This window comes from Kineococcus sp. AC630 (assembly GCF_979255925.1).
The window spans coordinates 112,107-152,615 of the sequence record NZ_CEEDMJ010000015.1 but is presented as its reverse complement, the minus strand read 5'-3'; the positions used below and the strand labels follow the sequence as shown (position 1 = coordinate 152,615).

Below are 40,509 nucleotides of genomic sequence, written 5' to 3'. Positions count from 1 at the left end.
AACCCACCATCGTCGAAGAACCCACCATCGTCGAAGAACCCACCATCGTCGAAGAACCCACCATCGTCGAAGAACCCACCATCGTCGAAGAACCCGTCGTCGTCGAAGAACCCACCGTCGTCGAAGAACCCGCCGAACTTGAGCTGCCCCGGGGTCTCGGTTCCGCCGCGGACGCCGAGACGAGGGTCGCGGAGTTCCTCGCCGGCCTGAACGGCGGGCACCCCAACGTGGACCAGACCCCGCCCGCGGTCGTCGACGCCGCGGTCGCCCTGACGTTCGCCCGCCTGGGGCTGGAGGTGCAGGAGCAGGCGCTGCTCGACGGCGCGATGGACGTCATCGGTTTCCGTCGCCGCGGGATCAAGGTGATCCGAGCGTTCAAGGAATCGGTGCAGCGGAGCAAGAAACGCATGCGCGGAGCGGGGCTCAAGATCAACTGACCGACCCTGTCGCCCCGCCGCGGAAAGCACTACTCTCCACCGCGTGAACACCCGGGACGTGGAGGTCCTCGTCGTCGGTGCGGGCGCGGCCGGGCTGGCCACCGCGGCGTGCCTGCTGAACCGCGGTCTGCGCCCGGTCGTGGTGGACCGGGGAGCGGCGGTCGGTGACGTGTGGCGCGCCCGCTACGACCGGTTGCACCTGCACACCCCGCGCGTGCAGTCGGGTCTACCGGGACTCCCCGTCCCCACCGCCGCCGGGCGCTGGGTGGCCCGTGACGACGTCGCCGGCTACCTCGACCGTTACGCAGCCCACCACGGGATCGAACCGGAGTTCGGCACCGACGTGACCCGTCTGGACCCCGAGGACGGTCGCTGGCTGGCCCGGGCGGGGAGGACCCGCTTGCGCACCCGGCAGGTCGTGGTCGCCACCGGGCTGGCGCACGAACCGGTCCTGCCGCCCTGGGCGTGGTCGGCCACCGTGCCCGTCCTGCACTCCTCGCGGTACCGCAACCCGACGGACTTCGTGGGCCGCTCGGTCCTCGTCGTCGGCGCGGGGAACTCGGGGGCCGAGATCGCCGCCGACCTCGCCGGGGGTGGCGCACGGAGCGTCGAGTGGTCGGTGCGCACCGGGCCGAGCGTGGTCCCCCGGGAGCTCGGCCCGCTGCCCACGACCCTGCTCGGTCTCCCCCAGGACGTGCTCCCGGCCGGTCCGCTCGACGCCGTGAACGGGGTCGTGCGCAGGGTGTTCGTGGGTGACCTGTCCCGGTGGGGACTTCCCGCACCCGCCCGCGGGGTCGTGGCCGCGGCCCGGCAGGCGGGGACGCCGCCGCTCATCGACGTCGGTCTGCTGGATGCGCTCCGGGCGGGGAGGGTGACCGTCGCGGCGGCCGTGACGGGGATCGACGGCGCGACGGTCGAGTTCGCCGACGGGCGCACCAGCTCACCGGACGTGGTGATCGCGGCCACGGGGTGGTCTCCCGCGCTCGCCGGACTGGTCGGTCACCTCGGTGTCCTGGACGGTCACGGCCGACCGCGCGGCCGGCACGCCGGCACCGTGCCCCTCGTCGCGGGGGTGCGGTTCGTGGGCTTCCGCGTCCCGCTGAAGGGGGCGCTGATGCAGATCAACCTCGACTCCCGACGGGTGGCGCGGGCGATCGCACGGGAGGGGACCACGCGGGCAGCCACCCCTCGGGCAGGCACGGGGGTGGTCCCTCCGGGAGTCGGACGGTCGATCCCGGTCCCCTGAACGCCGACACACGATCCGGGTCGACGCCGTCGATCGCACGGCAGGTCCACCCGACGGGAACCGACGCAGGCCCCAGCAGAGCCCGACCGCGGCTGGAGCCCCGGCTCCGCCGCGGCCGTCGTCGCCGGTCGCGGCGCCGGGGACCGTGCGGTAGGAGGTCGAGGGGCAGGTCGCCGGCATCGGGGCCTCCACGGACGTCCTCTCCACGACGGTGGCGACGGTCCGGGCCAACGGCCACGCCGTGCTCCGCGGCCTGCGCGCCGCACAGGCACGCGTCGGCGGGATCGACGAGATCGCCGCCGTGGTCGACGGTGCCCGCCAGACGGGTGATCTCGCGGCCACCGCGGAGCGGCGCCGGGTCTCGCGGTTCTCCTGTCCGCAGGACGTCGTGCTGCGCCTCGAGGTCCGGGAGAACCCCGCGACGGCGTTGGACCTGGGGCTCGGAGGCACGCGGGTCACCACCGCTTCGACCCAGCACGTCGGGGTCGGCACCCGCGTCGTCGTGCACTGGCCCCACCGTCGACCTCCGCGGGCGCCGTGGCCAGGACCGTGCCGGTGGTCACGACCTCGGCATCGTGTTCGACGTCCCCGCTACGGCGGCGCCGCGGGTCTCGTCGCCGTCGTGGACGGTCTGCGGTCCCGCGTGGAAGCGGTTCGGCCCGCTGACCTGCGCCGTCAGTCCAGGAGCCCGGCGTCGCGGGCGAGCCCGACCGCGGCCTGCGTGGAGGTGACGGACGCCTTCCCCCGGATCGAGGCGAGCGTGGCACCGACCTGGGCGAGGGTGCTCCGCCGGTGCTCGGCGACGACGCTCGCGGGGAGTCCCCGAGCCACGGCGCGCAGGACGTCCACCTCGTCGGCCGTCCACGACGCGACGCGCGACGCGGCCGCTTCTCGGCTGATCCGATCGTCGTCCACTGCTCCGCCTCCTCCACGAGCCCCTGCGGCTCGACGTCTCCTCCGGTCTTCGAAGCGGTCGAGTGCCTGGATCCCGGAAGCTCACGGTCGGGCCGGTGTGACCCCGGCCACACCAGACCCCGATTGCGTGGCGACGGTTGCCTCATGCAAAGGTATCCGCCGATCCTTCAACGTTGCACTGGAGCTGACTCGTGTCTGCACGACGCACGGGGGGCGACGGCAAGGCCGACGTCCTCTTCGACATCCGCACCGTGATCGGCGGCCTGTTCGCCGTCTACGGCGTGGTCTGCCTCATCTACGGACTGGTGTCGTTCACCGACGCCGACCGCGCCAAGACGGGCGGCATCAACCTCAACCTGTGGACCGGGATCGGCATGCTGGTCCTGTCCGCGCTCTTCATCGGCTGGACCGTGGCGAAACCGCTCCACGCCGAGGCGCCGGCCACCGACGCCGCCGACCTCCCTGACGGGGAGGACGCGAAGTGAGCGCCACCCTCGTGACGAGCGTGGCCACCGCGTCGAACCTGCGCATCGACGCCCACCTCATCGACTACCTGCTCGTCGGGTTCTACTTCCTCATCGTCCTGGGCATCGGCCTCATCGCCCGCCGCAGCGTCTCCTCGAGCCTGGACTTCCTGCTCTCGGGTCGCAGCCTGCCCGCCTGGGTCACCGGACTCGCCTTCGTCTCCGCCAACCTCGGCGCCACCGAGCTCCTCGGGCAGGCCGCCAACGGCGCCCAGTTCGGTGAGCAGGCGTTCCACTACTACTGGATCGGCGCGATCCCGGCGATGGTGTTCCTCGCGCTGGTGATGATGCCGTTCTACTACGGCTCGAAGGTCCGCTCCGTCCCGGAGTTCCTCGGCCGCCGCTTCGACGCGAAGACCCAGCGCCTGCAGGGCCTGCTGTTCGCCATCGCCTCCGTCCTGCTGGCCGGTGTGAACCTCTACGCGATGGCCATCGTCGTGAATGCCCTGCTGGGCTGGCCGACGTGGCTGGCGATCGTCGTCGCCGGCGTCATCGTCCTGGCCTACACGTTCCTCGGTGGCCTCTCCGCCGCGATCTACAACGAGGTCCTGCAGTTCTTCGTCATCGTCGTGACGATGGTCCCCATCACCCTCGTCGGCCTGCACCGCGTCGGCGGCTGGGACGGGCTCGTGTCGCGCCTGACCGACCAGGGCAGCCAGAACATGCTGCAGGCGTTCCCCGCCCAGGACCTCACCGGGATCGGCAGCGCCGTGGGCTCCACGTTCGGCGTCGTCCTCGGCCTGGGTTTCGTCACCAGCTTCGGCTACTGGACGACCAACTTCACCGAGGTGCAGCGGGCGTTCTCCGCCCGCAACGCCGCGGCGGCGCAGCGCACCCCGCTCATCGCGGCCATCCCCAAGGTGCTCATCGCGCTGGTCATCATCATCCCCGGCATGATCGCCGCGGTCCTGATCCCCGGCATCGAGAGCCTCAAGAAGGGCCTGCCGAGCGACGTCACCTACAACGACGCCGTCCCGCTGCTGCTGCGTGAACTGCTGCCCAACGGCTTCCTCGGGGTGGCGCTCGCCGGCCTGCTCGCGGCGTTCATGGCCGGCATGGCCGCGAACGTCAGCTCCTTCAACACGGTCTTCACCTACGACCTGTGGCAGGACTGGTTGCGACCGGGCAAGGACGACGCGCACTACCTCAAGGTCGGCCGCGTCGTGACCGTCGTCGGGACCGCGCTGGCCATCGGCACCGCGTTCATCGCCGCGGGATTCAGCAACATCATGGACTACATCCAGACGTTGTTCTCGTTCTTCAACGTCCCGCTGTTCGCGGTGTTCGCGTTCGGCCTGTTCTGGAAGAAGCTCACCGGGACGGCCGGTTTCTGGGGTCTGCTCTCGGGGACGCTCAGCGCGGTGTTCGTGTTCGTGCTGAACCAGGTCGGGGTGATCTCGTTGTCCGGGCAGGGTTCCAGCTTCCTCGGCGGCGGCGTCGCCACGGTCGTGGCGGTGCTCGTCGGCTGGCTCGTCTCCCGTGGCGGGACGCCGAAACCGGAGGCGGACCTGAAGGGCCTCGTCTGGTCCCTCACCCCCGCCTCGGTGCGCGCCGTCCCGCGCGAGGCCGGCTGGTACCGCAACCCGACGGTCCTCGCCACGATCGTGCTGGTGCTGGCCGTCGGCGGGTACGTGCTCTTCGCGATCGTCTGACCCGTACGCAGACGGCCCCGGAACCCGCGAAGGGTTCCGGGGCCGTCCTGCGTCCGGGCTCAGGCGCCCGAACCACCACCGGGCTGCAGGATCCCGTTGGCGAACATCTGGTACGGCGCGTAGGACGGCGCCGTCTCGGTCGGGTCGTCCGCGGTCACGAGCACCGCGGCGACGTCCGGGGTGAACCCGAGGACGAGCGAGACCGGAGCGACCGTCGTCCAGCCCCAGGGCGCCTTCACGACGGGCAGCTTCACCACGGACACCTGGTCACCGGAGTACCCGACGAGCTGAACCGTCCAGCCCGCCACCGGGATCGGGTGCGCCTGGGTCAGCGACTGCCAGGTCGAGAGGTCCATCGCGTCGGGGAGTTCGTTCCCCCCGACACGGACCGACTTCACCGTCACGCCGGGGTTGGAGACCCCGCCGTCGGTGACGTAGCGCAGGGCCACGTCGACCGTCCGGCCGGCTACCGACGAGGCGTCGAAGACGGTCTCCCCGTTGACGACGCCGCTGAGCCCGCCCGTGGTGGGGTCGGCGTCGGCGGTGGGCAGGTTGACCCACGTCCCCGTCGCCTCGTCGTAGACCTGGACGTAGAAGTAGTCGTAGCCCTCCTCGGTGTCCAGGGCGAGGTCCAGCGTGATCGTCGGGTCGTCCGCGGGGACGTCGACGGAACGCACGATCGCGCGGTCGAGGTTGTCGCCCTTGCCCGAGGTGAGGTTCCCGTCCTCGGAGGTCCACTCGACCGGGCTGACCGGGTAGTTGCTCGCCCCGACGAAGCTCACGAAACCGTCGGAGAGGTAGCCGTCGAGGTTGCGCAGCCGGACGTAGTCCGCGCCGTTGACCGGGGCCCCGGGCGAGTCGTAGGCCTGCGGGGTGTCCCAGTTGACCATCCCGGACAACGCGCCCGAGGTGAGGTCCGCGGCGTTCCCGTGCTTCACGCTCGCCCCGCCGTCGATCGCCGCGTCCACGGCGTTGGAGGCCAGGTAGGCGTGCAGGACGTCGAGGGCGTCGTCGTCGTAGCCGAACTGGTCGAGGACGTTCTGCAGACCGGCGAGCCCGTTCGCGGGTTCGTTGTGCAGGGCGCTCATGAACTCGTCACCACCGAAGTGGTCGGCGAGGTAGAGCATGAACGCGTAGGTGGCGCCGTAGTCCGCGAGGGTCTCCGGAGCGCCCTGGTCACCCCACTGGGTGACGGACTGCTCCGGGCCGCCGAAGCTCTGCGTGGGGTTCCAGCCGAAGAACGAGGAGAGGTGGCTGTCGGCGGTCGGGTCGTCCAGCGGGACCGACGGGTCGACGTAGCCGACGAGGGTCTGCGCCCAGTCCGAGAGCCCCTCGTTGACCCAGTTCACCTCGTCGGAGTCGGTGTAGTACTGCAGCAGGTGCTGGTACTCGTGGGCGAAGGTGCCCTCGTAGTTGCGCACCCGGGGTTCACCGAGGCCGGGACGCTGCAGGAAGTCCGCGCAGGCCTGGTAGGCGGGGTCGTCGGAGTCGTCCGGCGGGTTGGTACCGGTGCGGTGCAGCCAGTCGAACCCGTCGATGGTCATGACGTTGCGGTCGAGGAGCTCGTTGAACGTCGAGTAGAAGAACCCGCCGATGTAGGTGCGGCCGTTGACGTTGGTCGGGTCGTAGTAGTTCTGGTCGCGCACGTTGTCGATGAGCGCGACGGTCCGGTCCCCCTCGCCGTTCCAGTAGTCGGCCGGGTAGGTGCCGTCGGGGAAGAGCGAGCTGAACACCTGGTTCGACCCGTCGCGGTCGGGGGCGACCGAGAACGCCTCGGACTCCTTCGGCAGCATGTTGTCGTCGAACTCGTCGGCGAAGCTCTGGGCCTGGGCGTCGGTGACCGACGTCAGCGCCCCGTCGGAGAGGGTGTTGCGGCAGTCGCCCTCGGGGAAGCTGAGGTCGTCGGCGACCCAGACCTCGATGTGGTCGCCGAGACCCTTGAGGGTGTAACCGCGGACGTCGATGGCGGTGTCGAACACCTCGCCGTCGGGGGTGACGCCGCCGTCGATGAGGGACGGCCAGTCCTTCTCGTCACCGACCTGAACCCCACCGCCGCTGCGCGTCTGCGGGGCGGACAGCGTCGTCCGCGCAGCACTCGCGTCCGCCTGGGACGTCAGCGGCAGCGGGCGTCCGCCCTTGTAGTTCCCGTCGACGAGCGTCATGTCGGAGGCCAGCGGCACCGACAGCAGGGACGGTTCGGCCGAGGCAGCGGTCGCCGACGCCGGGATCGCGAGCGCCGTCACCGACAGGGCGGCCAGGGCCAGTCGGCCGCCGCGCGAGGGGTGGACCATGAATCTCCTCCTGGGTCGTGGCACGGGTGACCCTTCCCCCGGAAGGGTCACGACCTGTGCGCGCTGTGAGCTTTCACCACTCACAGCCAGCCCACAAGGGGACGCGGCGGTCGAGTTCGACAGACTGCGCGGGTGAGCACCGATCCTCTGCGCATCATGACCGTCTGCACGGGCAACATCTGTCGTTCCCCGATCGCCGAGGTGGTCCTGCGTGACCGGCTCGCGGCGGCCGGGCTCGCCGAGCGGGTGGTGGTCGACTCCTCGGGCATCTCCGACGAGGAGGACGGCAACCCGATCGACCGGCGCGCCGCGGCGGTGCTGCGCGAGCACGGCTACGAGGTGCCCACCCACCGGGCCCACCAGGTCACGGTCGACGAGATTGCGCACCGGGACCTGCTGCTGGCCATGACGTCCCGGCACGCGCAGTGGCTGCGCAGCCAGGACCCCGACGCGGAGGTCCGGCTCTACCGGTCGTTCGAACCGGGCGCCGAGGGGTCCGGTCCGGACATGGCCGACCCCTGGTACGGCGGCCGCGAGGACTTCGAGCGGACCCTGGAACAGGTCGAGGCCTCGGCCGACGCCGTCGTGGAGCACGTGCGCCGGATGCTCTGACCCGCCTCAGCCCGCGGGCAGGGTGAGGACGAGCACGGCGCCGGCCGGGAGGTCCGGTGGCAGCGTCGGGTCGTCGGGGTCCGCGCAGCGCAGGTCCCCGCCCGCGGCCCGGGCCAGCCCGCGCGAGATCGACAACCCGAGCCCCGCTCCCCCGTCGCCGGTGCGGGAGGGGTCGAGGCGGACGAGGCGTCCGAAGACGAGTTCCCGGTCGGCGGGGGCGATGCCGGGCCCGTCGTCGGCCACGACGACCCGTCCCCCGCGGCCGTCGTCGGCGCGGTCGACCACGACGACGACGCGTCCCCCGGGCGCGGCGACGCGGGCGTTGGCGAGGAGGTTCACCACGACCCGCCGCACGTGTTCGGCGTCGGCGCGCAACGGCACCGCGGCGGCCCGGACCTCCACGGGCGCCCCGGGTGCCGCGTCGTGGACGGCCGTGCGGACGACGTCGGCGAGGTCCAGCGGCGACGGCTGCGGCCGGACCTCCTCCAGCCGCGACACCGCGAGCAGGTCGGTCACCAACCGGCCCGCGCGGCGGGCCTCCCGCACGATCCGCACCGCGACCTCCTCGCGCTGCTCGCGGGAACCGCTGTCGAGCAGCAGCCGTTCCGCGGCGGCGACCACCGCGGCCAGCGGTGTCCGCAGGTCGTGGGCGGCGTCGGAGAGGAAGCGCTGCAACCGGTCCCGGGCTTGCGAGGCGCGGGACTCCGCGCCTTCGAGGGAGTCCAGCATCTCGTCGAAGGCGACCGCGACCCGTCCGAGTTCCGTTCCCGCCCGGTCCGGCGCCAGTCGTCGGCCGCGGTCGCCGGCGGCGATGGACCGGGCCGTGCGGGTCATCGTGTCCAGCGGGACGAGGGCCCGGCCGAGGAGCAACCAGAGGGCGAGGACGGCCACGACGACGCCGATGGCCCCACCCCACAGCATCGAGCGCCGGAACTGCGACCGGGCGTCCTCGACGGGGCGCAGCGAGGTCGTCACCTCCAGCACCCGCCCGTCGCCCAGCTCCCGCTCGACCCGCAGCAGGTCCCCGTCCTCGACGACGTCGGGCGCGGGCCCGGGCGCGGCAGCGGCCGGGCCGGGGGGACCCGCCGCCGGACCGGCACCGGGACCCGGTCGCCCGACGACGGTGCCCCCGTCGGTCTGCAGCTCCGCCGAGGCCCCGGCGGTGGCGAGGCGGTTCACCAGGGTCTGGTCGTCGACGACCCCGTCGAGCTGGACCCCGAGGTCGGCCAGCCCGACGAGTCGGGCGCGGGCGTCGTCGCGCAGCCGCGAGCCCAGGTCGGCGTCGACGAAGACCCCGACGGCGAGCAGCAGCAGGACGACGACGGCGGCGGACACGGCGACGACCCGCCGTCGCAGTGAGACGGTGCGCACGCCTCAGCCGTCCCGGCGGGGGGTGAGGTCGGCCCGCAGGACGTAGCCGATGCCGCGTTCGGTGTGCACGATGCGCGGCCCGTGCTCCTCCAGCTTGCGGCGCAACGCACTGACGTGGACCTCGACGAGGTTCTGGTCGTAGTGCTCGTACCCCCAGACCTGGGTCAGCAGCTGCAACTTCGACAGGGTGCGTCCGCGGTGGCGGACGAGCTGGGCCAGCAGCCTGAACTCCGTGGCCGTCAGGTCGAGGCGCTCCCCCGCCCGCACCGCGACCGCGGCGGACTCGTCGAGGACGAGGTCGTCGACCTGCACGACCTGCGGCGCCCGGCCGGCGCGGCGCAGCACGGCCCGCAGCCGGACGAGGAGTTCCTCGACGGCGAAGGGTTTGACGAGGTAGTCGTCGGCGCCGGCGTCGAAACCGGACAACCGGTCGTCGACGGCGTCGCGGGCGGTGACGAAGACGACGGGGACGTCGCGCGGGACGCAGACCCGGCGGGCCAGCGAGAGGCCGTCCTCGCCGGGGAGCATCACGTCGAGCACGGCGATGTCGGGGCGGAAGGCGTCGAGGACGGTGGGCAGGTCGCTCCCGTCCGCCTGGCTGTGCACCACCATCCCGGCCGCGGTCAGCGCGGCGGCCACCGACTCCGCGATGAGGGGGTCGTCCTCGACGAAGAGGACGCGGACGGCGGTGGGGGGCACCCGCCGAACATCGCAGAGGCCGGAGCCGGCGGCCACACCGGAGCCTGAAGCCCGGCTGAAGAACGCGGCCGCGACGCCGCGCTTCAGGTCGACTTCAGGTCCACCGGGTCCAGTGGTCTCGACCGGGGAGACACCCCGGACGACTGGAGGAACACCGTGCCGAACCCCGTGCCGAACACCCCCCGTACCCGTGCTCGACTGCGCCGCACCGCGTTGGGCGCCCTCGTCGCCGCGACGGCCGTGGCCGGTGCGAGCGCGACCGCCGCGTTCGCCGACGGGACCACCACGCCGAGCCCCGGCGCGAGCACCGGGACCGTGGCGCCGCCCCCCGCCCCTGCCGGGCCCGTGGGCCCGCCCGTCGACGACGCGCTGCACGCGCACGGCACCGTTACCAGCCTCGACGGGGACGTCCTCGTCGTCACCGGGCCCCGTGGGGAGACGGCGACCGTGACCCTGGACGACGCGACGACCGTCGTCCTGGACCGGGGACCCGGTCAGGGCGAGGGCAGCGCCGACCGCTCGGCCCTCACCGTCGGACAGCGCGTGCACGCCGACCTCGCCGGCGACGGTGGAGCGGCGCAGCGCGTCGTCGTCGAGCCGTTGCGCGCCGACGGTGAGGTCACCGCCGTCGACGGTGACCGCGTCACCCTCGGCGGACCCGACGGGCGCACCAGCGTCGTCGACGTGTCCGGTGCGGAGGTCCTCGCCGACGGCGCCGCCGCCGACGCCTCCGCGATCGTGGTGGGGCAGCACGTGCACGCCGAGGCGCCCGCCGGTGCCGACGTCGCCTCCGACGGGTCCTTCACCGCGACCCGCGTCGAGGTCGGTCGCCCGGTCCCGCCGACGCCCCCGGCGGACGCTCCCACCCCGCCCGCGGGGTCGCCCGGTGCCCCCTCGACGGACGGCGCGACGCCCGCCGCGCCCACCGGGTCCGCAGCACCGACGGCGGGTGCGTAGGTCCGCTCAGAGGTCCTTGGCGTGCAGCGTCGCGCCGTGGGCCCGGACGTACCCGGCGCGTTCGTAGAGACCCAGTGCGCCGGAGGGGTTCTCGGTGTCGACGTCCAGGGCCACCGCGGCCAGTCCGACCTCGGCGGCGCGGCGGGCGACAGCGGCCAGCAGGACCCCGGCCAGCCGGTGCCCACGGTGGGTGCGTCGCACCCCGAGGGTGTCGAGGTGGGCCTCGCCGAAACCGAGCGCCGGCCAGTCGTCCTCGTGGGCGTGCACCGCGGCGTACCCGGCGATCTCCTCCCCGCGCAGGACGAGGTAGCTCCACGCGGGCCGGAACGTGGGGTTGTCGACGACGAGCAGCGACCAGTCCGCCGGGGTCAGCGGCTGGGAACCCCAGTGGTCGGCGAACACCTCGTTGTGCGCCTCCCGCAACCCCTCGGTGCCGTGCTCGTCCACCCGGACGAGGCGGTACCCGGCGGGCGGCTCGGGGGCGTCGGGCACGCCGGGACGCAGGTCCAGGCGCATCGTGCTGAAGTGGCGCCGAACGCCGAGTCCGCCGGCGGCGCAGAGGCGGGCGAGGTCCTCGCGGTCGTCGGCGGCCCACACCTGCAGGGCGGCGGGGACGTCCCGTCCGAGGTCGGCGCGACGCCACGCCGCCCGCTCCCGGGCGGTCGCCTCGGCCCAGGCCAGCAGTTCGCGACCCACGCCCCGCCCCCGCCAGGCGGGGTCGACGACCCCGGTGAAGTGCAGCCGCAGGTGCTCGGTGTCCCCGAGGCGCAGTCCGAGCCAGCCGAGCGCCCGCAGTTCCCCGGCCTCGTCGAAACCCCCGGTGCTCTGCCGCGCGGGGTCGAAGCCCTCACCGACCAGGCGGGAGCGCAACGACGCCTCGCCCTCCCGGGAGTGGGGGTGGTCGAGGGCGGCGGCACGTTCCTCCAACCGCCACCACGCGGGCACGTCGTCGAGGGTCAGCGGACGCGAGGAGAGACCGGGCAGCACGGTCCCAGGACTACCACGTCCTAGAACAGGCGCCCCGCGTCGTCCGCGGCGGGTTCCTCCAGGGCGAGCAGGAAGCGCTTGCGCCACAACCCGCCCGCGTACCCGACGAGCGCCCCGTCGTGCCCGACGACGCGGTGGCAGGGCACGACGATCGAGATCGGGTTGCGACCGTTCGCGACCCCCACGGCCTGGGCGTGCCCGACCCCGCCGAGGCGTCGGGCGATGGCCCCGTACGTCGACGTCTCGCCGTAGGGGATCTCGCGCAGCGCCGCCCACACGGAGCGGGCGAACGCCTCCCCGTGCGGGGCCAGCGGCAGGTCGAAGCTGCGCCGCTCCCCCGCGAAGTACTCCGCGAGCTGGCCGGCGACGTCGTCGAAGGCGGTGTCGTCGCGTTCGGCGGGTCCGGTGCGGCTCTCGCCCGGTCCGCCCCGGTGGTCGGCGAACCACAGTCCGGCGATCCCGGCCTCGGTGCGGGCCACCGTCAGATCGCCGAGCGGCGAGTCGAGCACGGTCCAGCGCACCAGGTTCCTCCCCGCGGACGGTGTCGTACGGTGCTCAGCGTCCCACCCGCGCACCACTGGAGGAACCGTGCCCAAGCCCCCGCTGCCCGACGACGTCGCGGCGCTGTTCGCGAAGCCGAACCCGGCCGTCATGGCGACGATCCACCCCGACGGCCACCCGGTGACCGTCGCGACCTGGTACCTGTTCGAGGACGGCAGGCTGCTGCTGAACCTCGACGCGAGCCGCGCCCGGTTGCGGCACCTCAAGGCGAACCCGAAGGTCTCGCTGACCGCGCTGGCCGAGGGCGACTGGTACACCCACGTCAGCGTGCAGGGGGACGTCGTGGAGGTCCGCGACGACACCGACCTCGCCGACATCGACCGGGTCTCCACCCACTACACCGGTCGCCCCTACCCCAACCGCGACAGCCCCCGGGTGACGGTCCTCGTCGAGATCGGCAACTGGCACGGCTGGGGTGCGGTGAAGAACGACTAGCGGGAGAGGTCGCTGACGACCTTCTCGACGCGGCGCAGGCGCGTCGCCTCCGCCTTGGCCCCCTCGACGGAGGTGACGTGCGCCTTGCGGGCCGAGGGCGACAGCGCCTCGAACGCGGCGCTCAGCCCGGCCCCCTCGAGGGCCCGGGCGAGGTCGGGCGGCACCTCGACGGTGCGCGGTGCGGTGTCGAGGTCGAGGGTGACCTCGAGCTCGTCACCCGCCGCCACCCCCGACGCCGCCCGCACCTCGGCGCTGATCGGGACGAGGCTGCGTCCGCCCATGACCCCGACCGTCGTGCGGTAGCTGTACCCCGCGAAGGTGACGACCACGGCCGGCCGCTTCCCGCCGTCCAGCGCCGCGACGACGTCCGCCGGGACCTCGATCCCGGTCGCGGTCGTGCGGTGCAGTTCCACGGTCGCGGTGAACGAGACCGCCACGGCTCAGGCCGCCAGTTTGAGGACGTCGCTGGTGCGGGACAGCGTCTTCGTGAGGAGATCGGTGTCGTCGGAGAGCTTCGTGCCGTAGGAGGGCACCATCGCCTCCAACCGGGAACGCCAGAGGTCCTGGTGGGCCGGGAAGCACTGCCGCAGCAGCCGCAGCATCACCTCGACGGCCGTCGAGGCCCCCGGGGAGGCACCGAGCAGCGCCGCGACGGAACCGTCGGCGGCGTGGACGAGTTCGGTGCCGAACTGCAGCACCCCGCCGCGCTTGCCCTTCTTGATGACCTGGACCCGCTGACCCGCGGTCAGCAGCTCCCAGTCCTCGGCGCGGGCGTCGGGGTAGAAGACCTTCAGCGCGTCGAGGCGCTGGTCCATCGACTGCACGATCTGCTTGCCCAGGTAGGTCATGAGCGAGACGTTGTCGCGGGCCACGGCGAGCATCGGCAGCAGGTTGTGCGGGCGCACGGACAGCGGCAGGTCCAGCAGCGAACCCTGCTTCAGGAACTTCGGCGAGAACCCGGCGTAGGGCCCGAACATCAGGGCCTTCCGGCCGTGGTCGTAGCGGGTGTCCAGGTGCGGTACCGACATCGGCGGCGCCCCCACCTCGGCCTGCCCGTAGACCTTGGCCCCGTGCTCGGCGATCACGTCAGGGTTCGTGCACCGCAACCACTGGCCGCTGACCGGGAACCCGCCGAAACCCTCACCCTCGGGGATCCCGCTGCGCTGCAGCAGGTGCAGCGCTCCACCGCCGGAACCGACGAACACGAACGGGGTGGCGATCTCGAAGCTCCCCGTCGAACTCGCCCCCACGACGGTCCAGCCCGAACCACGACGACGCAGGTCCTTGACCGTGTGACCGGTGAGGAGTTCGACGCCCGCCTTCGCGGCCCCCGTGAACAACTGCTTGGTGAGGGAGCCGAAGTCGACGTCCGTCCCGGCCCCGGCCCGGGTCGCGGCGACCTTCTCCCCGGGACCGCGGCCCTGGGTGAGCAGCGGGGCCCACTCCCCGATCGTGGCCTGGTCCTCGGCCCACTCCATCCCCGCGAACAACGGGTGCCGGCTCAGCGCTTCGTGGCGGGCGCGGAGGAACTCGACGTCCCCGCCGCGGACGAAGCTCATGTGCGGGACGGAGTTGATGAAGTCGCGGGGGTCGGGGAGGACCCCCTCCTCGACGAGGTGGGACCAGAACTGGCGCGACAACTGGAACTGCTCGTTGATGGCGACGGCCTTGCTGATCTCGACCCCGCCGTCGGCCGTGGCCGGGGTGTAGTTCAGCTCGCACAGCGCGGAGTGGCCGGTGCCGGCGTTGTTCCACATGTCCGAGCTCTCGGCCCCGACGGTGTCGAGCTTCTCCAGGACCAGGACCTTCCAGTCCGGCTCCACCTCGGCCAGCATCGTCGCGAGCGTGGCGCTCATGACCCCGCCCCCGATGAGCACGGCGTCGTAGCGGTTCGATGCGGGCACGAGACTCACCCTCGTTGGTAGGAGATCGTCGGACCACCGAAGGTTACGACCTGCCGGCACCCGCGTGCCGCCCGGGAGCCCGCCCACGGGCCCCCGGGTGGCGAGCCTCACACTCCGCGGCGGGCCCCGCGAGGGGTCAGCCGGTGAACTCGTGGACGCCGAGGGCGAAGTCCCCGTGGCCGACCCCGTGGCCGGCCAGGCCCACCGTGACCACCCCCATCCCCTCCAGCCAGTGCGCCATCCGCAGTCCGCCGACGTCCAGCGGGCGCAGCCCCAGGCTCTCGACGAAGGCCGCGACGGCGGCCTTGGCCCGCAGGTCGTCGCCGGCGAGGAGGACGTCGGGACGCCCCTTCTCGAGGACGCCCCGGAAGACGGTGTTGAACGCCTTGACCACGCCGGTCCCGGCCGGGGCCACCTCGGCGACCTGAGCCGCGATCGAGGTCTCCCCGTCGTGGGTCAGCCCGTCGAAGGTGGCGTTGAAGGGGTTGCTGATGTCGACGACGACCTTCCCCGCGAGCGCGTCGCCGTACTCGGTGACGACCGGGACGACGCCCGCGGCGAGGACGGCGAGGAGGACGACGTCCCCGGCCGGCACCGCGCCCCAGGTGCCCGCCGTCGTTCCGCCGCCCAGTGCCCCGGCCAGCGCCTCGGCCTTGGCCCGGTCGCGGCCGACGACCTCGACGGTGCCGCCGGCGGCGACGGCCAGCGCGCCCAGGGTCCGGGCCATGTTCCCCGTGCCCACGATGGTGGTGCTGCTCATGAGGTGCTCTCTCCTGGTGTCGGTTCAGAGGGCCGTGGTGCCGCCGTCGGCGACCAGTTCCAGGCCGTTGACGTAGCTGGAGTCGTCGGAGGCCAGGAACAGGGCGATGCGCGCGATCTCCTCGGGGCGCCCCATCGATCCCCGCGGGACGAGGGCCTCGAAGGCCTTCCTCGTGGCCTCGTCGAAGAGCTCCTCCTGCTTGGCGGTGCTCACCTGGCCCGGGGTCAGGACGTTGACCCGGATCCTGCGGTCACGCAGTTCGTTGAGCCAGACGCGGGCCCAGGCCTGCTGGACGGCTTTGCTGCCCGCGTAGAGGCTCCAACCGGGGAAGGCGCCGAGGGAGGCGTTGGACCCCGTCATGACGATCGAGCCGTGGTCGTTGAGCAGCGACAGGGCCTTCTGCACGGTGAACAGGGTCCCGCGCACGTTGAGCGAGAACGTGCGCTCGAACTGCTCCACCGTGATCTCGCCGAGGGGGGCGGGCTCGCCCGTCCCGGCGTGGGCCCAGAGCACGTCGATCGAGCCCCGCTCCTCCCGGACCGTCGCGTAGAGGCGGTCGAGGTCGTCGAGGTCGGACGCGTCCCCCTGGACGGCGGTGACGTTGCGGCCGATGACGGCGACGGCCTCGTCCAGCGCCGCCTGGCGGCGGGCCTGGATGACGACGTGCGCACCCTCCTCCACGAACAACGTCGCGCCGGCCAGCGCCATCCCGGCGGATGCTCCGGTGACGACCGCGGTCTTGCCGTCGAGCTTTCCCATGATCGTTCCTGTCCTTCGGTGACGTCGGCTCAGCCCGGCGCCTATAGACACCGTCCTGTCTACTTAACGTAGACCGGGACGAGTCGGGGACGCAAGCTAAGTACACTCATCCGTACCGAACGGGTACCCTGGGACCGTGACGGAGTTGGAGAAGGGGCCCCAGGGCGTGCGCCGCGGCCGAGGTGCCCACGAGCGCATCCTCGGTGCCTCCCAGCGGCTGTTCCGGGAGCAGGGCATCAACCGCACGGGCATGGACCAGCTCTGCTCGCTCGCCCAGGTGTCCAAGCGCACGGCGTACCAGCACTTCGGCACCAAGGACGAGCTCGTCGCCGAGTACCTGCGCCGCTTCGACCCCGAGGTCATGTCCCCGGTGTTCGACCGCCCCGACCTCACGCCACGCCAACGTCTCCTGGCCGCCTTCGAGATGTCCTCGACCACACCCCTGTGCCCCTTCATCGCCGCGGCGGTCGAACTCCACGACCCCGACCACCCCGCGTCGCGCTACGCACGCGAGTACAAGACCGCCGTCGCGGCGCGGTTCAGCGACACCGCCCGCGAAGCCGGCGCCGCCGATCCCGACGGACTCGGCGAGCAGCTGGCCCTGCTCCTCGACGGCGCCGCGGCGCGCAGCCGGGTCCTGGACGACGACGCGTTCCCGACCGCGGCGGCCATCGCGGCCGTCCTCGTCGACCGCGCGCTCCCGCCTGCTGCCGGGTGACTCGTCCACGCAGAACGGCCCGGCACCCGCGAAGGGTGCCGGGCCGTTGCGCGTCCCGGGTCAGCCGGCGGTCGTCGGCTGGGTGAGGTCGTAGACGGTCTGACCGCCCACGGTGAGGGCGGTGTAGTTCGCCGCGACCCACTCCTGGATCTTCGTGGCGTCGGAGTCGCCGCCGCCTGCTGTCCCGCCCCTGCCCCCACCGCTGATCAGGTAGTGGACGTCACCGTCGGCGACGTACTGCTGGAACTGCGCGAGCGTCGGGGTCGGGTCGTCGCTCCAGCCGCCCATCGCCATGACGGCGGTGCCGCTGGCCAGTTCGAGCGAGGCCGCCGACTGCGACCCGGACACCGCCGCCGCCCACGTCGTGCCCGCGTCCTGCAGGAGGGTCACGAGTTCGCTGCTGGTGGTCGCGGACTCCCCGCCGCCGGTGGTCCCGCCCGGCGCCGCACCCGTCGGCGCCTGGCCGGTGCTGCCGTCCTGGGTCCGCCCGGCGAACCCACCGGCCCCGCCGAACCCGCCGCCCATGCCGCTGCCGGCCGCAGCGCTCGACGGCCCGACCGTGGGGATGGAACCGGTGTGCGCGGTGGCCGCGGTGGCCACCGCGTAGGACGCCGACCCGCCCAGGCCGACGATCGTGCCCGAGAGCACCAGCACGATCGCGAGCTTGCGCATCCGCACCGGGGTCACGACGAACCCGGTCGCCAGCGCGACGCCCACCAGCATCAGCAGCCAGCCCGCCCACACCCAGGTCCCGTTGCGGTGCAGCAGGACGAAGGCCCAGACGCCGGCCGAGGCGAGGACCAGCGCGAGGCCGACCCGGGCCAGGACCTGGGTCCGGCGGGCCCAGAGGACCTGCCCGCCACCGGCGGCGAGCGCCGCGACGGCCGGGGCCAGCGCCACCGTGTAGTACGGGTGGACGGTCCCCTCCATGTAGGCGAAGGTCAGCCCGGAGACGACCAGCCAGCCGCCCCACATGATGAGCGAGGCGCGCCGCAGGTCGGTGCGCGGTGCGCGACCCCGGGCGATCAGCCCGAGGACCAGGGCGAGCAGCGCCGCGGGCAGCAGCCAGGAGATCTCGTTGCCCATCTCGGAGGAGAACAGGCGCTGCCAGGTCGCGGTACCGCCGAAGCTGGACCCCGGCGTCCCGCCGGACATCCCGCCGCCGCCCCCGCCGTTGCCGTCGGAGCCGAGGATGCGCCCGAGGCCGTTGTAACCGAGGACGAGGTCCATGACGGTGCCGTCGGTGGAACCGCCGATGTAGGGCTTCTCCCCCGGCCAGAGGGTGACCGCGAGGACCCACCAGCCGGCGGCGACGACGACCGCCGCGGCCGCACCGAGCAGGTGCAGGACGCGCCTGCCGAGCCCCGTCGGCGCCGCCCACAGGTAGACCAGGGCCAGACCGGGCAGGACGAGGAAGCCCTGCAGCATCTTGGTGAGGAAGGCGAACCCGATCGCGACCCCGGCCCAGGCCAGCCACTTCCACAACGCCTTCTCCGTCGCCCGCACGGTGCAGTAGGCGGCGAGGGTCATGAGCAGCACGAGCAGCGCGTCGGGGTCGTCGAAGCGGAAGATCAGCGCCGCCGCGGGGGTCAGGGCGAGGGCCGCCCCGGCGATCAGGCCGGCGACCGGCCCGTGCCAGCGGCGGACCGCGGCGTTGACCAGCCACACCGCGCCGACCCCCTCGAGGGCCTGCGGGACGAGCAGCGACCAGCTGCTGAACCCGAAGACGCGGGCAGCGATCCCGCTGACCCACAGCGAGGCCGGCGGTTTGTCGACGGTGATGAAGCTCTGGGTGTCGAGGGAGCCGAAGAACCAGGCCTTCCAGCTCTGCGACCCCGCCTGCACGGCCGCCGCGTAGAAGCTGTTCGCGTAGCCGGAGGCCGAGAGGTCGACGAGGTAGAGGACGCCCGTCGCCGCCAGCAGCGCGATCGTCGCCCAGCGGACCCAGTGCGGGTGGTGGGCTCGCCCCGTGGGCGGCGTGGCCGGTCCCGTGCCCGCGTCGCCGCGCGCCGTCGTGGTGGTGGTCATGCCGAGACGTTCGGCCACGACCTTGCCGTCGCGCCCAGGACCGGCTGTGAACGGCCCGTGAGCCTGGGCGCTACGGCAACAGCCCCAGCACCGCCGTCCGCTGCACCGCGAGCCGCTCGAGCAGTTCCAGCTCCTCCTCCGGGCTCGACTCGCTCGTCCCCCGCCGCATCCGGTCGCGCCGGAAGGCCAGTTCCGTCGCCGTCTCCTGGAAGTCGCGCACGGCCCGCACGGCGTCCCGCCCCCCGGCGCCGGAGGCCACGGAGCGCGCCCGCCGCCGCCCGGTGCCGGAGGCGAGCATCGCGACCTCCGCCTCCCCCAGCCACCCCGTCCGGACGTAGACCTGCAGGTGGCGACCGATGAGCCGCGCCTCGCGCACCCGGGCCGCGAGCGCCACCGCCACGGCGGCGGCGAACACGGGGACCTGCAGCAGCAGGAAGACCTCGATGAAGTTCGCCGTACCCGACCCCGCGCTGGCGTTCCACAGCGCGTGCAGCACGGCGGCCACCAGCAGCCCCAGCAGCGGCGCCCCGACGCGGTACGAGGCCCGGCGGTGGCGGGCCGCGACCCCCAACCCGACCCCCACGGCCATCGTGAACAGCGGGTGCGCGAAGGGCGACACCAGGCAGCGCAGCACGAACACCACCACCAGCGACGCCGGCTGGTCGTCCCCCAGGGCGCGGCCGAGGTAGAGGACGTTCTCCAGGTAGGCGAACCCGACCCCGACGAACGCCGCGTAGACGATCCCGTCGACGACCCCGTCGAACTGCCGGCGCTGCTTGAGCAGGAGCAGCAGGACCCCGAGCCCCTTGAGCGTCTCCTCGACGACCGGTGCGACGAAGACGGAGGTGTTCGTCACGTCCCCCACCGAGCGGTCCAGCAACCGCGAGACCCCGGTGTTCAGGACGAGCGCGCCCAGGCTCGCGACGCAGGCGCCCCAGCCGAACGCGAAGGCGAGCAGGTGCGGGGGTTCGGCCTCGTGCCGATCCAGCCAGAGGACGGTCGCGAGCACCGGACCGACCGGGACGGCGGCCAGCGCCAGCCCCGGCAGCACCCCCCGGAGGCCGACCTCCATGGTCACCGCGGTGAGGCTGAGCAGCCCGCAGACCACGAGCACGAGCACGCTCAACGGGAGCAGCGCGGACGCGCGGACGCGCGACGCCGACATGCGTCGAGGGTAAGGGCTGGCCCGTCGCCCGCTCCTCCAGCTCCGGCGGACCTCTAGTCTGAGCCCGTGAGCAACGACAAGGTCACCGAGCGCATCGTCTGGATCGACTGCGAGATGACCGGGCTGAGCCTGACCGAGGACGCACTCGTCGAGGTGGCCGTGCTGGTCACCGACGCCGACCTCAACGTCCTCGGCGAGGGCGTCGACGTGGTCATCAAGCCCCCCGCGGAGACGCTGGTCGACATGGACAAGGTCGTCGTCGACATGCACACCTCCTCCGGGCTGCTCGACGAGATCCCCCACGGCAAGACGCTGGCGGAGGCCGAGCAGATCGTCCTGGAGTACGTGAAGAAGTGGGTGCCCGAGCCCCGCAAGGCGCCGCTGGCCGGCAGTTCGGTCCACACCGACCGGGCGTTCCTGGCCCGCGACATGCTGCAGCTGACGGACCACCTGCACTACCGGCTCATCGACGTGTCCTCGCTCAAGGAACTCGCCAAGCGCTGGTTCCCGCGGGTGTACTTCAACACCCCGAGCAAGCACGGCGGTCACCGGGCGCTCGCGGACATCCGCGAGAGCATCCAGGAGCTGAAGTACTACCGCGAGGTGCTGTTCGTGCCGGACCCCGGCCCGGACTCCGAGACGGCGAAGGCCGCGGGCGCGAAGTTCGAGCTCAAACCCCAGGCCTGACCCGTTCGGCGGGTGCGCCGGGAATCGTGTCCCGGAGCAGCCCGGCGCCCGTGTATCCTCGACCCGTCACGTGAGCCGCGCAGCGGTCGAGCGTGCCGTGGTGGGTGTAGCTCAGCTGGTAGAGCACCTGGTTGTGGTCCAGGAAGTCGCGGGTTCAAGTCCCGTCACTCACCCCACGTGCGAAGGGCCCTGACGTCGTCGGGGCCCTTCGTCGTTCCCGGTCAGCGGGGGATCAGGGTCGTTCGGTGCGGTCGGTGACCCCGAACCGCGCGTGCCCGATCCCGATCAGCTGTTCCCGCAGCCAGACGAGGTAGGCGTCCCGGTCGGCTCGCAGGCCGAGGGAGATGACCGGCTGGCCGACGACGTCCCAGTGGTGCGCGCCGGCCACGGGCAGGACGATCACCTGCAGGAAGAACGGCCGGATGCGGCGTCCGAGTTCGTGTTCGACGTCGGTGAGCAGGTTGGTCTCGAACAGCGCCGTCGCGGTGCGGGCGATGATCCGCTTCTCCACCTCGCGCGCCCGGGCGCACCAGGTGACTGCGTCGTCCATGCCCAGTTCGGCCAGGCCGCGCAGTTCGGGCATCCCGTTCAGTCCCGGGTAGCGGGGCGGCAGGATCGAGGTGAGGGCGTCGGCCCCGCCGGGGAAGGACCGGGCCCACCAGGTGGCCCACTGCCGTCCCGCGGTCTCGAGGCCGGCGACGTCGGCGCCCGCGGTGTGCAGCGGGATGGCCGTGGGGTCCAGCGGCGGGAGGTCGGGCAGCAGGGGCGAGGTCGGGGGCCGCAGGCCCGCGGCGTCGCGCAGGTGCAGGGCCAGCAGCAGCGACTGGGGCATGGTGAGGTCGATCCCCCACCGCCCTTCGCTGCGCACCTGCCCACTGTGCTCCGGTGGTGGCCGGTCGGCCACCTGATCGCACCCTGGACGTCGCCCGGGGTCATCCCAGGGAGTGATGCCCGGCTACGGCGCGAGGGTGATGTGCCGCCCCCGGCCGCTCCCTACGGTGTGATCATGACCGCTCCGGTGCTGACCCGTTACCCGCTCGACGCCGCCGCCACCCGGCGCCGGCGACGACGGATCGCCGCGGTCGTGGCCGTGCGACGCGAGCAGTCGCACGGTCGACGCGTTCGGCCCAGTCCCCTCGGCACCCACCGTGGTGAACCGTTGCACGTGCGGTGACCCTGCCGCGGAACTCTGCGCCGGACGGGTCCTCCGCCCGGGCGGACTCTCAAGGAAGGGCCCACGGACGACGAACACATGTGCGTCCCCTGTTCGCGGGGGGTGTCGATCCTCGGGAGGACGCATGACGCACGACAAGACCCAGGCGGACGCGATGAGCGAGCCGGTGATGGAGATGCTCTCCGAGCACATCCCGCTGTCGCTCATCATGGACATGGCTTCGCCCGACGGCCCGCACTCCGCGGAGCTGCTGGAGTCCGAGGGCCTGCCCGACGAGGAGTGGTGGAAGCAGGACTGATCCTGCGCACCGCACGAGGTCCGGGTTCCCCGGGGGCGTGCCCCCTCTCGTTCCCCCGGGGACCGGATTTCGTCGCACGGCCAGGTGGCTGGTAGAGTTCCACTCGTTGCGCCATTAGCTCAATTGGCAGAGCAGCTGACTCTTAATCAGCGGGTTCCTGGTTCGAGTCCAGGATGGCGCACTCCGCTCGACCTGCACGGATCGTCCTCTGCAGCACAGGATCTCGGCTCCTCACGGAGCCGGGATCCTTTGTCGTTCTCCCTCAACCGCGTCACGTCCCCGGCCCAGCGGCGCGAACCGAGGTTCGCGTGTTCGTGTGACGCAGATCATGCGATCAGGACGGGGGCGCCTCGCCCGTCGACACCCCGGCGAAGACCGCGGCCAGCAGGCCCGGGAACCGGGCCTCGATGTCCGCTCGTCGCAGCGAGACGCCCCGGCGGTTGCCGTAGCTGAGGTCGTAGGTGAGCCCCGCTTCGCGCAGGACGCGGAAGTGGTGGGTGCTCGTCGCCTTGGTGACGGGCAGGTTGAAACTCGTGCAGGTCCGCTCCGTGCCCTCGGGTTCTTCGAAGAGGTCGCGGACCACCTGTCGGCGGTTGGGGTCCGACAGAGCGCTCAGCACGGGCCCGATCTTGATCTCGTCCCGCGTGGGCAGCGGCTTGTCGCTCATCAGAACCTCCTGGGTGGAACCGGCTCAGCCTAGAACACGGCCGGCGGCCCCCGGCGTCCCGCAGGTACGTCTTGCGTCGTACCTTCGGATCGTGCTGTGATTCAGGTACGACAATCTTCGTACCTGGGAGAACCTCTTGACCACCGACGACCTGACCGAACCCCGGATCCGGCACGACGAGCGCCTGCCGTGGGCCGGCCTGCTGGCGCTGTTCTTCGCCGGATTCCTGAGCATCATCAACGAGACCCTCCCCGCCGGCCTCCTGCCCGACATCGCCAGGGCTCTGGACGTGACCGAGGCGGTCGCGGGCCAGACGGTCACGGTCTACGCCCTGGCCACCGCGGTCAGCGCCATCCCCCTGAGCGTCGCCCTCCGGCGGTGGAACCGCAGAACCGTCCTCGTGACCGCGCTGGCGGCCTTCGTGGTCGCCAACCTCGTCATCGCCGTGACCGACGACTTCGCCGTCGTCCTGGCCGCCCGCACCGTCGCCGGGGTCGGCGCCGGCCTGATCTGGACGAACCTGGCCGCCTACGCCGCCCGTCTCGTCCCACCGTCGAAGCAGGGGCGAGCGATGTCGATCGCGAACGCGGGAACCCCCGTGGCCCTGTCGCTCGGACTCCCCCTCGGAACCCTGCTGGGCACCACGACCAGCTGGCACTCCACCTTCGCCGCCACCGGTCTCGCCGGTGTGGCGACCATCGTCTGGGTCCTGATCGCGCTCCCCGGACTACCGGGCGTCGTCGCCACCCGACCGCCGCGCGGGGAACGCGCACGCCGTGACGTCCTCCGGGGAAATCCCGGGGTGTTCACGATCCTCGCCGTGATGAGCGGTTTCTTCCTGGCCCACAACGTCCTCTACACCTACATCGCCCCCGTGGTCGACGAAGCCGGCATCGCGAGCCAGGTCGAGTGGGTCCTGCTGACGTTCGGCGTCGCCGCCTTCGCGAGCATCCTCGTCACCGGGGTGTGGATCGACCGCCGTCACCGTCACCTCACCGTCGCCGGCGTGCTGCTGCTCGCCACCGCGTTCCTCGTCCTCGGCTTCGTGACGATCAGTCCGGTGCTGGTCTACCTCGCGGCGGCGCTGTGGGGCCTCGGTTTCGGCGGCGGGGCGACGTGGTTCCTCACCGCGGGTTTCCGGGCCGCCGGATCCGATTCCATCGCAGCGGTGATGGTCACTCTCGTGAACCTCATGATCGGCGCCGGCGCGCTCGTCGGGGGTGCCCTCATCGGGAACTTCGGCGTCGGCTCGCTGTCGTGGGTCTCCCTCGCCGTCGTGGTTCCCGCCGCGGTCGCCACCATCGTCGCCCGTCGCCACGCCTTCCCCCGGTGAACGGGGGGTTCGCACAGGTTCGGGAGCGCTGCCCTCGAAACGGGTCTCAGAGGTTGGCCACGACGTCGGCGGCGACGTCACGCAGTTTCCGGTTGCTGCGCTGAGACCGCAGCGACAGGTGCTGGAACGCTGTGGCGTGGGGCCGAACCCGTCCTCGTACCGCCGTTCGCCCAGCCGGGCCGCCAGAGCTCCAGTGAAGGCGACGCCGCGCGCCTTGCTCTCGTCCTGGACCAGGGTGACCGACACCTGCTCCGCCCCGGGCACGCGCAGCTCACGCGGCAACCCGCTCACGATCTCCGACGAGTTGGACGGGCAGGCAACCGGGTCGACAAGAATCGCTACCAGTTGGGGTTCATCGTCAACGCCGTCAGCGGATCCGCCATCCACTCCTCGAACTCGTCCGACGTCACGAACAGCGGTTGGCCGTTGAAGCAGCGCGCGACCTCGGCGAGCCGTTCCTGTGCCTCGTCCGGGTCGCCGCTGGTCACGGCGATCAAGGCCTCCTCGAGCAGCGGGCTGACGGTGGCGATGACGTTGGCACCGTGCTCCTCCCCCAGTGCCCGCTCGGACTCCGCGAGCAGCATCGCCGTGGCGAGCGCAGAGGCGGTCTCGTCCTCCAGGGCGGCGAGGTCCTCCTCGTCGATGTCCTCCCCGGCGGCGAGTTCGGCGCGGGCCGCGGCCACCGCGGCCCGCAGACCCTGGCTGATGAGGGTTGCTGCGGCCTGACCCACCACCGCCCCCACGAGACCCCCGACGACCGGCACGGGGATCACCGTCTGCCCCAGCCCGCTGCACACCCCGACCAGCGTCGCGCGCAGCGCGGAATCACAGCAGCGTGCGGCAAGCTCGCCGGCGTCGATGTCGCCGCGGGCGAAGGCGACACCGGCGGCGGTGATGTCGCCGACGGCACCGGTCATCGCCGAGGGTGTGGAGGCCTGGCCGAAGGCAGCGGGCAGGACCCCCGTTCGGGCGGCGATGCCGATGGCCTTGCCCAGCCCCGCTCCGGCGGCGGAGCGCACCGCCCCCATCGCCGCGGCCCCAGCGGCGGTCGCGGCGGCGGCAGCAGCGGTGGTTTCTCCCGCGCGGACTCGCGCGACCTGACTCGCAGCCTCCATCAGACCCGCGACAGCAGCCCCGGTGGCTGCCCCGACCGCCATCGCCGCGCCGACTTCACGGGAGGCGACGGAAGCGGCGTGCTTGCCACCCCAGCCGGAGGGGTTGCGGGCGGCGCGGTGGGCCTGCTCGGTGGACACCGGGCGGCTGTGCACGATGGTGACGTGCCCGGCGGCGCCGGTGGTGTCGATGTGCAGGGTGTCGGTGACGTGGGCACGGGCATCGACGTAGTCGTCGAACTTCAAGCCCTCCGAGTTCATGCGCAGACGCCGGTCGAGCAGGTTCTCCACGGCGGTGAGCTTGTCGCTGCCGATGAGGCGCTGCTGGCCGGTGTAGCGCTCGTGAGAGATGCCGCTCGCAGCGGTCGTCGCCTTCCCCATCAGCTTCGCCTGGGCCGCAGTCAGCAGGCGTCCACCCTCGTCTCTGAGGTGCAGGTCCGCCGGGGCGCTCTGCGACCCGCCAGCGACCCACTCGGTCGTGGATGCGCGGATCTTCGAGCCTTCGGCGATGGCGTCGTGGTTGAACGTCGCTTCGTGCATGACCTCAAAGAGGTGCCCGGCACGCTGGGGCAGGCCGACGTTGCGGTACCGCTGTGCGACTTGCTCGGCGAGTTCACGGATGCGCAGGGCTTCCGCGGTCTGGGCGGCATGGCGGCGGGTCGTAGCGTTCACCAGTGCCCAGACCGCCGCCTGAACCCCCACCTTCGTCGCGGCCCCGGGTGCCCGAGACGCATCGGGCTCACGGGACTCCGAGGAGTCGAATCCCGCCCCATCGACGCGCGGAGGAAGCTCAGAGCTCTCCTGGGGTTCGTCGGCCGCCTGCTCGCTCACGCCGGCACCACCGAGCTCGTGGACTCGTCCGCCTCAGCACCCCTACTGGCGCTCGCGCCGGTGTCGACGGGGTCGTCCGCGGTCGCGGCATCCTCCTCGACCAGGTCCTGCAGTCGCTCTCGAGCGTCCTCGACCACCCGGCCCGACAGGACGGTCACCACTCCGTTCTCGTCCGCGAGCGGGGTGGCCATCACGGAGATCGTCGTCGTCATCAACGACACCGTCGTCGCCACCTGCGCCCGTCGGGCCGGGGGGTAGGCGGCGTAGTCGGTCTCGGTGTCGACGAGGACCCGCAAGTCCTCGAGACGCTGGGCAGCCTCGGTCTGGAGGTCGGTGAGCAGATTGCGGACCTGCCGGCTGCGACGGATGACCGCGTCGGTGTCCTCCTCCGCTCGGCTCAGCTCGATGTCGGCCTGGTCGAGGTCCTCCGCCCCTCGACGCTGCAGGCGCCGCTGGCGCCGCCCCTGCCAGGCCACCACGCCGACCGTGGCCAGCACCACCGGCGCCGCGACCAAGCTGCCCAGCACGAGGGTGCCGGCCGCAACCCCACCACCACCGGCCGCCAGAGAGCCTCCCCCCAGGGCCGCCAGGGTGGCGCTGGTGGCAGCCGCACCCGACAGTCCGGAGATGGCCGTCCCGGTGGAAGCCGCCGCGAACGCACCGACGGTGGCGAAGGCGGTGACCCCCACTCCCGCTCCCACGCCCAGCCCCCCGGCGAGCGCCCCGACGGTGTGCAGGGCGTTCAAGCGGACCTGGGTGACCTCCACCTGCGGGGTGCGCCCGGCGGTGGGCAGGTCGATGCCGGCCAGCTCGACGAGGTCGACGTTCTTCAGCCGCGCGAAGACATCGCGGAAAGGCACCAGGACCTCCTCGTAGACCTCCCGACGGCGCCGTTCCTGTGCCTGGCGCTCGCGCTCCGCACGGGTGATCAGCGCGGCGTGTCGATCTTCGAGCTCTTCGTGCTGGCTGCGGTTGGCACGCGCCAGCCGGACCGCCTCGACCCAGGCGATGCCCACGACGTCCTCCAGATCAGTGCGTTCGCTCCCGTGACCTGGTGCCCCACTCCGGACCAGGCCGAGTCCCAGCATGCCTCGACTGATGACACAGGGCTACGAATTCACCAAGAATTGTCACCCTGCGTGCTTCGCCTCGGGCCGACGGCGCTGCAGACCGGAGGCGCCGTCACGCTTCCACCTGAGGGCGTGGCTTCGGAAGCACGACCGCCACCGATCCACGAGAACACCTGTACCGGACGCCGAAAGTGGGCAGACTCGTGGTGTGGAAGATCTGTCCCTGCCCCGCGGAGCCAACCGCACCCTGCCCACCGAGGCGCGTCGCCTGCGGGTAGTGGTCAGCTGGCGTGAAACCGATCACGAAGCCGACGTCGACGCATCGGCCCTCCTGCTCACCGGCGCGCGGCGCGTGCGTTCGGATGCCGACTTCGTCTTCTACAACCAACCTGCGTCCGGCGACGGGGCAGTCCGTCATACCGGCCGGGCGCAGTCCGAGGACACCGTCGAGGAACGACTCGCCATCGACCTGGACGAGCTCAGCGGCGAGGTGGAAGTCATCGCGATCGCCGCCAGTCGCTCCACCGGCACCTTCGGAGAACTCTCCGGGCTGCGCCTGCTCCTCCTCGATGCGGCGAACACCATCCTCACCGTGTGCGACATCGACGACGCCGGCAACGAAACCGCGTTCGTATTCGCCGAGGTCTACCGCCGCTCGGGCACCTGGAAGATCCGCACGGTGGCCCAGGGCTGGGACAGCGGGCTGGCAGGACTAGCGCAGGACTTCGGCGTCTCCGTCAGCGATGAGCCCGACGAGGACGAGCCCGACGAGGAGACAGGGCACCGACCGGCCCCGCCTTCCTCGCCTGCTGTCGAAGGCGAAGGGGCCGACGGTACGACCGACAGGACCGACAGGACCGAGAGTGCCGCGATCCCACCGCAGGCCCCGGGTGACGACCTGGTCGAGGTCGTCGACGAGGTCGACCGTGTCGTCTCAGGTCTCGAAGCAGAGCCTTCCCAGGTGCCTCCGGCCGCCCCGGGCGAGGAAGAGGTGGCAGGGCTCCGACTCCCTGAGGTGTCAGCCCCCGTCGTCGCGACCGTGACGGTGCGCGTCGGTGAGGACCGGCAACCGTCGATCGCCGTCGAGACGCCTGCACCAGTCGTCGGCGCGGTTCCCCGCCGACCGCAGCCCTCCCGCAAGGGAGTGCAGACCCGCAAGGTCGCGACGGTAGCCGCCAGGCCGCCCGCGTTGCGCCTGGCTGGGGACGACACCTGGCAACCGGCTCGCGTGTTCTCCATCTACGGCGTCGGCAGCGCCGGGGAGCAGGAGAAGCGCGCCACCTCCGCGGTGCTGGCCACGATGATGGGCGTGCGGTCCTTCGCCCGTGCGGTCGTCTCCCACTTCGGAGCTCCCGGCGGCGCAGTCGAGGCGTACCTGGAGGTTCCCTTCGACCTCGGCGAAACGCGCGTCTACCCCGACGGGGTCTTGCGCGTGGCCCGTGCCGGTAAGACCTGGACGGGCCTCGTCGAAGTCAAGACCGGTGATGGACAACTGCGCCGGGACCAGGTCGAGAACTACCTCGACGTGGCCCGCGCGCAAGGATTCGATGCCGTCATCACCCTCTCCAACGACATCCCCCCAGCCGCGGGCGAACACCCGGTCGAGGTCGACAAGCGCAAACTGCGCAAGGTCGCCCTGCACCACATCTCCTGGGCCGAAGTGCTGCACGAGGCGCAGATGGCACTGACCCACCGGGGCGTTGCGGATCCCCTGCAGGCCTGGCTGCTGCACGAACTGATCCGCTACCTTCAGCACCCGCGATCTGGTGCGTCCGGCTTCGAGGACATGGGCTCGGCATGGGTCGGGGTCCGAGAAGCGGTTTCGGCGGGAACCCTGCGCACCGGTGATCGCAAGGTGCCTGCGGTGGCGGAGGCCTGGATCAGGCTGGTGCGTCAACTGCGGTTGCGACTGACCGCGGAACTGGGAGTGACAGTCACCCATGTGCTGCCGCGCAAGGTCGCCACCGATCCCGTCGCTCGGATCGCTGCGACGACTGCTCGGCTGGTCAGCTCCGGCGAGCTGGAGGCCACGGTCCGGGTGCCGGGTGCCGCGGGACCTCTGACCGTGGTGGCCGACCTGCGGACGAGTCAGGTGCGCACCAGTGTGCGGGTGCAGGCACCTCAGGAGGGTGGAGCGCAGCGGCGTGTCGCCTGGCTGCTGCGGCAGCTCAAGGATGCTCCCGATGACGTCCTGGTGGATGTCAGTTTCGCTGCGCGCAGCGGTTCCACCTGCGAACGCCTGGGTGACGTGCGGGACAAACCCGCTGCCCTCCTCCCTGAACGTGACGTCGAGGTGGCCGCATTCACCCTGTCGCGCACGAGTGCCATGGGCACGAAACGATCGGGAGTCAAGAACGCGTTCATCCCCTCGGTCACCGACGGGTTGGAGGACTTCTACACCACGGTGGTGCAGCCGCTGCGCGCGTGGGTCCCTCCAGCACCGAAGTTGCCCGACGATGGACCCGTCGTTTCGTCCGACCCAGAGAGCGAGGAAGCCCTCGACGAACTGGCCAGCGGTGTCGAACTCGGAGCGATCGACGACGCCTGAGGTCCGCCACTGAGTGTCGTCCACCCTCCCCCTCGGCCCCCACCGCGTGGCAGACCCCGCTCTGGGCAGCACCGCGTCCGTGGGCACGACCTGGCCCACGGACGCGGAACTTCACGAGCGCAGGGCGGGGCTCTCCACCGGGTCGGACGAGCTGTCGTCGTCCGGGGAGACGGGAGGGTTCCCGCGTCGGCGGCCGGGGATGAAGGCCGCGATCAGGAGGGCGACGAGCGCCGTTCCCGCGGCGACTCCGAGGATGGTCTGGAACCCGCTCTGCGACGGGACGCTGACCCCACCGAGGGTGGTGGCGGAGGCGGCGAGGACGGCTCCCGCGACGGCACTGGACACGGAGGTCCCCACCGAGCGGACGAGGGTGTTGAAGCTGTTCGCCGACGCGGTCTCGGAGACCGGCACGGCGGACATGATGAGGGCGGGCAGCGCCCCGTAGGCGAACCCGATGCCCAGGCCGATGACCCCGGAGACGATCGAGAGCTGCCAGACGGCGCCCATCATGACGATCCCGAGGACGTAGCCGATGGAGGTGATGAGCGCACCGATCATCAGGCTGACCTTGGCGCCGTGGGTCGCGGTGACCTTCGAGGAAACTCCTGCACCGACCATCATGACCAGGCCGGAGGGGATCATCGCGAGACCGGCCACCAGCATGGACTTCCCCAGTCCGTACCCCGTGCTGGACGGCAGCTGGATCAGCTGGGGCAGCACCAGGGACATGGCGAAGAGGGAGAAGCCGAAGAGCAACGAGGCGAGGTTGGTCAGCAGGACCTGGGGTTTCGCGGTGGTGCGCAGGTCGACGAGCGGTGGCTTGGCGCGCAGTTCGTAGAGGCCCCAGAGCAGGGCCAGGAGAACCCCACCGCCGAGGAGGGCGAGCGTCCGACCGCTGGTCCACCCCCACGCCGAACCCTTCGAAACTCCCAGCAGCAGTCCGACGAGCGCACCGGACAGGCCCAGTGCACCCACGACGTCGAGTCGTCCGCCGGGCGTGCGGGGAGTTCCCGGGACGAGGGTGGCGACCAGGAGGAGCACGACGGCGCCGAGACCCGCCGCGACCCAGAACAGGGCGTGCCAGTCGAGGTTGTCGGCGATCAGGGCGGCGGCCGGGAGACCGAGGGCCCCACCCACGCCGAGGGAGGCGCTCATGAGCGCGGTGGACGGCCCGACCCGCTCGGCGGGCAGCACGTCGCGCATGAGGCTGATCCCGAGCGGGACGACGCCGGCGGCGAAACCCTGCAGGGCGCGGCCGACGACGAGCGGGGTGAGGGAGTCCGAGAGGGCGCAGACGAGCGATCCGAGGACCATCATCGCGAGGCTCACCATGAGGAGCGGCCGTTTGCCGACCATGTCGCCGAGGCGCCCGGCGATGGGGGTCACGATGGCGCCGGCCAGCAGGGTGGCGGTGACGGCCCACGCGGTGTTCGTGGGGGTGGAGTCGAGCAGAGCCGGCAACTCCGAGATGATCGGGATGACCAGCGTCTGCATGAGCGAGACGGCGATCCCGGCCAGGGCGAGGATGACGACGATCCGCCCGACGGGCGTCGCCGCCTGGGCCTCGGCTGCGGTGGTCTCACGCCGGCCGGGCGGGTCGAGGGTGGGGTCGGACACGGTGTTCCTCCTGGTGTTCGGGGGACGGTCGGGTCGGGGTGTTCGGTGTCAGCTCTGCGGGTGAACGGTGGCTCGCCGGGCGCGGCGACCGACCAGTGCGCCGAGGGCGCCCAGGGAGACGACGCCCATCCCGATCGAGGTGGCCAGGCCCTGCGACCCGTCGACGACGACGTAGGCGGTGACCGCGACGATCGCGTTGAACAGGAACAGGAAGAACAGGACGGGCTTGGAGGAGAGGAACGTCTTCACGGGGGACTCCTGAGTTCGGCGTGCGGGCTGAGGGGGCGGCCGGCGGACCGTGCCGGCCGAGTGGTCTCAGACTCCCCCGGCCCCGGCGCCGTCGCGTCGTCCTGCCGACCTGTCTGCACGTACTGCGTCCGACGTAGGACCCGTCCTGGGAACCGTGACCACCCGTTGCCGCAACGGGTACCGCGACCGCAGTACCCGCGAACACCCCTCGGGGACGACGTCACCGACCCCCGCGACGACGACGATGACGACGACGATCAGGTCACCCCACGATCCGAACCCCCCACCGCAGAGGGACGAACCCATGAGCGCCACCACGCACCGCACCCCCTCTCCCCCGAAGGGTGGAACCCTCGGACCACGGGCGGCGATCATCGTCAACCCCACGAAGTTCGACGGCCACCACGCCGGTTTCCCCGCACGGCGCGCTGCGGTGGACGAACTCTTCCTGGAGCGGGGGTGGCAGCGACCGCTGTGGGCGTCCACGACGGCCGAACTCCCCGGCGGGGCCCAGGCGGAACAGGCGCTCCGGGCGGGCGTCGACGTGGTCGTCGTCGGGGGCGGGGACGGCACCGTCCGGGCGGTGGCGACCCGGCTCGCCGGTCACGGGGTTCCTCTCGTCCTGCTCCCCGCCGGAACGGGGAACCTGTTGGCCCGCAACCTGGACGTCCCGCTCGGCGACCTCCACGCCGCCTTCGGCGTGGTCTTCCACGGGATCGACCGGGCCGTCGACGTCGTCCGGGTCAGCGTCGACCGGACCGGCCACGACGCCGAGCCGGAGGAGCACGTCAGCCTGGTGATGGCCGGTGTGGGGTTCGACGCCGCGGTGGTGGCCGGAGCCGGCCACGTCCTGAAACGGCGCCTGGGGCACCTCGCCTACGTCGTCTCGGGACTGCGTGCCGTCCGGCGCGCCCCAGGGGAGTTCTCGGTGGCGGTGGACGGCGGAGCCCCCCGAACCCGTCACTGCCACGGCGCGATGGCGGGGAACTGCGGGACCGTGACGATGGGACTCACCCTGCTGCCCGCGGCCCGGCTCTCGGACGGTCTCCTCGACGGCGTCGTCTTCGCCCCCCGCAACCTCGCCCAGTGGGGACGACTCCTGCTGCAGATCGCGCTGCGACGACCGTCTCCGCGACTGATGCCGACGACCCGGGGCCGGCAGGTCCGCATCAGCTGCCCGAACCCGCAGCCCGTGCAGATCGACGGTGACGTCCTCGGGACGGCGGTCTCGCTGACCCTCACCGTCGACGCCGGCGCGCTGCTGGTGCGGTGCGAACCGGGTTCTCACGCAGTGGGCGCGGCCGTCGCAGAGCTCCCGCGTACGCCGGACGCAGTACGCGAGGTCACCACGGACGGACGACGAGCGGATGCCACCGTCCGAGCACAGTGGGCCTCACTGCGGTGATCGGCGGAGCGCTCCGAAACCCGATCAGCCACAGCCCGAGGAAGAGGACAGAGGAGGAACCGTGCACATCGGTGTCGACATGACGAAGTGCAAGAGCTACGCGCAGTGCTGCTTCCTGGCCCCCGACACGTTCGAGTTCGACGGCGAGGAGGCCCTCGTCTACGACCCCGCCCCTGACGACGCGCACCGGCTGCGGATCCTGCAGGCCGCGGCCGCCTGCCCGGTCCAGGCCATCCGCATCGACCACCGGGACCTGGAGGCGGGCGCGAGTCCCGTTCCGGCCGCCGGAACGCCCGGCAGCCTCACCACGACGGACCGGGTGGTGGTCGTCGGCGCGTCCCTGGCCGGGCTCCGCACCGCGGAGGCGTTGCGGCGCCAAGGGTTCGCCGGCCGTCTCGTCGTCATCGGGGCGGAGACCCACGAACCCTACGACCGGCCGCCCCTGTCCAAGCAGGTCCTCACCGGCATGACGTCCGCCGGGGACACCACCCTCCCCCGGATCCGGGACGTGGACGCCGAGTGGCGGCTCGGTGTCGCCGCGACCGGCCTCGACCTCGACGCGCACGAGGTAGTGCTCGCCGGCGGTGAACGCGTCGGGTTCGACCGTCTCGTCATCGCCACCGGCAGCAGCGCCCGGCCGTGGCCCGACGCGGAACAGGCTGCGCTGGAGGGCGTCCACACGCTGCGGACGGCCGAGGACGCGGCCGGACTGCGCCACGACCTGCAGGGCCGGCCGAGGAGGGTCCTGGTCATCGGTGGTGGTTTCACCGGATCGGAGGTCGCCTCCGTCTGCCGGACGCTGGACCTGCCGGTGACGCTGATCGACCGCGGGCTCGCACCCCTCACCGGGGGTCTCGGCGAGGCGGTCGGCGCCGTCGCGGCGGAGATCCAGCGCGAGCACGGCGTCGACCTGCGCTCCCGCACCAGCGTCACCGCGCTCGAGGGCGACGCCGACGGGCGACTCCGACGCGCGCACCTCTCCGACGGCAGCACGCTCGAGGTCGACGTCGCCGTGATCGCCCTGGGTGCTGTGCGCAACGTCGGGTGGTTGGTCGAGGCGGGACTCGACGCGGACGAACGTGGGGTGACGGTCGACGCTCAGTGCCGGGCCCTCGACCGCGACGGGCAGGTCGTCCCCGACGTGTTCGTGGCCGGCGACGTGGCGCGCTTCCCGCACCCGATCCTCGACGGAGGCCTGCTCTCGGTCGAGCACTGGGGCAACGCCGTCGCCCAGGCGGAGGTCGTCGCCCACAACCTGGTGACGGGCGGCACCGCCGAGCACGACGCGGTCCCGGTCTTCTGGTCCATCCAGTTCGGCCACGTCCTCAAGGCGGTCGGCGTCCCGTCCTGCGCGGACGAGAGCGTGGTGGCCCAGGGTTCCCTGGAGTCCCGGTCCTTCGTCGTCGTCTACGGCGCCCGCGGCCGGACCGTGGGGGCCGTCGCCCTGGACCAGTCCAAGTGGCTGGACCACTACGCGCGCCAGATCGCCGTCGGCGCACCGTTCCCACCGCGGGACCGCACCGTCCACGGCCCCCCGAACCTGACCACCGTCGCCGCCGGCGCCCGCCCCACGGCATCCGTCCAGTGAGCCCCGTCCGACCCTTCGAGAGGACACCCGAGACCGTGACCGGAACCACCGAGAACCCCGACGAGTTGTGGGCCGACCTGCTGGAGCACCAGCACCGCGCCGACCCGTACCCGCTCTACGCCCGGCTGCGGGCGGAACCCGTGCGGCGCCTCACCGACGGCGCGTTCGTCGTCACCGGCTACGACGAGATCCTCCAGCTCACCGGCGACCCGCGGATCAGTTCCGAACCCGGCAAGGCGCAGCCGTCGAACGATCGTGAGGACCACGACGAGGGTGGCGCCGCGGACCCCGCTCTCACCTCCGCCTTCGTGATGCTCGACCCGCCGAAGCACGACCGGTTGCGCCGGCAGACGATGCGCCACTTCGGTCCCCCGCACGCCGCCGGGTACGTCGACGGCCTCCGCGCGGAGATCCACCGCGTCGCGAACGACCTCATCGACGGGTTCGGCGACCGCAGGGAGATCGACCTCGTCGCCGACTTCGCCTACCCGCTCCCGGTCTGGATGATCTGCGACGTCCTCGGCGTCCCGGCCGAGGACGAACCCCTGTTCCACGCCTGGAGCGAGGCGATCATCGCTCCGGCCGAGGCCACGACGCCGGAGGAGAACGAGGAGAAGCAGCGGGAAGCCGCCGCCGCGACCGGGCAGATGGCCCGCTACCTCAGGGCCCTCGCGGAGTCCCGACGCGGCGACGGACGGGGAGACCTGCTGTCCGGCCTCGTCAACGACCACGGCCCCGACGGGGCGATGTCCTCCGTCGAGGTGCTCAACACCTCGATCATGTTGCTCATCGGAGGTCACGAGACCACCGTCAACATGATCGCCAACGGCGTCCTGACCCTGCTCCGCCACCCCGACGTCCTCGCCCGCGTGCGGGAGGACCCGGACGTCGTGCCGCGGGTCTTCGAGGAACTCCTGCGCCTCGAACCTCCCGCGCAGGTCACCCCGAAGTACGTGGCCCTCGCCGACGTCCAGGTCGACGACGTCACGATCCCGGCCGGCGCTCCGGTGTGGATGGTCTGGGCCGCGGCGAACCGCGACCCGCGCCACTTCAGCGACCCCGACCGCCTCGACCCCGACCGCGAGGCGATCGACCACCTCGGTTTCGGGGCCGGACTCCACAGCTGCTTCGGCGCGCCGCTGGCCCGGCTCGAGACGCAGATCGCCCTGAACGAGTTGTTCCGCCGCCTGGTGAACCCGCGCCTGGTCACCGACCCGCCCCCCTACCGGCGCAACCCCTTCCTCCGCGGACCCGCCAGCCTGCGGCTCACCTTCGACGGGGTCCTGCCCGCCGGCTGATCCCGCCGGGAACGGCGGGTGACCGCACCCCTCGTGTACTGCGATCGCAGTACACGAGGGATGTCCCCCGGGACGACGCCACGCGGGCGGTCGTGGGCGACGATGGTCGAACCCGGGACGATCAGCGGGACGAGACGGGACGTGGGTCCAGACCGATGACGATGCGAACGCTGTCCCTGCTGTCCCTGCTGTCCCTGCGGTCCGTGCCCCGTGGCTGAGCCGTCGAAGGACCTCGCCCTGGAGGCCGTGGGCGACCGTCCCCGGTGGCCTCCACCCGTCTGGCTGCTCACCCTCGGGTCGCACGTCGCGACCCTCGCCGCCCTGGTGACCGCCGTCGTCACCAGCACGGGGAACCACCACGCCGCCGCGGTGTGCGCCGTGCTGTCCGGTGGGGGGACGGTCCTGGCCACCCGCCGGCCCTACCCCGGCTTCCTCCTGACGGCCGCGGTCCCCCTCCTCGCGGTCGCCGTGCACCTCGACCCGCTCATCTTCTGGACCGTCACCGTCTTCACGACCTTCGCCGTCACGGTCCGCGGGCTGCCGGCGCCGGTCACGGCCCCCGTCGCGTGCCTCACGAGCCTGACCGCCGAGGCCCTCGCCACCGGGACCATCAGCGTCCACGCCAATCCCGTGGCCTCCATCGCCGGCTTCTGCGCCCTCATGTCGGCCCTGGCCGCGAGCTCGGTGCGCGGTCAGCACCGGTACTGGCTGGCCGTGCGGCAGCGGACCCTGGACGCCGTCGCCACCCGGGAGTCGATCGTGCGGCGCAGCGTCGCCGAGGAACGGGTCCGCATCGCGCGCGACCTGCACGACAGCGTGGGCCACCACATCGCGGTGCTCAGCATGCACCTGGGCGCTGCGGAGGTCAGCCTCCCGCCCGGCTCCGACGTGCCCCTCGGGCACCTGAGGAACGCCCGCGGCAGCGTCCAGGACGTGCTCGCCGAGGTGCAGCAGATCCTCGCGGTGCTCCGGTTGGAGACCGGGGCCGACGTTCTCGCCCCCACCCCGGAACTCAGCCACGTGCCGGAACTGGTCGCGTCCTTCCGCAACGCCGGCCTCGACCTCGAGGAGCGGCTGACGGGGTGCGACGCGCCCCTCCCCCACAACGTGTCCGCCGCCGCCTACCGCATCGCGCAGGAGGCCCTGACGAACGCCCAGAAGCACGGGACGCACGGTGTGCGGTTCACCGTCCACGCCGACGAGGAGACAGTGAGGATCGATGTGGTGAACACCGTGGAGAAGACGTCGAGGACGTCGGGGGGCAGTGGGGGCCGAGGCCTGGTCGGGGTGGGTGAACGCGCCGAATCGGTCGGCGGCCGCATCGAGTTCCACGACCGGGACGGGCAGTTCTCCTTCCGCGCGGAACTCCCCGTGGACGGCGGACGAGCGTGATCCGCGTGGCGCTGGTCGACGACCAGGAGATGATCCGCACGGGATTGCGCACCATCGTCAACGCCCATCCCCGGCTCACCGTCGTCGCCGAGGCCGCCGACGGTCTTGCCGCCCTCGACCTGCTCGACTCCGTGGAGGTCGACGTCCTGGTCATGGACATCCGCATGCCCGGGATCGACGGCGTGGAGGCCACCCGCAGGATCCGGGCCCGCCCGTCGTCGCAGCAGGTGCGCATCCTCGTCCTCACCACCTTCGACCAGGACGAGAACGTGCTGCGCGCCCTGCAGGCCGGTGCGGACGGTTTCTTCGGCAAGGGCGCCGGGCCCACCGAGATCACCGACGGGATCCTCGGTCTGCACGACGGTGACAAGGCGTTGTCGCGACCAGCCGTGACCGCCCTGGTCGAGCACGTCGCCGACCGCACCCCCGTTCCGGGCGACCCGGAGGTCTCCGCCCGCTTCGAACGGCTCACCGCCCGGGAACTCGAGGTGGTCAGGGCCATCGTCACGGGGCTGGACAACGCCGAGATCGCGGCCCGGTTCTTCGTCTCCCCGTTCACGGTGAAGACCCACGCGAACCGTGCCATGAGCAAGGTCGGTGCCCGCGACCGCGCGCAACTCGTCTCCCTCGCCGTCCGCGCCGGGATGCGCCCCTGAACCCTCGGCTACCGCGGACGCAGTAGGCGGGAACCGTTCCGGCGCACGACGAACCCGCGGGCGAACTCCGCGAGGGTGGGTTCACCACGAAACCTCCGAGGAGAACTCCACGAGACCAGCGCACGTCACCGCCCCCGCCACGAACTCCTGGGTCGAGGTCACCCGCCCGACGACCGGCCCCACCGACGTCCTGCTGGAGGTCCGCGCCTGCGGCATCTGCGGATCGGACGCCCTGTACTCCGCCGTCGAGGTCGGTGCGGAGGTCGAGGGGATCGCCGTCGGGGACCACGTCGTGGTCGACACGATGGCCTTCGCCGACGGGTTGCTCGGCAGCGGTGGGGCCCAGGGCGCGCTCTCCGAGTTCGTCCTCGTCACCGACGCCGCACCCGGACACCAGCTGGAGGTGATCCCGGACCACGTGCCGTGGGAGGTCGCCGCGCTCAACGAGCCGATGGCCGTCGCCCTGCACGCCGTCAACCGCACCGACCCGAAGCCCGGCGACAAGGTCGTCGTGTTCGGCGTCGGGCACGTCGTCGTCGACATCGTCGCCGCCCGCCTCGAGGAACTGCACGGGGACGGTTCCTCGGCCCACGTCCGCGGGGTCCGCCCCGGGACCGACGTCTACCTCGACGCGGCCGGCGCACCGCCCGTTCCCCGGACCGTGACGTCGATCGCCAAGCACGGCGCGACGTTCGGCGTCGTCGCCGTGCACGAGAAACCCGTCGAGATCGACTTCGGGGCCGTCCTGACGACGGAACTGAACCTGGTGTGGGCGATGGGCTACCCCACCGAGATCTTCGAGGTGACCGACGACCTCGTCGAGAACTGGGAAGTACGCGGTCATCGTCAGCGACGTCCTCCCCTTCGAGCGGGCCCTGGACGCGCTCAGCCTCGCGGCCATGCCGGGGGCCGCGGACGGGGTCGTCGTGCTCTTCGACTGAAGTTCCTGGTCAGGGGTTCGGACCGGTCAGCGGCGCGGTGCTCTCGCGGTCGACGAACACCGAGGGGACCAGCCCGAGCGGACCGACCTCGGTCGCCGGGGACAGTTCCTTGATGAGGGTCCTGACCGCCCGGCGGCCGACCTCCTGGATGTCGTGGCGGACCGTGCTCAGCCGGGGTACCGAGAACCGTCCGGCTTCGACGTCGTCGAAGCCGACCACGCTGACGTCCTCGGGCACCCGCACCCCCAGGTCGGTCAGGGCCCGGATCAGTCCCAGGGCGGTCTGGTCGTTGGCGCACAGCACCGCGGTCGGTCGCGGGGTCGCCGCGCCCACGACGAGGCCTGCGGCGTGACCGGAGTCGCTGGACCAGTCCGTCGCGAGGCAGGTCTGCGCCGGGAGTCCGTGCTCGCGCAGCACCCCTTCCCAGATCTCACGGCGGTGGACCGCGGAGTTGGAGTCCGGGGGTCCGCCGGCGTGCCAGATGCGGGTGTGCCCGCCGGAGATCAGGTGGGTCAGGGCCGCTCGGAGTCCGGGCTCGGGATCGCTGTCGGCCGTGGGGAAGCGGGGATGCCGGGCGCCGCCGTCCGTCACGACGATCGGGACGTCGACGTGGAACCCGCCGAACAGGGACTCCAGCACCCCGGACTCGACGCCGACCACGAGGGCGTCGACGTTGTGACGACCCGACATGACGTCGGCCGCTCCGCTGACCTCCTCGGGCGAGGGGGCCTTCAGCGGCATCAGCACCACGTCGTAGCCCCACCGACGGGCCTCGTCGGCGACCCCGTCCAGGACCTGCTGCGCCCCGAACGTGGTCAACGTCGAGGCGATGACTCCGATGCTGCGGAAGGATCCGGTCGCGAGGGACCGGGCGGCGGAGTTGGCGCGGTAGCCGAGGGCGGTCATGGCCTCGCGCACCCTCTCCCGCGTCAGGGGGTCGACGTTCTCGCGGCCGTTGGAGACCCGCGACACCGTCTGGGCCGACACCCCGGCCACGGTGGCCACGTCGGCCATGCTCGGTCGGCGTCGGCTCGCGGGCGCTGCGCCCGGCACGGGGGCACTCTCCTCGGATCCGGGCGGCGGCACGACGGCCATGCTGCCACCCGGAGGCCGAAGAGGTGAGGAGGAGTACGTGTCCATGTTCGCGCGAACACGCTACGGTGACGGGACGGTAGTCACCGGCCTACCGCTCGGCGCACGGTGAGCACGAGCACGGGTGCCCCGAGACTGTGCACCACCACGGAGGTGGACGTATGGACCCCGAGGACGCCCCTCCTCGCCTCGAGCGCGTCGCCGAGATCGACCCCGCCGCCCGGCCCTACGTGAGCCGGCTGATCCGGCGGGTGCACCGGGACGGAGCGGTCCAGGTCGTCGACGACGACCTGGCCATCGAGTGCCTGACGGCGCCGACCGTCGCACCGGAGTGGGGCCTGCGCGAGCGGAGCGGAGCCCTCGCCCCACCTCCGCCGGTCCTCCAGTCGACGATCCTGCAGTTGATCTGCCAGGGCGCCTCGGCCTCCGAGGCGGCGGCTGCCCTGCGACTGGACCTCCCCGCCGTGTCGGCGCACCTCCGTCAGGCCCGCCGCTGGTACGGGACGTCGAGCACCGCCCAGTCGATCACC

The 40,509-nt window shown here is 72.2% G+C and carries 38 protein-coding genes, 2 tRNA genes and 1 pseudogene (1 of these 41 cut by a window edge); 22 read left to right on the top strand and 19 right to left on the bottom strand.

Annotation, left to right across the window (positions count from 1 at the left end; genetic code table 11):
- Together AC0I8G_RS17025 and AC0I8G_RS17020 are read left to right on the top strand one after the other, a co-directional pair.
- Positions 1–437: hypothetical protein (locus AC0I8G_RS17025; RefSeq protein WP_471730984.1), on the top strand; the 437-nt coding region annotated here is incomplete at its 5' end.
- Between the two features lie 43 nt (positions 438–480).
- The gene (locus tag AC0I8G_RS17020; RefSeq protein WP_471730983.1) at positions 481–1,683 is read left to right on the top strand and encodes a flavin-containing monooxygenase; all 1,203 of its coding nucleotides are present in this window, start codon (positions 481–483) and stop codon (positions 1,681–1,683) included.
- Between the two features lie 675 nt (positions 1,684–2,358).
- Here AC0I8G_RS17020 and AC0I8G_RS17015 read toward each other — a convergent pair.
- The gene (locus AC0I8G_RS17015) at positions 2,359–2,598 is read right to left on the bottom strand and encodes a hypothetical protein (protein ID WP_471730982.1); all 240 of its coding nucleotides are present in this window, start codon (positions 2,596–2,598) and stop codon (positions 2,359–2,361) included.
- A gap of 191 nt (positions 2,599–2,789) precedes the next feature.
- On the opposite strand from AC0I8G_RS17015, the gene AC0I8G_RS17010 reads away from it, so the two are divergent.
- Positions 2,790–3,083, top strand: a complete 294-nt coding sequence (locus AC0I8G_RS17010; RefSeq protein ID WP_380261236.1) for a hypothetical protein — start codon at positions 2,790–2,792, stop codon at positions 3,081–3,083.
- Positions 3,080–4,774, top strand: a complete 1,695-nt coding sequence (locus AC0I8G_RS17005) for a sodium:solute symporter family protein (protein ID WP_471730981.1) — start codon at positions 3,080–3,082, stop codon at positions 4,772–4,774. The genes AC0I8G_RS17010 and AC0I8G_RS17005 overlap by 4 nt, the downstream gene beginning before the upstream one ends.
- Before the next feature lie 59 nt (positions 4,775–4,833).
- Here the strand turns inward: AC0I8G_RS17005 and AC0I8G_RS17000 are convergent, their stop codons facing one another.
- Positions 4,834–7,065 (bottom strand): gluzincin family metallopeptidase, encoded by a 2,232-nt coding sequence (locus tag AC0I8G_RS17000; RefSeq protein ID WP_471730980.1) that lies wholly within the window; start codon positions 7,063–7,065, stop codon positions 4,834–4,836.
- Positions 7,066–7,221: 156 nt separating this feature from the next.
- On the opposite strand from AC0I8G_RS17000, the gene AC0I8G_RS16995 reads away from it, so the two are divergent.
- Complete coding sequence (locus AC0I8G_RS16995) at positions 7,222–7,677, top strand: low molecular weight protein-tyrosine-phosphatase (RefSeq protein WP_471730990.1); 456 nt, start codon at positions 7,222–7,224, stop codon at positions 7,675–7,677.
- A 6-nt stretch (positions 7,678–7,683) separates the two neighbouring features.
- Here the strand turns inward: AC0I8G_RS16995 and AC0I8G_RS16990 are convergent, their stop codons facing one another.
- Together AC0I8G_RS16990 and AC0I8G_RS16985 are read right to left on the bottom strand one after the other, a co-directional pair.
- Positions 7,684–9,048, bottom strand: a complete 1,365-nt coding sequence (locus tag AC0I8G_RS16990; RefSeq protein ID WP_471730979.1) for a sensor histidine kinase — start codon at positions 9,046–9,048, stop codon at positions 7,684–7,686.
- A gap of 3 nt (positions 9,049–9,051) precedes the next feature.
- A complete protein-coding gene (locus AC0I8G_RS16985) occupies positions 9,052–9,747 on the bottom strand; it encodes a response regulator transcription factor (protein ID WP_380261228.1) in 696 nt (231 codons plus the stop codon).
- A gap of 156 nt (positions 9,748–9,903) precedes the next feature.
- On the opposite strand from AC0I8G_RS16985, the gene AC0I8G_RS16980 reads away from it, so the two are divergent.
- Positions 9,904–10,704 carry a hypothetical protein gene (locus AC0I8G_RS16980; RefSeq protein WP_471730978.1) on the top strand — a complete coding sequence of 267 codons (801 nt, stop codon included), beginning with the start codon at positions 9,904–9,906 and terminating at the stop codon, positions 10,702–10,704.
- 6 nt (positions 10,705–10,710) lie between these two features.
- Here AC0I8G_RS16980 and AC0I8G_RS16975 read toward each other — a convergent pair whose 3' ends face one another.
- Positions 10,711–11,691, bottom strand: a complete 981-nt coding sequence (locus tag AC0I8G_RS16975; RefSeq protein ID WP_471730977.1) for a GNAT family N-acetyltransferase — start codon at positions 11,689–11,691, stop codon at positions 10,711–10,713.
- A 20-nt stretch (positions 11,692–11,711) separates the two neighbouring features.
- A complete protein-coding gene (locus AC0I8G_RS16970) occupies positions 11,712–12,212 on the bottom strand; it encodes a methylated-DNA--[protein]-cysteine S-methyltransferase (RefSeq protein ID WP_471730976.1) in 501 nt (166 codons plus the stop codon).
- A gap of 67 nt (positions 12,213–12,279) precedes the next feature.
- Here AC0I8G_RS16970 and AC0I8G_RS16965 point away from each other — a divergent pair, with 67 nt between their 5' ends.
- Positions 12,280–12,687, top strand: coding sequence for a TIGR03618 family F420-dependent PPOX class oxidoreductase (locus AC0I8G_RS16965; RefSeq protein WP_380261220.1), 408 nt, complete (start codon positions 12,280–12,282; stop codon positions 12,685–12,687).
- Here the strand turns inward: AC0I8G_RS16965 and AC0I8G_RS16960 are convergent.
- The 4 genes from AC0I8G_RS16960 to AC0I8G_RS16945 form a co-directional block, all read right to left on the bottom strand.
- Positions 12,684–13,124 (bottom strand): YdeI/OmpD-associated family protein, encoded by a 441-nt coding sequence (locus AC0I8G_RS16960; protein ID WP_471730975.1) that lies wholly within the window; start codon positions 13,122–13,124, stop codon positions 12,684–12,686. The genes AC0I8G_RS16965 and AC0I8G_RS16960 overlap by 4 nt on opposite strands.
- Positions 13,125–13,127: 3 nt before the next feature.
- On the bottom strand, positions 13,128–14,600 hold the full coding sequence (locus tag AC0I8G_RS16955) for a malate:quinone oxidoreductase (protein ID WP_471730974.1): 1,473 nt from the start codon (positions 14,598–14,600) through the stop codon (positions 13,128–13,130).
- Between the two features lie 127 nt (positions 14,601–14,727).
- Positions 14,728–15,351: an NADPH-dependent F420 reductase gene (locus tag AC0I8G_RS16950; protein WP_471730973.1), complete on the bottom strand. Its 624-nt coding sequence runs from the start codon at positions 15,349–15,351 to the stop codon at positions 14,728–14,730.
- Positions 15,352–15,375: 24 nt separating this feature from the next.
- Entirely contained in the window at positions 15,376–16,110 is a 735-nt protein-coding gene (locus AC0I8G_RS16945) for an SDR family NAD(P)-dependent oxidoreductase (protein ID WP_471730972.1), read from the bottom strand.
- Positions 16,111–16,246: 136 nt separating this feature from the next.
- Between AC0I8G_RS16945 and AC0I8G_RS16940 the strand changes: the two genes are divergently transcribed.
- Entirely contained in the window at positions 16,247–16,828 is a 582-nt protein-coding gene (locus AC0I8G_RS16940) for a TetR/AcrR family transcriptional regulator (protein ID WP_471730971.1), read from the top strand.
- 60 nt (positions 16,829–16,888) lie between these two features.
- Here AC0I8G_RS16940 and AC0I8G_RS16935 read toward each other — a convergent pair whose 3' ends face one another.
- Together AC0I8G_RS16935 and AC0I8G_RS16930 are read right to left on the bottom strand one after the other, a co-directional pair.
- The gene (locus AC0I8G_RS16935; RefSeq protein ID WP_471730970.1) at positions 16,889–18,856 is read right to left on the bottom strand and encodes an ArnT family glycosyltransferase; all 1,968 of its coding nucleotides are present in this window, start codon (positions 18,854–18,856) and stop codon (positions 16,889–16,891) included.
- Between the two features lie 70 nt (positions 18,857–18,926).
- Complete coding sequence (locus tag AC0I8G_RS16930; RefSeq protein ID WP_471730969.1) at positions 18,927–20,021, bottom strand: PrsW family intramembrane metalloprotease; 1,095 nt, start codon at positions 20,019–20,021, stop codon at positions 18,927–18,929.
- A 66-nt stretch (positions 20,022–20,087) separates the two neighbouring features.
- Here AC0I8G_RS16930 and orn point away from each other — a divergent pair, with 66 nt between their 5' ends.
- Positions 20,088–20,708 (top strand): oligoribonuclease, encoded by a 621-nt coding sequence (gene orn, locus AC0I8G_RS16925; protein ID WP_471730968.1) that lies wholly within the window; start codon positions 20,088–20,090, stop codon positions 20,706–20,708.
- A gap of 100 nt (positions 20,709–20,808) precedes the next feature.
- Positions 20,809–20,884, top strand: a tRNA-His gene (locus tag AC0I8G_RS16920).
- Positions 20,885–20,940: 56 nt separating this feature from the next.
- Here AC0I8G_RS16920 and AC0I8G_RS16915 read toward each other — a convergent pair.
- The gene (locus AC0I8G_RS16915; RefSeq protein WP_471730967.1) at positions 20,941–21,576 is read right to left on the bottom strand and encodes a hypothetical protein; all 636 of its coding nucleotides are present in this window, start codon (positions 21,574–21,576) and stop codon (positions 20,941–20,943) included.
- 138 nt (positions 21,577–21,714) lie between these two features.
- Here AC0I8G_RS16915 and AC0I8G_RS16910 point away from each other — a divergent pair, with 138 nt between their 5' ends.
- From AC0I8G_RS16910 to AC0I8G_RS16900, 3 genes are all read left to right on the top strand, one after another.
- Complete coding sequence (locus tag AC0I8G_RS16910) at positions 21,715–21,882, top strand: hypothetical protein (protein ID WP_471730966.1); 168 nt, start codon at positions 21,715–21,717, stop codon at positions 21,880–21,882.
- Positions 21,883–22,006: 124 nt separating this feature from the next.
- Entirely contained in the window at positions 22,007–22,180 is a 174-nt protein-coding gene (locus tag AC0I8G_RS16905; RefSeq protein ID WP_328295101.1) for a hypothetical protein, read from the top strand.
- 108 nt (positions 22,181–22,288) lie between these two features.
- Positions 22,289–22,361 (top strand) — tRNA-Lys (locus tag AC0I8G_RS16900).
- 153 nt (positions 22,362–22,514) lie between these two features.
- Here AC0I8G_RS16900 and AC0I8G_RS16895 read toward each other — a convergent pair.
- Positions 22,515–22,847: an ArsR/SmtB family transcription factor gene (locus AC0I8G_RS16895; protein WP_471730965.1), complete on the bottom strand. Its 333-nt coding sequence runs from the start codon at positions 22,845–22,847 to the stop codon at positions 22,515–22,517.
- A gap of 136 nt (positions 22,848–22,983) precedes the next feature.
- Between AC0I8G_RS16895 and AC0I8G_RS16890 the strand changes: the two genes are divergently transcribed.
- Positions 22,984–24,180 carry an MFS transporter gene (locus tag AC0I8G_RS16890; RefSeq protein WP_471730964.1) on the top strand — a complete coding sequence of 399 codons (1,197 nt, stop codon included), beginning with the start codon at positions 22,984–22,986 and terminating at the stop codon, positions 24,178–24,180.
- A gap of 338 nt (positions 24,181–24,518) precedes the next feature.
- On the opposite strand, the gene AC0I8G_RS16885 is transcribed toward AC0I8G_RS16890, so the two are convergent.
- Positions 24,519–25,964: a hypothetical protein gene (locus AC0I8G_RS16885; protein ID WP_471730963.1), complete on the bottom strand. Its 1,446-nt coding sequence runs from the start codon at positions 25,962–25,964 to the stop codon at positions 24,519–24,521.
- Positions 25,965–26,119: 155 nt separating this feature from the next.
- A complete protein-coding gene (locus tag AC0I8G_RS16880; RefSeq protein WP_471730962.1) occupies positions 26,120–27,139 on the bottom strand; it encodes a hypothetical protein in 1,020 nt (339 codons plus the stop codon).
- A 262-nt stretch (positions 27,140–27,401) separates the two neighbouring features.
- Between AC0I8G_RS16880 and AC0I8G_RS16875 the strand changes: the two genes are divergently transcribed.
- A complete protein-coding gene (locus AC0I8G_RS16875; RefSeq protein ID WP_471730961.1) occupies positions 27,402–29,741 on the top strand; it encodes a TerD family protein in 2,340 nt (779 codons plus the stop codon).
- Between the two features lie 111 nt (positions 29,742–29,852).
- Here the strand turns inward: AC0I8G_RS16875 and AC0I8G_RS16870 are convergent, their stop codons facing one another.
- Positions 29,853–31,358, bottom strand: coding sequence for an MFS transporter (locus AC0I8G_RS16870; RefSeq protein WP_471730960.1), 1,506 nt, complete (start codon positions 31,356–31,358; stop codon positions 29,853–29,855).
- A gap of 48 nt (positions 31,359–31,406) precedes the next feature.
- Entirely contained in the window at positions 31,407–31,607 is a 201-nt protein-coding gene (locus tag AC0I8G_RS16865; RefSeq protein ID WP_471730959.1) for a hypothetical protein, read from the bottom strand.
- A gap of 304 nt (positions 31,608–31,911) precedes the next feature.
- Here AC0I8G_RS16865 and AC0I8G_RS16860 point away from each other — a divergent pair, with 304 nt between their 5' ends.
- From AC0I8G_RS16860 to AC0I8G_RS16835, 6 genes and pseudogenes are all read left to right on the top strand, one after another.
- Positions 31,912–33,012, top strand: a complete 1,101-nt coding sequence (locus AC0I8G_RS16860; protein WP_471730958.1) for a diacylglycerol/lipid kinase family protein — start codon at positions 31,912–31,914, stop codon at positions 33,010–33,012.
- A 61-nt stretch (positions 33,013–33,073) separates the two neighbouring features.
- Positions 33,074–34,600, top strand: a complete 1,527-nt coding sequence (locus tag AC0I8G_RS16855) for an FAD-dependent oxidoreductase (RefSeq protein WP_471730957.1) — start codon at positions 33,074–33,076, stop codon at positions 34,598–34,600.
- A 35-nt stretch (positions 34,601–34,635) separates the two neighbouring features.
- Positions 34,636–35,898 carry a cytochrome P450 gene (locus AC0I8G_RS16850; RefSeq protein ID WP_471730956.1) on the top strand — a complete coding sequence of 421 codons (1,263 nt, stop codon included), beginning with the start codon at positions 34,636–34,638 and terminating at the stop codon, positions 35,896–35,898.
- A gap of 210 nt (positions 35,899–36,108) precedes the next feature.
- Positions 36,109–37,290: a sensor histidine kinase gene (locus AC0I8G_RS16845; RefSeq protein WP_471730955.1), complete on the top strand. Its 1,182-nt coding sequence runs from the start codon at positions 36,109–36,111 to the stop codon at positions 37,288–37,290.
- Entirely contained in the window at positions 37,287–37,946 is a 660-nt protein-coding gene (locus AC0I8G_RS16840; protein WP_471730954.1) for a response regulator, read from the top strand. Before AC0I8G_RS16845 ends, AC0I8G_RS16840 begins: the two co-directional genes overlap by 4 nt.
- 214 nt (positions 37,947–38,160) lie before the next feature.
- Positions 38,161–38,887, top strand: a pseudogene (locus AC0I8G_RS16835) (theronine dehydrogenase).
- Between the two features lie 9 nt (positions 38,888–38,896).
- Here the strand turns inward: AC0I8G_RS16835 and AC0I8G_RS16830 are convergent.
- A complete protein-coding gene (locus AC0I8G_RS16830; protein ID WP_471730953.1) occupies positions 38,897–39,892 on the bottom strand; it encodes a LacI family DNA-binding transcriptional regulator in 996 nt (331 codons plus the stop codon).
- 248 nt (positions 39,893–40,140) lie between these two features.
- Here AC0I8G_RS16830 and AC0I8G_RS16825 point away from each other — a divergent pair, with 248 nt between their 5' ends.
- Positions 40,141–40,509, top strand: the 5' portion of a protein-coding gene (locus AC0I8G_RS16825; protein ID WP_471730952.1) for a hypothetical protein. 30 nt of this gene lie beyond the right edge of the window; the window shows 369 of its 399 coding nt (coding positions 1–369); it begins with the start codon at positions 40,141–40,143; the stop codon falls past the right edge of the window.

Bases quoted from the DNA above. Each gene is read 5' to 3' on its own strand.
- AC0I8G_RS16950 (WP_471730973.1), bottom strand. From the start codon at position 15,351: ATGAGCAGCACCACCATCGTGGGCACGGGGAACATGGCCCGGACCCTG.
- AC0I8G_RS16935 (WP_471730970.1), bottom strand. From the start codon at position 18,856: ATGACCACCACCACGACGGCGCGCGGCGACGCGGGCACGGGACCGGCC.
- AC0I8G_RS16895 (WP_471730965.1), bottom strand. From the start codon at position 22,847: ATGAGCGACAAGCCGCTGCCCACGCGGGACGAGATCAAGATCGGGCCC.
- AC0I8G_RS16860 (WP_471730958.1), top strand. From the start codon at position 31,912: ATGAGCGCCACCACGCACCGCACCCCCTCTCCCCCGAAGGGTGGAACC.
- AC0I8G_RS16930 (WP_471730969.1), bottom strand. From the start codon at position 20,021: ATGTCGGCGTCGCGCGTCCGCGCGTCCGCGCTGCTCCCGTTGAGCGTG.
- AC0I8G_RS16945 (WP_471730972.1), bottom strand. From the start codon at position 16,110: ATGGGAAAGCTCGACGGCAAGACCGCGGTCGTCACCGGAGCATCCGCC.
- AC0I8G_RS16995 (WP_471730990.1), top strand. From the start codon at position 7,222: ATGACCGTCTGCACGGGCAACATCTGTCGTTCCCCGATCGCCGAGGTG.
- AC0I8G_RS16905 (WP_328295101.1), top strand. From the start codon at position 22,007: ATGACGCACGACAAGACCCAGGCGGACGCGATGAGCGAGCCGGTGATG.
- AC0I8G_RS17000 (WP_471730980.1), bottom strand. From the start codon at position 7,065: ATGGTCCACCCCTCGCGCGGCGGCCGACTGGCCCTGGCCGCCCTGTCG.
- AC0I8G_RS16910 (WP_471730966.1), top strand. From the start codon at position 21,715: ATGACCGCTCCGGTGCTGACCCGTTACCCGCTCGACGCCGCCGCCACC.